The organism is Halococcus sp. IIIV-5B, from assembly GCF_003602035.1.
In the GTDB taxonomy this organism is placed as follows: domain Archaea; phylum Halobacteriota; class Halobacteria; order Halobacteriales; family Halococcaceae; genus Halococcus; species Halococcus salsus.
The window spans coordinates 55,116-112,786 of the sequence record NZ_QZWE01000009.1 but is presented as its reverse complement, the minus strand read 5'-3'; the positions used below and the strand labels follow the sequence as shown (position 1 = coordinate 112,786).

49 protein-coding genes, 2 tRNA genes and 1 other RNA gene (2 of these 52 cut by a window edge) are annotated in these 57,671 nt (G+C 64.9%); 32 read left to right on the top strand and 20 right to left on the bottom strand.

The genetic code is table 11. The features are described 5' to 3' along the window. The 6 genes from D3261_RS08670 to D3261_RS08645 all read left to right on the top strand — a co-directional run. Nucleotides 1-893, top strand: partial view of a PGF-CTERM sorting domain-containing protein gene (locus D3261_RS08670; RefSeq protein WP_120071453.1) — the 3' portion only. The gene continues 526 nt to the left of window position 1, outside the view; 893 of the gene's 1,419 nt are visible here — the last part of the coding sequence; the start codon falls outside the window, past its left edge; the stop codon is at nt 891-893. 92 nt (nt 894-985) lie between these two features. Next, nucleotides 986-2,203 (top strand): prenyltransferase/squalene oxidase repeat-containing protein, encoded by a 1,218-nt coding sequence (locus D3261_RS08665; protein ID WP_120071451.1) that lies wholly within the window; start codon nt 986-988, stop codon nt 2,201-2,203. Between the two features lie 154 nt (nt 2,204-2,357). Continuing rightward, a complete protein-coding gene (gene wecB, locus D3261_RS08660; RefSeq protein ID WP_120071449.1) occupies nt 2,358-3,473 on the top strand; it encodes a non-hydrolyzing UDP-N-acetylglucosamine 2-epimerase in 1,116 nt (371 codons plus the stop codon). Beyond that, entirely contained in the window at nt 3,470-4,744 is a 1,275-nt protein-coding gene (locus tag D3261_RS08655) for a nucleotide sugar dehydrogenase (RefSeq protein WP_120071447.1), read from the top strand. Before wecB ends, D3261_RS08655 begins: the two co-directional genes overlap by 4 nt. Beyond that, nucleotides 4,741-5,838 carry a DUF354 domain-containing protein gene (locus D3261_RS08650; RefSeq protein ID WP_120071445.1) on the top strand — a complete coding sequence of 366 codons (1,098 nt, stop codon included), beginning with the start codon at nt 4,741-4,743 and terminating at the stop codon, nt 5,836-5,838. The genes D3261_RS08655 and D3261_RS08650 overlap by 4 nt, the downstream gene beginning before the upstream one ends. Then, on the top strand, nt 5,835-7,010 hold the full coding sequence (locus tag D3261_RS08645; protein WP_120071443.1) for a hypothetical protein: 1,176 nt from the start codon (nt 5,835-5,837) through the stop codon (nt 7,008-7,010). The genes D3261_RS08650 and D3261_RS08645 overlap by 4 nt, the downstream gene beginning before the upstream one ends. 6 nt (nt 7,011-7,016) lie before the next feature. On the opposite strand, the gene D3261_RS08640 is transcribed toward D3261_RS08645, so the two are convergent. Next, nucleotides 7,017-8,420, bottom strand: a complete 1,404-nt coding sequence (locus D3261_RS08640) for a sulfatase (RefSeq protein ID WP_120071441.1) — start codon at nt 8,418-8,420, stop codon at nt 7,017-7,019. A 158-nt stretch (nt 8,421-8,578) separates the two neighbouring features. Here D3261_RS08640 and D3261_RS08635 point away from each other — a divergent pair, with 158 nt between their 5' ends. From D3261_RS08635 to D3261_RS08620, 4 genes are read left to right on the top strand one after another with little or no spacing between them, the layout of a single operon-like run. After that, the gene (locus D3261_RS08635) at nt 8,579-10,618 is read left to right on the top strand and encodes a nucleoporin (RefSeq protein WP_120071439.1); all 2,040 of its coding nucleotides are present in this window, start codon (nt 8,579-8,581) and stop codon (nt 10,616-10,618) included. Between the two features lie 60 nt (nt 10,619-10,678). After that, entirely contained in the window at nt 10,679-12,259 is a 1,581-nt protein-coding gene (locus tag D3261_RS08630; RefSeq protein ID WP_120071437.1) for an alkaline phosphatase family protein, read from the top strand. Continuing rightward, nucleotides 12,256-13,359, top strand: coding sequence for a glycosyltransferase family 4 protein (locus D3261_RS08625; RefSeq protein ID WP_120071435.1), 1,104 nt, complete (start codon nt 12,256-12,258; stop codon nt 13,357-13,359). Before D3261_RS08630 ends, D3261_RS08625 begins: the two co-directional genes overlap by 4 nt. Before the next feature lie 36 nt (nt 13,360-13,395). Continuing rightward, a complete protein-coding gene (locus D3261_RS08620; protein ID WP_120071433.1) occupies nt 13,396-14,655 on the top strand; it encodes a glycosyltransferase family 4 protein in 1,260 nt (419 codons plus the stop codon). Here D3261_RS08620 and D3261_RS08615 read toward each other — a convergent pair. Further along, complete coding sequence (locus D3261_RS08615) at nt 14,574-16,361, bottom strand: class I SAM-dependent methyltransferase (RefSeq protein ID WP_120071431.1); 1,788 nt, start codon at nt 16,359-16,361, stop codon at nt 14,574-14,576. The genes D3261_RS08620 and D3261_RS08615 overlap by 82 nt on opposite strands. Before the next feature lie 52 nt (nt 16,362-16,413). Here D3261_RS08615 and D3261_RS08610 point away from each other — a divergent pair, with 52 nt between their 5' ends. Beyond that, nucleotides 16,414-17,310 (top strand): glycosyltransferase family 2 protein, encoded by an 897-nt coding sequence (locus tag D3261_RS08610; protein ID WP_120071429.1) that lies wholly within the window; start codon nt 16,414-16,416, stop codon nt 17,308-17,310. A gap of 58 nt (nt 17,311-17,368) precedes the next feature. Further along, nucleotides 17,369-17,869, top strand: coding sequence for a cupin domain-containing protein (locus tag D3261_RS08605; protein ID WP_120071427.1), 501 nt, complete (start codon nt 17,369-17,371; stop codon nt 17,867-17,869). Between the two features lie 15 nt (nt 17,870-17,884). Here D3261_RS08605 and D3261_RS08600 read toward each other — a convergent pair whose 3' ends face one another. Further along, nucleotides 17,885-18,814, bottom strand: coding sequence for a glycosyltransferase family 2 protein (locus D3261_RS08600; RefSeq protein ID WP_120071425.1), 930 nt, complete (start codon nt 18,812-18,814; stop codon nt 17,885-17,887). Between the two features lie 131 nt (nt 18,815-18,945). On the opposite strand from D3261_RS08600, the gene D3261_RS08595 reads away from it, so the two are divergent. After that, nucleotides 18,946-20,196, top strand: coding sequence for a glycosyltransferase family 4 protein (locus D3261_RS08595; protein WP_199693962.1), 1,251 nt, complete (start codon nt 18,946-18,948; stop codon nt 20,194-20,196). A gap of 11 nt (nt 20,197-20,207) precedes the next feature. On the opposite strand, the gene D3261_RS08590 is transcribed toward D3261_RS08595, so the two are convergent. From D3261_RS08590 to D3261_RS08570, 5 genes are all read right to left on the bottom strand, one after another. Then, complete coding sequence (locus D3261_RS08590) at nt 20,208-21,395, bottom strand: ABC transporter ATP-binding protein (RefSeq protein WP_120071422.1); 1,188 nt, start codon at nt 21,393-21,395, stop codon at nt 20,208-20,210. A 61-nt stretch (nt 21,396-21,456) separates the two neighbouring features. Next, nucleotides 21,457-22,419, bottom strand: a complete 963-nt coding sequence (locus tag D3261_RS08585) for a carbohydrate ABC transporter permease (protein WP_120071420.1) — start codon at nt 22,417-22,419, stop codon at nt 21,457-21,459. Between the two features lie 36 nt (nt 22,420-22,455). Continuing rightward, nucleotides 22,456-23,439 carry a carbohydrate ABC transporter permease gene (locus tag D3261_RS08580; protein WP_120071474.1) on the bottom strand — a complete coding sequence of 328 codons (984 nt, stop codon included), beginning with the start codon at nt 23,437-23,439 and terminating at the stop codon, nt 22,456-22,458. Between the two features lie 19 nt (nt 23,440-23,458). Beyond that, entirely contained in the window at nt 23,459-24,862 is a 1,404-nt protein-coding gene (locus D3261_RS08575) for an ABC transporter substrate-binding protein (RefSeq protein ID WP_120071418.1), read from the bottom strand. A gap of 204 nt (nt 24,863-25,066) precedes the next feature. Next, nucleotides 25,067-26,107 (bottom strand): zinc-binding dehydrogenase, encoded by a 1,041-nt coding sequence (locus D3261_RS08570; protein WP_120071416.1) that lies wholly within the window; start codon nt 26,105-26,107, stop codon nt 25,067-25,069. Between the two features lie 128 nt (nt 26,108-26,235). Between D3261_RS08570 and D3261_RS20850 the strand changes: the two genes are divergently transcribed. From D3261_RS20850 to D3261_RS08560, 3 genes are all read left to right on the top strand, one after another. After that, a complete protein-coding gene (locus D3261_RS20850; RefSeq protein WP_255409212.1) occupies nt 26,236-26,361 on the top strand; it encodes a hypothetical protein in 126 nt (41 codons plus the stop codon). A 150-nt stretch (nt 26,362-26,511) separates the two neighbouring features. Continuing rightward, nucleotides 26,512-27,291: an SDR family oxidoreductase gene (locus D3261_RS08565; protein ID WP_120071414.1), complete on the top strand. Its 780-nt coding sequence runs from the start codon at nt 26,512-26,514 to the stop codon at nt 27,289-27,291. A 148-nt stretch (nt 27,292-27,439) separates the two neighbouring features. Then, nucleotides 27,440-28,435, top strand: a complete 996-nt coding sequence (locus D3261_RS08560) for a metallophosphoesterase (protein ID WP_120071413.1) — start codon at nt 27,440-27,442, stop codon at nt 28,433-28,435. On the opposite strand, the gene D3261_RS08555 is transcribed toward D3261_RS08560, so the two are convergent. The 4 genes from D3261_RS08555 to tenA all read right to left on the bottom strand — a co-directional run bounded on the left by D3261_RS08555 (nt 28,430) and on the right by tenA (nt 32,581). Further along, entirely contained in the window at nt 28,430-29,692 is a 1,263-nt protein-coding gene (locus D3261_RS08555) for an MgtC/SapB family protein (RefSeq protein WP_120071411.1), read from the bottom strand. The two genes, D3261_RS08560 and D3261_RS08555, sit on opposite strands and share 6 nt — an antisense overlap. Before the next feature lie 93 nt (nt 29,693-29,785). Continuing rightward, the gene (locus D3261_RS08550; protein ID WP_120071409.1) at nt 29,786-30,682 is read right to left on the bottom strand and encodes a DNA adenine methylase; all 897 of its coding nucleotides are present in this window, start codon (nt 30,680-30,682) and stop codon (nt 29,786-29,788) included. 67 nt (nt 30,683-30,749) lie between these two features. Beyond that, complete coding sequence (locus D3261_RS08545; protein WP_120071472.1) at nt 30,750-31,817, bottom strand: hypothetical protein; 1,068 nt, start codon at nt 31,815-31,817, stop codon at nt 30,750-30,752. A 104-nt stretch (nt 31,818-31,921) separates the two neighbouring features. Next, entirely contained in the window at nt 31,922-32,581 is a 660-nt protein-coding gene (gene tenA / locus D3261_RS08540; RefSeq protein WP_120071407.1) for a thiaminase II, read from the bottom strand. Nucleotides 32,582-32,728: 147 nt separating this feature from the next. Here tenA and D3261_RS08535 point away from each other — a divergent pair, with 147 nt between their 5' ends. The 4 genes from D3261_RS08535 (at nt 32,729) to D3261_RS08520 (ending at nt 36,454) form a co-directional block, all read left to right on the top strand. Then, nucleotides 32,729-33,187 carry a hypothetical protein gene (locus D3261_RS08535; RefSeq protein WP_120071470.1) on the top strand — a complete coding sequence of 153 codons (459 nt, stop codon included), beginning with the start codon at nt 32,729-32,731 and terminating at the stop codon, nt 33,185-33,187. A 218-nt stretch (nt 33,188-33,405) separates the two neighbouring features. Then, the gene (locus D3261_RS08530; RefSeq protein WP_120071405.1) at nt 33,406-33,939 is read left to right on the top strand and encodes a cob(I)yrinic acid a,c-diamide adenosyltransferase; all 534 of its coding nucleotides are present in this window, start codon (nt 33,406-33,408) and stop codon (nt 33,937-33,939) included. Between the two features lie 40 nt (nt 33,940-33,979). Further along, nucleotides 33,980-34,054, top strand: a tRNA-Val gene (locus tag D3261_RS08525). 276 nt (nt 34,055-34,330) lie between these two features. Beyond that, a complete protein-coding gene (locus D3261_RS08520) occupies nt 34,331-36,454 on the top strand; it encodes a DUF4209 domain-containing protein (RefSeq protein ID WP_120071403.1) in 2,124 nt (707 codons plus the stop codon). 1,634 nt (nt 36,455-38,088) lie between these two features. Here the strand turns inward: D3261_RS08520 and D3261_RS08515 are convergent. Together D3261_RS08515 and D3261_RS08510 are read right to left on the bottom strand one after the other, a co-directional pair. Next, on the bottom strand, nt 38,089-38,688 hold the full coding sequence (locus D3261_RS08515) for a site-specific integrase (RefSeq protein WP_120071468.1): 600 nt from the start codon (nt 38,686-38,688) through the stop codon (nt 38,089-38,091). Between the two features lie 939 nt (nt 38,689-39,627). Next, on the bottom strand, nt 39,628-40,725 hold the full coding sequence (locus D3261_RS08510) for a tyrosine-type recombinase/integrase (protein ID WP_158589365.1): 1,098 nt from the start codon (nt 40,723-40,725) through the stop codon (nt 39,628-39,630). A 718-nt stretch (nt 40,726-41,443) separates the two neighbouring features. Here D3261_RS08510 and D3261_RS08500 point away from each other — a divergent pair. From D3261_RS08500 to arcS, 5 genes are read left to right on the top strand one after another with little or no spacing between them, the layout of a single operon-like run. After that, entirely contained in the window at nt 41,444-41,971 is a 528-nt protein-coding gene (locus D3261_RS08500) for a hypothetical protein (protein WP_120071397.1), read from the top strand. Nucleotides 41,972-42,025: 54 nt separating this feature from the next. Further along, nucleotides 42,026-42,913 carry an alpha/beta fold hydrolase gene (locus D3261_RS08495; protein WP_120071396.1) on the top strand — a complete coding sequence of 296 codons (888 nt, stop codon included), beginning with the start codon at nt 42,026-42,028 and terminating at the stop codon, nt 42,911-42,913. Then, nucleotides 42,910-43,473, top strand: a complete 564-nt coding sequence (locus D3261_RS08490) for an NUDIX hydrolase (protein WP_120071394.1) — start codon at nt 42,910-42,912, stop codon at nt 43,471-43,473. The genes D3261_RS08495 and D3261_RS08490 overlap by 4 nt, the downstream gene beginning before the upstream one ends. Before the next feature lie 30 nt (nt 43,474-43,503). Continuing rightward, a complete protein-coding gene (tgtA, locus tag D3261_RS08485; protein ID WP_120071392.1) occupies nt 43,504-45,006 on the top strand; it encodes a tRNA guanosine(15) transglycosylase TgtA in 1,503 nt (500 codons plus the stop codon). After that, complete coding sequence (gene arcS / locus D3261_RS08480) at nt 45,003-46,745, top strand: archaeosine synthase subunit alpha (protein WP_120071390.1); 1,743 nt, start codon at nt 45,003-45,005, stop codon at nt 46,743-46,745. The genes tgtA and arcS overlap by 4 nt, the downstream gene beginning before the upstream one ends. A gap of 24 nt (nt 46,746-46,769) precedes the next feature. Here arcS and D3261_RS08475 read toward each other — a convergent pair whose 3' ends face one another. The 3 genes from D3261_RS08475 to D3261_RS08465 all read right to left on the bottom strand — a co-directional run bounded on the left by D3261_RS08475 (nt 46,770) and on the right by D3261_RS08465 (nt 49,191). Beyond that, nucleotides 46,770-48,161 (bottom strand): APC family permease, encoded by a 1,392-nt coding sequence (locus D3261_RS08475; RefSeq protein ID WP_120071388.1) that lies wholly within the window; start codon nt 48,159-48,161, stop codon nt 46,770-46,772. Nucleotides 48,162-48,325: 164 nt separating this feature from the next. After that, nucleotides 48,326-48,589: a hypothetical protein gene (locus tag D3261_RS08470; protein WP_120071387.1), complete on the bottom strand. Its 264-nt coding sequence runs from the start codon at nt 48,587-48,589 to the stop codon at nt 48,326-48,328. A gap of 527 nt (nt 48,590-49,116) precedes the next feature. Then, nucleotides 49,117-49,191 (bottom strand) — tRNA-Arg (locus D3261_RS08465). An 86-nt stretch (nt 49,192-49,277) separates the two neighbouring features. Between D3261_RS08465 and D3261_RS08460 the strand changes: the two genes are divergently transcribed. Together D3261_RS08460 and D3261_RS08455 are read left to right on the top strand one after the other, a co-directional pair. Further along, nucleotides 49,278-50,117 carry a geranylgeranylglycerol-phosphate geranylgeranyltransferase gene (locus tag D3261_RS08460; protein WP_120071385.1) on the top strand — a complete coding sequence of 280 codons (840 nt, stop codon included), beginning with the start codon at nt 49,278-49,280 and terminating at the stop codon, nt 50,115-50,117. A gap of 36 nt (nt 50,118-50,153) precedes the next feature. Further along, nucleotides 50,154-50,561, top strand: coding sequence for a CoA-binding protein (locus D3261_RS08455; RefSeq protein WP_120071383.1), 408 nt, complete (start codon nt 50,154-50,156; stop codon nt 50,559-50,561). A 6-nt stretch (nt 50,562-50,567) separates the two neighbouring features. Here the strand turns inward: D3261_RS08455 and D3261_RS08450 are convergent, their stop codons facing one another. Then, nucleotides 50,568-50,903 carry a DUF5798 family protein gene (locus D3261_RS08450; protein WP_120071381.1) on the bottom strand — a complete coding sequence of 112 codons (336 nt, stop codon included), beginning with the start codon at nt 50,901-50,903 and terminating at the stop codon, nt 50,568-50,570. An 86-nt stretch (nt 50,904-50,989) separates the two neighbouring features. Here D3261_RS08450 and D3261_RS08445 point away from each other — a divergent pair, with 86 nt between their 5' ends. After that, a complete protein-coding gene (locus D3261_RS08445; protein WP_120071379.1) occupies nt 50,990-51,400 on the top strand; it encodes a hypothetical protein in 411 nt (136 codons plus the stop codon). Nucleotides 51,401-51,745: 345 nt separating this feature from the next. On the opposite strand, the gene ffs is transcribed toward D3261_RS08445, so the two are convergent. Together ffs and D3261_RS08435 are read right to left on the bottom strand one after the other, a co-directional pair. Further along, an RNA gene (ffs, locus tag D3261_RS08440) (signal recognition particle sRNA) lies at nt 51,746-52,059 on the bottom strand. 339 nt (nt 52,060-52,398) lie between these two features. Then, nucleotides 52,399-54,270 (bottom strand): PINc/VapC family ATPase, encoded by a 1,872-nt coding sequence (locus tag D3261_RS08435; protein WP_120071377.1) that lies wholly within the window; start codon nt 54,268-54,270, stop codon nt 52,399-52,401. Between the two features lie 395 nt (nt 54,271-54,665). Between D3261_RS08435 and D3261_RS08430 the strand changes: the two genes are divergently transcribed. The 4 genes from D3261_RS08430 to D3261_RS08420 form a co-directional block, all read left to right on the top strand. Continuing rightward, the gene (locus D3261_RS08430) at nt 54,666-55,736 is read left to right on the top strand and encodes a M20 family metallopeptidase (RefSeq protein WP_120071375.1); all 1,071 of its coding nucleotides are present in this window, start codon (nt 54,666-54,668) and stop codon (nt 55,734-55,736) included. A gap of 25 nt (nt 55,737-55,761) precedes the next feature. Then, nucleotides 55,762-57,264, top strand: coding sequence for a carboxypeptidase M32 (locus D3261_RS08425; protein WP_120071373.1), 1,503 nt, complete (start codon nt 55,762-55,764; stop codon nt 57,262-57,264). 102 nt (nt 57,265-57,366) lie between these two features. Further along, on the top strand, nt 57,367-57,543 hold the full coding sequence (locus tag D3261_RS20340) for an HVO_0416 family zinc finger protein (protein WP_192927939.1): 177 nt from the start codon (nt 57,367-57,369) through the stop codon (nt 57,541-57,543). Between the two features lie 46 nt (nt 57,544-57,589). Continuing rightward, nucleotides 57,590-57,671, top strand: partial view of a hypothetical protein gene (locus D3261_RS08420; protein ID WP_120071371.1) — the start only. It continues 152 nt past the right edge of the window; only the first 82 of its 234 coding nucleotides appear in the window; its start codon is at nt 57,590-57,592; the stop codon falls past the right edge of the window.

The window sequence follows — 57,671 nt, the reverse complement described above, 5'->3', positions numbered from 1 at the left end:
CCAACATCTCCTTCCCGAACCAGAGCGCCTCGCAGTTCGCCGCGAACCAGTCGGTGAACATCACCGGCGTGGTGCCGAACGCGGGCTACGTCGCCGTCTTCAAGCAGAACGACGACGGCTCGCGCGGGGAGCTGGTCGGCAACACCCGCCCGATCCTCGCGACGTACAACGAACGCAACTACTCGGTGAACCTCGGTGGCCGGGTCACGCAGAGCCAGCCGCTCGAAGCGGTGGTCTACTACGAGACGAGCGGCACCACCCAGACCGAGCGGCTCAACGGGAGCTTCGACCCGGACCAGGACGCCGTGGTCACGAACAACGGCGTACCGGCCAACGCCACCGGCTACGTCACGACGCTCGTCGCGAGCGGCCGGCTCACGGCCGGCGAGGAGTACCGCCAGGGTGAGCGGCTCCTGTTCGCCGGGGAACCCGGCGCGAGCTACCGCGTCAACGCGATCGACAACGGGAGCGTCGGCGGTATCCAGAGCCAGTTCCAGACCGCGGCCAACGGCTCCACGACGATCGACACCGCCGACCTCGGCGAGGGCCAGTACGTCGTCACCCGGATCGACAACGGCTCGGTCGTGGGGCTCGACAACGACAGCACCACCAGCCTCCAGGACGACAGCTTCTTCGTGACGGGCGAGACCGTCTCGACGGCCACCAGCCTCGACGCGAACACGAACGCCAGCGGCGAGGGTAACGCGAGCGACGGTACGGCGGGCGGCGCGTCGACGGAGGCCGCCGGCGGGAACGCCAGCGGCGAGGGTAACGCGAGCAACGGCAACGAGAGCGGTGGCGGCAGCGGTGCGGGCGGACCCGGCTTCGGCGTCGTGGTTGCAGTGGTCGCGCTCCTCGGCGCGGCCCTCATCGCGACCCGGCGCACGCGCTGACCGACCTCTCCCACCCGACCGCTTCGCCGGTCGACCTCGATCGACCCGGATCCGATGGATGGATTTACCGCGAGCGTGTTCGCCGGAACGACATGAGTGATACGAGCGAGCCCCGAGCCGGTGTCGCGGGGCGAGTGCTCGGCGAAACGCTTCGGTACGCACGCGAGCGCGACTACACCGGCTGGGACTACGGCGACGGCATGAGCAGCCGGCTGCTCCAGGCCGTCCCGGTCGAGAACAAGTGGCTCAACATCGCGGTCCAGGAGACCATCAAACGCGCGCCGGTCAACGTCCGACCCCTCTTTCTGGTCGAACAGCGCCGGAACTACAAGGGGACGGCCCTCTTCACGATGGCGAACCTCACCGCCGGACGGGTCCTCGGCGAGGGGTCGACGACCGACTACGAGCGCGAAGCCCGCGACCTCGCGGAGTGGCTCGTCGAGCATCGAACGCCGGGCTACGCGGGCTTTTGCGGGGCGCACCGTCACGAGATCCAGCACCTCGACATCCTGGGTCTGCCCGAGTACCCCGACATGGTCTCGACCTCCTACGCGGTGCGGGCGCTGCTCGCCGCCCACGACGCCGGCCTCGACGATGGCGAGATGGACTACGCGGCGGTCGTCCGTTCCGTCGCGGACTTCATCGACCAGGACTTGGAGTACGAGGAGATCGAGGAGGGAGCCCGGATGAAGTACGTCCCGGCGTGGTCGTCGGACCACGTCACCCTCAACGCGGTCGCGCTCGGCGGGGCCACCCTGCTCGAACTCGACGACCGATTCCCCGAGGAGGGCCACCGCGAGCGGGGCGAGAAGCTCCTCGACTACGTCGTCTCGCGCCAGCGCCCCGAGGGTGGCTGGATGTACCGCGACCCGCCCTCGGCCTCCCACCTCTCGATGGACAGCCACCACAACGGCTTCATCATCGAATCCCTCCTCCGCCACGCCGAACTCACCGGCTCGGACCGATACTCGAAAACGCTCGACGACGCACTCGCGTTCTATCGCGAGGAGCTCTTCGAGCCGAACGGCGCGCCGAACTGGGACGAGTCGAGCGCCTACCCGCGGGACATCCACGCCGCGGCCCAGGGGATCATCGTCTTCAGCCTCGCGGGCGAGTTCGAGCTGGCCGAGCGCGTCATCGGCTGGGTGCTCGGGGCGCTCTACGTCGGCGACGGCCGCTTCTTCTATCGGCAGGAACGCTGGTACACGAAGCGGGTCACGCTGATGCGGTGGTGTGAGGCGTGGATGTCGTACGCGGTCGCCACCTACCTCGACCGGCGCGACACCGTCGACCGGTTTCGACAGGTTTGATAAGCGGGCCGGTGAATGGACCGCATGATGCCCTTGATGCCGGGTTCTACGGTTCGCGGCGAGGTCTGTTGCGGCGGTGCGTCCCCGACACGATACCTATGACTCAGTTCACACACCATCGACCGTCGACGGCGGGGAGGGAGGACGTTCGGCGATGAGCGGGACCGCCGTGACGATCGTTCTCGGTACCCGTCCGGAGATCATCAAGCTCGCACCCGTGATCGACGCCTGCGAGGAGCGCGGAGTCGGCTACTCCGTGGTCCACACCGGCCAGCACTACTCCGAGGAGCTCGACGCGGTGTTCTTCGACCAGCTCGAACTCCCCACGCCGGACCACAACCTCGCGGTCGGCTCCGGTTCGCACAGCGCCCAAACCGGCGCGATGATCCGCGAGATCGAATCGGTGTTCCTCGACGAGGAGCCCGAGGTCGTGCTGGTCCAGGGCGACACCAACACCGTGCTCGCGGGTTCGATCGCTGCGAGCAAGCTCGACTGCGTGCTCGGTCACGTCGAGGCCGGCCTCCGGAGCTTCGACCGGGGGATGCCCGAGGAGGTCAACCGGGTGCTCGCCGACCACGCCGCCGACTACCTCTTCTGTCCGACCGACCAGGCCGCGCGCTACCTCCGCGAGGAGGGCGTCCCCGTCGACCGGATCGAGGTCACCGGCAACACCATCGTGGACTCGGTCATCGGCTACCGCGACCTCGCGGCCGAGAAGAGCGCGGTGCTCGCCGAGAACGACCTCACGGCCGGCGAGTTCTGTCTCCTGACCGCCCACCGCGCCGAGAACGTCGACGACCGGGCTCGGTTTTCGAGCCTCCTCGACGGCGTGGCGGGCTTCGCCAGCGAATCGGATTTCGACGTCGTCTACCCGATCCACCCACGGGCACGCGAGCGCCTCGACGAGTTCGACATCGACCTCCCGTCGGCGATCACGACGATCGAACCCCAGGACTTCCTGGATTTCCTCCGGCTCGAAAGCACCGCTCGGCTCGTCTTCACGGACTCGGGCGGGGTGCAGGAGGAGGCGTGTATCCTCGGGACGCCGTGTGTCACCCTGCGCGACAACACCGAACGCCCCGAGACGGTCGACGTCGGCGCGAACCGTGTCGTCGGGGTCGGCCCCGACGCCATCGCGGCGGGCGCGCGCGAGGCGCTCGACGCCGGCACCGACTGGGAGAACCCCTTCGGCGACGGCCGTGCCGCCGACCGGATCCTCGACCTCGTGGGGGTCGGACCGGCGGCGTCGGTCGGGGAGGTCTCGGGATGAGCTCGGTCTGTGTCCACGGCCTCGGCTACATCGGGTTGCCGACCGCCGCGATGCTCGCGGACGCCGGTCACGACGTCACCGGCTACGACGTGAACGCCGAACTGCTCGATCGACTCGCCGCCGGCGACGTACCCGTCGACGAACCCGGCCTCGATACGTTCATCGAGGAGGCGCTCGACGGCTCGCTCTCGGTCTCCGCGGAGGCGGTCGCCGCCGACTACCACCTGATCTGCGTTCCGACCCCGCTCGACGGGGCGCGCGCGGACCTCTCGTACGTCGAGGCGGCCGCCGAAACCGTCGCGGGCGTCCTCCGGGCGGACGACACCGTTGTGCTCGAATCCACCGTGCCGCCGGGCACCACGACCGAGGTCGTCGGCCCGATCCTCGAGAATTCGGGGCTCGACGTGGGCGAGTTCTCGCTCGCGTACTCGCCCGAGACCATGCTGCCGGGCAACGTGGTCGCCGAACTCCGTGGGAACGACCGTGCGGTCGGCGGCGTCGACGAGCGGGCGGTCGAGCGCACGACCGAACTCTACGGCTCGTTCGTGGAGGGCGAACTCCGAACCACGACCGACCCGACCCTCTGTGAGTTCGTCAAGCTGATCCAGAACACCTATCGCGACGTGAACATCGCGCTCGCCAACGAGGTCGCGATGGTGGCGGCGGACTACGGGCTCGACTCGCGCGAGGCGATCGCGCTCGCGAACTACCACCCGCGGGTGGACCTCCACCAGCCGGGACCCGGCGTTGGCGGGCACTGCATCCCGATCGACCCGCTGTTCCTCGGCCAGCACTCCGAGCGCCTCGACCTGATCGAGCGCGCCCGAGCGATCAACGACGGGATGGCCGACTACGTCACCGACCTCGTGGCGGCGGGCGTGGGTTCGCTCGCGGGCTCGACGGTCGCGGTGCTCGGGGTGGCCTACAAGGGCAACGTCGCGGACGCCCGCGAGAGCCCCGGCCTCCGCCTCGCGGAGGTGCTTCAGACGCGGGCACGGGCGGCGACCGCACCCGGGGGCGACGACGAACCCTCGGTCGACGTCAGGCTCACCGACCCGCACGTCACCGACCAGCGCTTCGCGCTCTCGCCGCTCGACGAGGCGCTGGACGGGGCCGACGCCGTCGTCATCGCGACCGACCACGACGAGTACGCAGCGCTCGACCCGACCGACGTCGCCAGCCGCCTCGCGGGTGACGTCGTCGTGGACACGAAGGGCCTCCTCGACGCCGACGAATGGGAGGCGGCCGGATTGAGGGTCGTCGAACTATGAGCGGGCGGACCCGAACCGAGGCCGAAGCCACCACCCGCACCGAACTCGTTCGGGCGTGGATCGACCTCGTGAGTCCCTCGCACCCGTTCTTCTTCGACGCGCTCGTCGGCGGGCTCGACGGGATCTCGGTGACGACCACCGTCCGCGAGAAGACCGAGACCGTCTCGCTCGCGAAGGAGGTCGGCTTCGACCACCGCGTCGTCGGCCGGGACTTCGACAACGCCCTCGTGCGGAAGTTCGGCATCCCGCTCCGGACCGCCCAGCTCGCGCTGCAAGCCCCCGACTGCGACGTCTCGCTTTCCTCCCGCAACGCGATGTGCATCCTCGCCTCGAAGGCCCGCGGCACGCCCTCGATACACTTCACCGACAACGACATCACGGCCCACATCGACGGGCTCTGGGTCGAGGAGCTCTACAACCGCTTCGAGGCCGCCGCGACCCACAACGTGGTGCCTCGGGCGTTCGCCACCGAAGAACTCACCCGGTGGGGGGCCGACGCCGACTCCGTGCACACCTACGACGGCTACAAGGAGGACGTCTACGTCGCGGGTTTCGAGCCCGACCCCGACTTCCCCGACCGGCTGCCGTTCGCGCCGGGCGAGTACATCGTGCTCCGTCCGGAGGCGTTGACGGCGGCCTACGTCGACGCCGACTCGATAGTCCCCCAGCTCCTCGCGGCCGCCGTCGACCACGACATCGGCGTGGTCTACCTCCCGCGGGGCCGCGGCGACGAGGGTCACGCCGGCGCGTACCCCGACGACGAGGTGTTCGTCCCGCAGGGCGCGGTCAACGGGCTCCAGCTCGCCTGGCACGCCCGGTGTGTCCTCACCGGCTCGGGCACCATGTCGCGCGAGGCCGCCTGCATGGAGAAACCCGCCGTCTCCTTCTTCCCGAACACGCTGCTCTCGGTCGACCAGGAGCTCGTCGCCGACGGCCGGATCTTCCACTCGCGCGACCCCGAGGCGATCATCGACCACGTCGCGTCGCTCGACGAGTCGGACATCGACCCCGACCGCGAGCGCGCCCACGCGGTGCGCGAGGAGGTCATCGACCTCACGAACGACCTGATAGACTCGTGTTGTGGTCGCCGATGAACCGGGCCGACCTCGACGTGGCGGCGGTCGCCGACCGCGCGCTCGACTGGGCGCACGACCGCGAGTACGCCGGCTGGGACCCCTACGACGGGCTCAACAGTCCGTACTCCGACACGCTCGTCGACAACTGGTTCACGCGACTGGTCTGGACACACAGCGTGAACCTCTCGCCGGTCAACCTCCGACCGGCGCTGTCGATCCCGAAGGAGCGAAACCCGAAGGGGATGGCGCTGTTCGCGCTCGCCAACCTCCACCGCTACGAGGCCACCGACGACGAGTCGTACCTCGACCGGGCGGAGTGGCTGCTCGACTGGCTCGCCGAGTACCAGTCGACCCGATTCGACCTCCCGTGCTGGGGCTACAACTTCCCCTGGCAGAACGCCCGGAAGTTCCACCTCCCGGCCTACTGGCCCTCGGTGGTCGTGACGGTGTTCGCCGCCCAGGCGTTCGTGCGACACCACCGGATCACCGGTGACGACCGCTCGCTGACGGTCGCGGAGGGGGCCTGTGAGTTCATCCGCACCGAGATCAACACCGTCGAGATCGACGGCTTCGACGCCTACACCTACTCCACCGACGACGAGTTCGTGGTGATAAACGTCAACGCGCTCGCGGCCCGGCTGTTCGCGATGGTGGCGGCCGAGAACGGCTCCGAGGACCTCATGGCGCGTGCCGACGCCCTCGTGACGTTCGTCGAGTCGGCCCAGGAGGACAGCGGCGCGTGGCACTACTCGATGCCGGCCGCCGACTCTCACATCAGCCACGACAACTTCCACACCGGCTTCGTGCTCGAATCCCTCCGGCACTACCTCGACTCGGGCGGCGACGTCGCGGGTGCGGAGGCGAGCTACGAACGCGGGCTTGAGTTTTACCGCGAGCACCTCTTCGAACCCGACGGCGCGCCGAAGTTCGAACACGAGACCTCGAAACCGTACGACGCCCACGCCGCCGCCCAGGCGGTCGTGACCTTCGTCACCGACGGTCGGCCCGAGAGTCGCGAGACGGCTCGCTCGGTCATCGAGTGGTCGATCGAGAACCTCTACGACGAGGACGGCTACTTCTACCGTCGCCGCGGGCGCGTGCTGGACGACGAGACGCCCTACATCCGCTGGAGTCAGGCGTGGATGTGCCTCGCGCTCGCCGCCACGGCAAATCTCGACCCCGAATCGTAGGCGGAGTCAGTCCACGAGATAGCCGAGGTCCGCGAGCTGGTCGCGCATCGCGTCGCTGAACTTCCCCTCGCGTTCGCCGCTGTAGGCCGGCTGGCCGTCCGTTTCGAGGATCGAATCGAGTTCGTCGTCGAGCGCCGTGGCCACCTCGGGGTGGTCGTCGTCGACGTCCTCACACTCGTCGGGAAGGGCGAAGAGCTCGGCTCGGTCGTCGCTCTTCTGGTACTTGAACTCGTCCGTGCGGAGCGCGCTCAGGGTCGAAGTGTGGTAGGGCGTGGGGTCGAAGTCGGGGTTGAGCTCCGCGAACCGCTCCAAGTTCTTCCGGGTGCGCTTCGCGCCGCGCTGGGTGAGGGTGTGCTCGCGGGTCTCCTCGCGGAGGTCGATCCCGTGGAGGCCCTCGGTTCCGGCGTCCGCGACTTCACAGAGGGTTCGCATCACGTCGGCGTGCTGGACGCTTTCGTCCTCGTGGTCGACGAGTTCGTCGAACCCGTGGGTCACCAGCGGGACGTGGGTCACGGCGTCGTCGGTGACGACGAGGTGGGCCAGCATGCCCTGCTCGCCGAAGAGCTCGCCGTGGTCGGCCGTCACCACGAAGACGGTGTTGTCGAGCCGCGTCACGTGCTCGAAGAGGTCGCCAACGAGTTCGTCGGTGTGGGCGATCTCGGCGTCGTAGAGCGCGTGGAGCGCGTTCCACTCGTCGTCGTCGAGCGGGCAGCCGTCGGCGATCAGCTGGTGGAAGTTGGCGTGGTGGTACTGGCCGAGTTCGAGCGCCTCGTCCACGCTCATCTCGAAGTCGTCGGCGTAGGGTTCGAGGTAGCGCCGCGGCGGCTGGTAGGGGTGGTGAGGGTCGCCGTAGTGGGCGTAGAGGAAGAACGGGTCGTCGTCCTCGGCGGCGGCGTCGACCCGCCGCTTCGCCATCTCGTTCATGATGAAGCCGGTGCCGTGCTTCCTGGTGTCGGTGGTGAGGCCGGGGCCGTGTCGCCGGCAGTTCCGGAGGTACTTGAACAGGATCCGGGGGCCGGCGGCTTCGAGGAGGGTGTCGGCGCTGAGCCAGACGAACTCGTCGAAGCCGCGGTCGAGCTCCGTCGCCGAGCTCAGGTGGGAGTTCGGCGAGAGACACGCGGTGTGATAGCCAGCCGCCGAGAGGCGTTCGGGCACCGTCTCGACCTCGTCGGGGATCGCGTCGTTCGCCATCCCCGCGCCGTGGTGGGTCGGGACGGTGCCGGTGAGTATCGACGCGCTGGAGGCGAGCGTCCAGATCCCGTGGGTGTGACAGTTGTCGAACGCGCGCCCGCGCTTCCCGCGGGCGATCCGGTCGATGTTCGGGGTCGTATCGCGCGAGTACCCGCCCATCGTGGTGTGGTCGGCCCGAGTGCTTTCGAGGGTTATCCAGACGACGTTCGGGCGCTGCATACTGAGGTCCCTTCACGATTCCGTGGCTTAGGCATCACGGTCCGTCGAGCCTCGTGCGAACACCTCCCACGACGTTCCCGAACGGAAACCGTTTATAACGGCCGCCCGAGAGACCGTGTATCCCACACGCCGCGCCACGGCGTGACCTCCACACACAGATGAGTACGCTCACGAAAGCCGTCCCACGGAATCGCGGCCGGAAGCTCGCGCTCGTGGTCGGCTACCTCGCACTCGCGGGCGGCGTGCTGTTCGCCTATGACGCGCCCACCACCGGCTACGAGGTTTCGATCTACGGTGCGACACCCTGGGGCTTCTGGCTCGGCGTCGGTATCGCGCTCGTGGTTGGCGTGGTCGTCACCCTCTACGTCTCGGAGGGCTACGTCAACCTCGCGGGGCTCTTCCTCGCGGGCGGCTCGGTCGTCTCGGTCGCGGCGCTCCCGCTGATACGGAGTTACTACTACTACGGCTCCGCCGACGGAATGACCCACCTCGGGTGGACGAAGGACCTCTACAACGGCTCGATGAGCATCTTCGGCGACTTCTATCCCGGCGTCCACACCGTCGGGCTCTTCGTGAGCGGCGTCCTCGGGATGCCTATCACGCGTGCGTTGCTGATCGCCGTACTGCTGTTCGTCGTCGCCTACATCGTGTTCATCCCGCTGTGTATCCGCTCGATGACCTCCCATCGGGGCGCGATGGTGCTCGGCGGGCTGACGGGACTGCTCCTATTGCCGATAAACCACTTTGGGACGAACTACATGACCCCGCACCCGATCAGCGACACCATCCTCCTCACGCCGATCGTGATCTATCTCCTCATCAACTACGTCACGAGCCCGACCGACATCTTCGAGACCCGATTCCCGGTTTCGGCCGCCGGTGGGGCGTTCGGGCTGATCCTCGGCGCGCTGGTGCTCTATCACCCCCAGCAGGCCTCGAATCTCGTCGTTCTGTTCATCACGATCTCCGGGGTCCAGTTCATCTATCGGACGTTCCGGCCGAACAGCCGGATCGCCGAACACAAACCGCTCTACGCACCCACACTGTTCCTCATCGGTTGCTCCATGGTGTGGGGGATAGGACGGAGCCGGTTGAACAACGCTCTCGACGCGGTGACCCGCGAGCTATCTAGCTTCCTGACCGGTGGTGGGTCGGACCTCGGTGCCGGCACGGCGAGTCAGGGAAGCTCGCTCGTTGCTGCGGGCGGTAGCATCCCCGAGCTTTTCCTCAAACTCTTCGGCGTGAGCATCGTGTTCGCCGCACTCGCTGGCCTCCTAATGCTCACGAGCATCTTCGGACGGCTCCGCGACGCTCCCGACACCTCGGCGCTCGTGAAGTACTTCACCATTGGGCTGGTCGTGCTGATCCCCTATTCGCTGGCGTTCTACGTTGGGAGCGTCTCCGAGCTCTTCTTCCGAAACGTGGGGCTTATCATGTTGATCTCGACGATCCTCGGCACCATCGCGCTCTATCGATATATCACCGGGCTCTCGGAGATACTGCCCGGCGGTGCCGTCCGCGCCACCACCGTCGTAGTGATCGTGATAATGCTCGTTCTCTCGATCGCGGTGGTATTCCCCTCCCCCTATCTCTTCATCCCGAACGATCAGGTCACCGAGGGCCGAATGGATGGCTACGACTACACGTTCTCCCACACCGGACCGAACGCTTCGGTCTACGGGGTGCGGGAGGGTCCCTGGCGCGTGAGCCACGGGCTCTACGGCGTCGAGGCGAACGACGCGGCCAACGACATCCGCTACAGCGATTCGACGGTCAACATCACCAACGCAACCACCGTCACCACGCCGACCTCGGAGATCAGATACCTCGCGGTGACGGGTTCCGCCCGCGAACGCGAGGTCGAGGTCTACAACGGGATCCGCTACAACGAGACGGCCTTCGAGCGGCTCGAAGGCACGCCCGGCGTGAGCCTCGTCATGAGCAACGGCGAGCTCGACCTCTATCGGATCGCCAATAACACGACCTCCCCCGCCGTGAACAATGCGACGGTGTCCACGAACACCACCGCTGGGCCCGCGACCGGGGCGAACGGAACGACATCGAACGCGACGAACGCGACGAACGGGTCGGTGTTCGGCAACGCGCCCGCCACGGTCGCCCCGTCGACGAGCCCCGCCGTTCGGCTGGTCGGCTCTGGCACCGACCCTGGGGGCTTCCCCGCGGGTCGGGGTTCGTGAGCGGGCGAATGAAAACGGTAATGAGCGTCACGGCAGGAGTGAGTGCATCGTGATCCAGCCATGACCGGCGGCACCACACCCGACCGCGCGCTCGTTCTCGGGTTCGATGGCGTGCCGTTCGAGCGCCTCCGTGGATGGGCCGAGGCGGGCGAGCTTCCGAACGTCGCGGCGCTGTTCGAGGCGGGCGCGGCCGGGCCGCTCGCGAGCACTAAGCCCGCGAACACCGCGCTCGCGTGGCCCTCTATCGCCACCGGCACCTGGCCCGACAAACACGGTATCTACGCCTTCTACAAGCTCGGCACCAACTACCGCCACCGGGTCAACACCGGGGCCGACGTCTCCCGGCCCGCGCTCTGGGAGATGATCTCGCCGTCCACGGCGGTCAACGTCCCGATGACCTACCCCGCGAGCGAGATCGACGGTCGGATGGTGACCGGGATGATGACCCCCTCGCGCGACGAGGGGTTCACCTATCCGCCGGAAATCGCCGACGAGATCGACCGGGTCTCGCCCGACTACGAGATCGGGCTCGACTGGAACGAGTACAAGGACCGACCCGACGAGTTCCCCGCGGCGCTCGAAGCGCTGGTGAACGCCCGCCGGACGTACATGAACCACGCGCTCGACGAGGACTGGCGGCTGTTCTTCTTCGTCTACACCGCCCCCGACCGCCTCCAGCACCTCCTCTGGGAGGAGGACGTCCTGCTCGCTCACTACAAACTCCTCGACGAGGTCATCGGCGACGCCCGGGAGTACGCCCGCGAAAACGACCTCACGCTGTTCGTGGTCTCGGACCACGGCTTCGGCCCGATCGACAAGAACGTCCACGTCAACCGGTTGCTGGCGAACGAGGGGTACCTCGCCCCGAAATCCGACACCGCGAGCCGGAGCACGCTCTCTCGGGTCGGGCTCACCAAGGAGCGCGTTCTCGGCACCCTCGACGACCACGGGATCGACCCCGACCACCTCGTGAAGCGGCTCCCGCGGTCGCTCGTCGACCGGCTCGCGGCCGGCATCCCGGGCGACAACGTCCGCTACGACGTCGACTACACCCGAACCAAAGCCTTCGTCCACGCCCAGGGAACCCTCTACATCAACGACACCGAGCGCTTCGACCAGGGGGTCGTCGAACCCAGCGAGGTCGACGCGCTCAAAGCCGAGCTGGTCGACGTGCTCACGAGCTTCCGTGGCGACGACGGCGAGCAGGTGCTCGACGTCCACGACGGCGACGACCTCTTCCCGACCGACCCGAAATCGCCCGACCTCGTGGTCGAACCCCGCGAGGGCTACTACGTGAAGCCCTCGCTCGCGCCCGAGGTCTTCTCGGATCCCGGTGCTCACGCCGCCGACCACCGCCCCGACGGTATCTTCTTCGCCGACGGGCCGGACGTCGAACCCGGTAGCACGCCCGAGAACGCCAGCGTGGTCGACGTCGCGCCGACGGTGCTCCACGCGATGGGCGAGTCGGTGCCCGCCGACACCGACGGGCGGGTGCTCGACGAGCTGTTCGCACCGGGCTCGCCGACCGCCGAACGGGCCGTCACGACGGCGAACTACACGGAGTCGGGTGGACAGCGGGGCACCGACGACGACTTCAGTGACGTCGAGGACCGACTCCGCGGGCTCGGTTACGTGGCATGAGGAACCGCGAAACCCGGCTCCTCGTCGTCGGCCGCCACGGTCCCGGCGGGATCGGCCAGTACATCAAGGAGCAGCGTCGCCACCTCGCGGGCGAGATCCGGATCTCCTCGCACCGGAGCGGCGCGTTCGACACGGCGGGGGTGCTGGCGTTCATCCGCTCGCTCCTCCGGATCGTCTGGAACGCGGTGAGCTACACCGCCCGGTCGCCGCCCGACGTCGTCCACGTCCACTCCTCGCACCGGTTCTCGTTCTACCGGGCGGGCTTCTACGTGCTGTTCTCGAAACACGTCTGGGGCTGTCCGGTGGTGCTCCACATCCACGGCTCGTCGTTCGACACCTTCGTTGCCACCGAGAATCCGCTCGTCCGGTGGTATCAGTCGATAGTCTACGACGCCGCCGACGAGATAATCGTGCTGTCGGCGTACTGGCGCGAGACCCTCGCGGCCCACACCGACCCCGCCAAGCTCGTGGTGCTGGCGAACGCCGTCGACTCCGAGAACTACGTCCCGGCGTTCGACGGCGGCAGCCCACACATCGTCGCGATATCGAACCAGCTCCGCCGGAAGGGCATCGCCGAACTCGCCAACGCGATCGACCAGCTCACCGACCGCGACCTCGACTTTCGGGTGTCGCTGGCGGGGAAGGGTGCCCTCTCGCATCACTCCGAACGCCTCGCGGCGGCCAACCCGAACGTCGAGTACTTCGGGTTCGTCCCGGAGGAACGAAAGCACGAGCTCCTCGGGTCGGGGTCGATCTTCGTGCTGCCCTCCCACGCCGAGGGGCTGCCGATCGCGATCCTCGAAGCCATGGCGGCGGGCAACGCCATCGTCTCGACCACCGTGGGCGCGATCCCGGAGGTGATCGGGGAGGAGAACGGCGTTCTGGTCGCCCCGCGCGACGCAGACGCGCTCGCCGACGCGCTCGCCGAGCTCATCGCCGACCCCGAACGGACCGCCGCGATGGGACGGACGAACCGCGCCACCGTCGAGGAGCGCTACGAGTGGGCGACCGTCACCGAGGACCTCCTCGGGATCTACGACCGGCTGCTCGCCGACCCCGCCGACCACAAGAGCGAAGCCGAGCGGGTGCGTGAGGACTGACATGAACACCGTCCGCACGCGGGGAGGTCCGTAGCGATGCACGTCTGTCTGCTCACGGCGGGTCGCTACCCGCCGAACGGCCGGGTCCGACGCCACGCCGAGGCGCTCCACCGGGCGGGCCACGCCGTGACGGTCTGCGCCCGCGGCGTGGACGAACCGGACCACGAACTCCGCGGCGGGATCGACATCGAGCGGGTCGCCGACGACTCGCTCTACACCGGCGCTCGTGGGGTGCTCGACGGCGTGCGCTACGCGCTCCAATTCGTCCACCCCGCGTGGATTCGCGCCGCGAGCGCGGTGGACGACGAGGAGGAGATCGACGTCGTCTGTGTCTTCGACCTCTCGCTCGTGAAGACCGGGCTGGCGCTCGGCGAGCGGTTCGACGTCCCCGCCGTCTGTGACCTCCCCAGCCCGACGGCCGCGGTGGCCAGCGACCCGTCCCGCGGCGGGCGGCTTCGCGGGGTCGCGCGCCGTGTCTTCCAGCCGCGGTGGCGACGCGGTCGGCTCGTGAAGCGACTCACCGACGCTGACTGGCTCGTCACGACCTGTGAGGAGGCCCGTGCGGCGTACGTTCGCGAGCGGGACGTCGACCCCCGGAAGTCGTCGGTGGCCCGGGACACCGTCGCGCCGAGCGAGGTCGACCCCGCGACCGTATCCGAAGTCCGAGACGACTTGGGATTCGAGGAAGACGCGTTCGTCGTCACCGCGCTCGCGGAGGATTCGTCACAAGACAGCCTCGAAACCCTCGTCGAGGCCGCGGCACGCGCCGCGGACGAGGCGGTCTCGCTCCGCGTGGTGGTCGTCGGCGATCCTGGAGAAGAGACGCTCGACGACCTCGAAACCCTTGCCCGACGGCGTCTCGCCGGGGGTCGGATCCGATTCCGGACGGAGGGGGACGCGACCGACTACGTCGCCGCGAGCGACGCGTGCGTGTTCCCGTCGGCACCGATCGGGCCCGAGACCGCGGTTCCGGCGGCGCTCTACGAGGCGATGGCGGTCGGCGTGCCGGTCGTCGCGCCCGACACGGCCCCGGTCCGACGCGTGCTCGCCGAGACCGAGGCCGGTCGCGTCGTCGACGACGGAACGGGCCCGCTCGCCGATGCGCTCGTCGCGCTCGCCGACACCGAAACCCGGGCCGCACTCGGGGCGAACGGTCGGCACGCGGCCGGAACCGCCTACGACCCGGCGATCGATGCGGCGCGGCTCCGGCGGGGTTACGAGTGGGTTCGGGCGCGACCCGAGAGCGACCCCGCGAGCAGGTTCGTGAGCGCCATCACGTACGAGCCGACCTCGTAGGAGCCCTTGTAGTTCTGGTCGGGGATATCGAGCCGGCCGTCGGTCGTGAGGAACCGAAGGGGAACCCCGATACCGCTCGTCTCCACGAGGTCGCCCCGAGCGCTCTCGCCGTAGACCCACGCCATCGCACGGGCGACCGCGCTGTCGAAGTCGCGCTCGCCGCCCGCCGCGGCGTACTCCGCGACCGCGTTGACGAAGAAGGTCTGGTGACAGGAGTAGAGGAAATCCCAGTGGGGCGGCCGGAAGCCGAGACGTTTGGTGGCGGCCCGGCGGGCGCGCTGGGCGGCCGGCACGTCCTCCCAGATGAACGCGCCGTCCGGGCGCATCCGCTTTTTCACTGTGCGTTCGAGCACCCGTCCGACGTTCTCGACGTAGCCCGTCTGGCCGGCGACGTCGGCCGCGCGGGCGAGCCCCCAGCAGGCGTACATCTGGTTCTGGTGGCGGCGGGTGGTGTGGTTCTCGAAGACGAAGACCCCGTGGCCGGTGAGCCGGTCGTTCAGCTCCCAGACCGCGTCCGAGAGCGCCTCGTGTACGGTTGGGTCGTCATCGCGCTCGGCGAGAAACGACCAGCCGTAGGCCAGCAGACCGTCCTCGGCGTGCGAGAAGTCAAACCGCTCGCGAGCGTGTTCGAAGAGATCGCGTGCGACCGCGAGCCGGTCCCCGTCGAAGACGTCGTCGGCGAGCGCGAACGCGCAGGTCAGGGGGCCGATACCGTAGCTCGGCATCTCGTCGAGCGCGACCCCGATCTTCCCCTCGAAGTACGCGAGCACGCGCCGGAGCTGCTCGTCGTAGCGCTCGTCGCCGATGGCCGAGGTGCGCCACTGGAGCGCGCCCATCAGCGCGAACGGCGCGTAGCGCCAGAGGACGCCGTCGTCGCGCGACCACGCGAAGTCGCCCGGTCGAACACCCTCGCCGACGAGGTCGTACTCCAGCCCGCGAACGAACTTGCCCTCGTCGGGGTCCCAGAAGCCGTTCTCGGTGGCGGGTCGGAACAGGCTTTCGAGCCCCTCGTCGAGGTAGTCGTCGTAGGCCAGCGGTTCGGCGGTGAGCACGAGGTAGGAGGCCAGGTCCTGACGATCGAGGCGGGTGAGCTCGTCGCTCGCCCGCTCCGCGAACTCGACGAACGGCTCCTGATACTCCTCGGGAAGTCGATTGAGTCCCATGTGGACGTAGTAGGGGTACTGAAAGACCGAATCCGTGGCCGAAAGCCGCCAGTCGGGTGTGACCAGCGAGTGCGCAGCCGCGGGCTCGTAGTAGCGGTTCTCCGTCCAATCGTTGACGGCGTAGGGCGAGCGCGGCGTCGGTACCGAGAAGGTGAACCGCCCATCAGGACGGAGCACGCGGTGGACCTCGGCGGTGAGGCCCTCGACGTCGAGAAACCGCCAGTCGTACGGTCCGATCGATATCGCGGCGTCGAACGCGTTGCCCTCGAACGGGAGGTCCGGGTTCTCGGGGTCCGCGGTGTGGAACTCGACGTCGCCGACGACCTCCTTCGCGTACTCGCTCGCGGCGGGCGAGAAGTCGACGCGCGCGACCGACTCGGCCTCGATCCCGCCGGTGACGCGTGCCTCGCTCGCGAGGTCGAGCACCCGCGCCCCGTCGAGGCGGGCGAGCGCGCGCCGGCGCTCCTCGTCGCGGAGGGACTGCATGATCGGGCTGGTCGGGGGCTGTGACACCCACTTCCGGAGGGTGGCGTCGCGGGGCATGGCCGTGGTGCTCTCCCGGCACACATTTACCTACTCCTTCGCTCCTCCCGATATGACCGCCGCGGACCGACTGGTTTCGGTCGTGATACCCACGTACTTCCGCAACGACCGGCTCTCGGGAGCCATCGAGAGCGTCGCTGACCAGGACCACCCCACCGAGACCATCGTGGTCGACGATTCCGGCGAAGGTCACGCCGCGGAGGTGGTCGAAGCCCACGACGTGACCTCCGTCGAGCTCGACGAGAACCTCGGCTCGAACCCCGCTCGGAGCGTCGGCGCGGACCGCGCCTCGGGGGCCTACGTCCAGTTCCTCGACGACGACGACCGCGTGTTGCCGGGGAAGTTCGCCCAGCAGGTCGCGCTCCTCGAACGCACGGGCGCGGGTGTGGCCTACTGTGGGATGACCTACGAGACTGGTACTACTATCCTCCCCGACCCCGCCGTCCGCGGCGACGTGCTCCACCGCGCGCTCGAATTCGACGTCTCGCCGTGTCTGACTTCGACGATGCTCGTTTCTCGGGACGCGCTCGACGGCGTGCTCCCGTTCCCCGACCGGCCGGGCGGCGACGACCTCGGGTTCATGATCGACCTCGCGCGCGAGCACGACTTCGAGTTCGTGGACGATTCGTTAGTTCGTCGGGGTGTCATCGAGGGCTCCAGGGGGAAATCCGAGGGCCTCATCCGCGGCCGAAAGGAGATCATTCGGGAGTACGACGACCTCTATCGGGCCGCCCCGCCGTCCGTCCGCGCCAACGCGCTCGCCAACACCTATCGACTGGAGGGCCGGACGGAACTTCGAGAAGCGGAGTGGTCGGCGGCGACGGTCAAGGCCTTCGCGCTGGCGTGCTATCACGCACCATCGGTCCGAACCGCGATCCCACTGGGCGCGTCGCTGTTCGGCCGCCCGGGGATGGACGCCATGCAACGGGTCTACTCGTTCCTCGGATGAGCTTCGGGGCTATCGTGCCACAACGAACCCTTTTGCCCGTGCCTTGAAATCGCGAGTCATGGAACGAACGTCGATTCGGGACGTCGAGGCCTCACGTACCGAAACCGGTGTCGACCGGCGGCGGATCGGGGACGTGCTCGAAACGACCGACGTCGCGGTCAATCGCTACGTTCTCGAACCGGGCGAGCGGTTCGCCGAGTCGCTCCACGCCCACATGGACCAAGAGGAGGTGTTCGTGGTTCTCGACGGCACGGCCACCTTCGAGACGCGGCGGTCCGGGGCCGGAACGAGTCGAGCGGTAACCGTGAGCGCGGGCGAGGCGGTCCGATTCGAACCCGGCGAGTTTCAGTCCGGACGGAACGATTCGAGGGACCGAGTCACGGCGCTCGCGCTCGGTGCGCCACGCGAAACCGATGATATCCGGATCGCGCGGATCTCCGACCTCGGCGAGATAGCCTGTCCCGACTGTGGCCGCGGTGATATGCGGATCCCGGACACGGGCACCGACCTCGTCTGTCCGGATTGCGGCGGCGAACTCGTGGTCGAAGAAGAGACCTAATCGATCCCCGTCGAATCACTCGTCTGCGGACGCCCGCCAGTTCATGGCGAGGTCGCGTGCCTTCCGCGCGGTCCCGAGCGCGCGCTGGCCCAGGACCGCGAAGAGGATGATGAAGGCGCTCTCGCTCGAAAACTCGTAGCCGAGCGCCCGGCGGGCGAACCCGATGGCGCGGCGGCGCTCGCCGCGCGAGAGCGCGACGCGGGCGCGTGCCCGGCACTGCTTCTCGCGGAGCCGCCGTTCGACGTCCGGATACTTCTCGATCTCGTCGTGGTACTTCTCCCAGATCAGTCGGTTGACCTCGACGCCGTGGGTGGGCTGTTGGGAGATATTATCCGTATGAAAGATCCGCTCGACGAGGCGTTCGTCGACGTACTCGAACTCGTATTCTTTGGCAAGTCGGATGCAGTGGTCCCAGTCCACCCCACGAGGGAAGTCCGGATCGAATCCTCCGAGATCGAAACACTCGGCCCGGAGCATGTGGCTCGAATGGGGGTGGAGGCCGAAGCGGGCGATCACGTCGGGGTAGATATCCCCGCGGCGCTCGGGGTCGTAGACCTTGACCACCGAGTCGCCCTGGCGGACGACCCCGCCGGTGTAGACGATCCCGCAGCGGTCGCTCGCGCGCTCGAACCGTGCCAGTTGTTTCTCGACCTTCGTCTCGTGCCAGCGGTCGTCGTCGTTGAGCACGCAGACGAACTCGCCGTCGGCGACCTCGGCGGCGCGGTTCATGCTCGCGGAGATCCCCCGGTTCGACTCGTTGTGGCGGACCCGAACCCGGTCGTCGTCGGCGTAGGCCGCGAGCCGTTCCCTCGTCCCATCGGTCGAGCCGTCGTCGACGACCACGACCTCACACTCCTCGTGGGTCTGCTCCAGCACCGTCTCGATCGCGCCGTCGAGGTAGCCCGCACGGTTGTAGGTCGGGAGGATCGCGGAGACGAGCGTCATATCCGACCCACTCCATCGGCCCGGATAAGTGACGCCATGGGCGATGCGGATCACAAAGCGCATGACGGGTGGTCGAGAACGCCCGCTGTGACGAGCCGACAACCCGCCATGCTGCGACCGTCGAGGTAGTCGTGCACATCTGTATGCTCCTCCCGGAACGGTTTCCGCCCGATATCCGCGTCGAGAAGGAAGCCGCCGCGCTGACCCGCGCCGGCCACTCGATCACCCTGCTGTGTCGTGGCGACGCGAGCCAGCCGACCTTCGACCGCGTCGACGATATCGACGTCGAACGCCTCCCCGCGAACGGGCTGTTCGACGGGATGTCGGGGCTGCTCGACGGCGTACGCTACGTCTCCACGCAGGTCCACCCGGCCTGGAAGCGGGCGGTGCTGGCCGTCGACGCCGGTCGCCCGATCGACGCCATCCACGTCCACGACCTGCCGCTGGTTCGGACCGGCCTCGTCTGTGGCGAGCGCCTGGACGTGCCGGTGGTCGCGGACCTCCACGAGAACTACCCCGAGGCCGCCCGCCAGATCCAGCGGATGCGCGGCTGGCGCGAGATCGCCCGCGACCACGAGGCACTCTTCCAGCGCGTGTTCCTCTCGCCGTGGCGGCTGAAACGCGCCGAGCGCCACGCCGTCGAGAACGCCGACCGGCTGCTCACCGTCTGCGAGGAGGCCCGTGCCCACTACCTCAGGGACTGCGGCGGGGACCCCGAACGGGTCGACGTGGTCTCGAACACCGTCGACCGCGACGTCTTCGACCCCGAGACCGCGGCCGTCCCGGACCTGCCGTTCGACGCGGACGAGTCGTTCGTGGTCTCCTACATCGGGAACTTCACCGAACACCGCGGGCTCGACAGCCTGATCGAGGGGTTCGCGCGGCTGGTCGAGACCGGATCCGACGCCGAACTCCTGCTCGTCGGAACGGGCAACGCACGCTACGTCGCGCGGCTGAAATCGCTCGCCGCCTCGCTCGGCGTTCGCGACCGGGTTCGGTTCACCGGTTGGGTCCCGTTCGCCGACGTCCCGGGCTACGTCGCCGCGAGCGACGTCTGTGTCGTGCCCCACGCCTCGACGCCACACACCGAAACCACGGTGCCCCACAAGCTCTTCCAGGCGATGGCGATGGGGGTTCCGGTGCTGGTGAGCGACGTCGCGCCGCTCGCGCGGGTCGTCACCCGAACCGAGAGCGGGCTGGTCGCCCCCGCCGGCGACGGCCCGGCGATGGGCGAGGCGCTGGTCGACCTCACCGATGTCGACCTCGCGCGCGAACTCGGGGCGAACGGACGGCGGGCCACCGAGCACGAGTACAACTGGGAACGCGACGGCGCACACCTCCGGTCGGTCTACGACGAGCTTCGACCGTCGGCGGAAGAATAGGGCTGCGGCGGTTAGACCTGCGGTTCGACGAGTTCGGCGTTTTCGAGGCTCCGATTCCGGAGCGCCTGCCCGGTGTCGGAATCGAAGAGGTGGATCGCCTCCTCGGGGATCCGTGCGATCGCGGGCTGGCCCGCCTCGACCTGACGAAGCCCGCCGATGGTGGCCACGAAGGTTCGGGATTCGCCCTCGATGTCGGATTCGTCGAGGTCGAGTTCGGTTGTGTCGCCCTCCGTCCCCTCGAACGCGAGGTAGACGTTGTTCCCGCTGCCGACCGGTTCGACGACGTCCACCACGGTTCGGAAGTCGTGGTCGCCGTCGACCGTGTCGACGAGTTCGATGTCCTCGGGGCGGATCCCGAGCGTGACGTGGCCGGTGTCGCCGAGTTTCTCCCGCACGTCCTCGGTGAGCGGGTACTCGAAGTTGTCGTGGACGAGCCGGTCGTCCTGGAACTCGGTCTCGAAGAAGTTCATCGAGGGCTCGCCGACGAAGCTCGCCACGAACTGGTTCGCGGGCTCGTGGTAGGCTTCGAGGGGTGTCGCGACCTGCTGGAGCTTCCCGTCGTTCAGGATCGCGACCCGGTCGCCCATCGTCATCGCCTCGGTCTGGTCGTGGGTGACGTAGACGGTCGTCACGCCGAGGTCCTCTTGGATGCGCTGGAGTTCGGTCCGCATCTGGGCGCGGAGTTTGGCGTCGAGGTTCGAAAGCGGCTCGTCCATCAGGAACACCGAGGGGTCGCGAACGATCGCGCGCCCGAGCGCGACGCGCTGTTGCTGGCCGCCCGAAAGTTCGCCGGGTTTGCGGTCGAGGAGGTCGCCGATGCCCATCATGTGGGCGGCGTCCTCGACGCGCTCCCTGATCTCGTCGTCCGGGAGGTCGGTCGACTCCTCCAGTCCGAAGCTCATGTTCTCCCGCACGGTCATGTGGGGGTAGAGCGCGTAGGACTGGAACACCATCGCGATGTCGCGGTCCGCTGGCTTTCGGTTGTTGATGGCCGCGCCATCGAGGCTGATGGTTCCCTCAGTCACCGATTCGAGCCCCGCGATCATCCGGAGGGTGGTACTCTTCCCACACCCCGAGGGGCCGACGAGGACGATGAACTCGCCGTCGTCGATGTCTATCGAGGCCTCGTCGACCGCGACGATGTCGTCGCCGCCGTCGTTGAAGCGCTTCGTCACGTCCGTGAGCGTCAGTTTCGCCATCTGTGTTCTCCTTGGTGGTCGTTTATCGGTGGTCGTCTTGTGTGTGTGGTCGTCTCCACGGTCATGTTTGCCCCGCGACGCCCTGTGCGAACTGGTCGCCGAAGACGATGAACACCAGCAGCGTCGGGAGCGCGGTGAGGAACGCACCGGCCATCCGGAGGCCGAAGTTGATGCTCTCCATGCTCGCACCGATACCCACAAGCGAGAGCGTGACAGGCGCGGAAGGCCCGCCCGCCCCGCCGATCAGGATCAGTGCGAACAGCAGGTCGTTCCAGATCTGGGTGAACTGGAAGATCAACACCACGGCGAACATCGGCCCCGACAGCGGCATGACCACGCGCCGGTAGATCCGGGAGACGCTCGCGCCGTCGAGCCGCGCGGCCTCTATCATCTCGTTGGAGAGGCCCATGTAGTACCCCCGAAACAGGACTGTGCAGATCGGGACGCCGTAGGCCGCGTGGGTCACGATCAGCTCGATGATGTCGGCGTGGTACGGTTCGAGCAACGGCAGCGCCCACAGTGGCGAGAGCAGACTCTCCAAATCGACCATCGACCAGAACTGCGACAGCGGTACGAGGACGGCTTGGTAGGGGATGAACACGCCCGCCACGAACAACATCAGGATCGGGAGCTGACCGCGCCAGCTCAACTGCGTGAGGCCGTAGGCCGCGATCGACCCGAGCGCCGCACACAGGATCGTCGCGGGGATGGTCAACAGCGCGCTGTTGATCATGCTCGGGCCGAGCAGGTCAATGGCGTTGCGCCAGTTCTCGAGCGTGAACCCGTCAGCCCCCGGCGGGAGGTACGGTGCGGTGTTCGCGACCGATTCGGTGGTCTTGAACGAGGTCACGATCCCCGCCTCGATCGGAACGAGGAAGTAGATCGTAATCACCGCGAGTACGGCGTAGAGCGCGATCCGCCACCCATCAAGGTCGCCGAAGAAGCCGCCCGAGCTGGAATCCGCGTTCGAGCCCGACTCCGCGGTGGCGACGCCGCCGTCGGTCATCACCTGATCGTCAGTCATCGATACACCTCACCTGCGATATCGTGGAATCAAACGTCATAGCTCACCATTTCGGTACTGACCGTAGAGGTACGGTGCGATCACGACGAGCGCGAGCGCGAACAACACGATCGCGACAGCCGAGCCGTACGCCCAGTTCTGACTTGAGTACGCCTCGCGAACCATCAGGGTCGCGAGGATGTCGGCCCCCGCGGCGGGCCGATAGTTGCCGAACAGGGCATAGAGGAAGTCGAACGCCTTCAGCGCCGCGATCATCAGGACCACGAGCGCACTGATCAGTGAACCCCGAAGCTGGGGGATGATCACGCGCCAGTACATCTTGAGACTGCTCGCGCCGTCGATTCTGGCCGCTTCGAAGTGTTCGTCGGGGATCGTCTGGAGTCCTGCGAGGAAGACGACCATGGCGTAGCCGCTGAACTGCCAGATCATCGCGAATATCACCGCGCCGAGCACCAGTTGTGGGGTGCCGATCCAGTCGGGCCGGAGTCCGACCACCCCGAGGATCGAGTTGATTATCCCGTTGTCGATGTTGTACATCCAGAGCCAGAGCTGGGCGGTTACGACGAACGAGAGGCTGAACGGCAACAGGTAGAGCGTCCGGAAGCCGTCGCGAAAGCGCCACGCTCGGTCGAGCAGGATGGCGAGCACCAACCCGACCGCCACGCTGATGGTGGTAAAGCCGACCAGCAACACGACGGTGTTTCGGGTGGCGTCGATGAAGGCGGGGTCCTGAATCAGCTCGGCGTACTGCTGGAGGTTCAAGACCGCGTACTCGGGGTCGCCGTAGCCCTCGGCGTCGGTCAGCGAGATCAGGAAGTTCCAGGCGATCGCGCCGTAGACGAACAGCCCCATCAGTAGGAAGGGCGGGAGCCAGAACGGCAACGATCCGAGGAAGTCGCTGCGACCTCGCGACCGGAGCCAGCCGCCGAACCCGCTCGACGACCGCTCGACGGTCCCGCCGTCGGTGACGACGTCGTCGCCGCGCCACCGTTCGCTGCGGTGGCGAGCGGCCTCGATCATGTCGTTGAGTCGAGACACGTCAGTTCGAGACGGCGTCGAGCATCCCCTGGGTCGAGCTGTCGAGGTCGCCGGAACCGAGGAAGTCGTTGGTGATCACGCCGTCGATGTCGCTGTGGACGTCGGGGGTGACCGCCAGCCCGTGGGCGATCGTCGGGGGCTTGTTCTCGACGTTGCCGTAGTCCTCGATCGTCTCGGTGAGGTACTCGTCGAACTGGTCGGTGGGGGCGTCCGTCCGTGGCGGGATCGAGCCCTTGTACTGGTTGAACGCGACCTGGGCCTTGTTGGTGCCCACGAACGAGAGCCACGTCTTGGCGACGTCGGAGCCACCGGCCGGGAACGGGAACGAATCGAGGTGCATCCCGTACATGTTGTCGGTACCCGGGAAGGAGACGTTGTCCCAGTCGTCACCGTAGTTGAAGTTCTGTTTGTTCCGGTAGGCTCCGGCCACCCAGTTGCCGTTGTGCATGAAGGCGGCGTCGCCGCTCATGACGAGCTCGTTCGCCTCGGTGAAGCTGATCGAGGAGGCGTCGTCGTTGATGTAGTTGTAGTACTGCTGGACCGTCTCGAGGGCGGAGCGAACCGCGCTCTCATCGCCCTCGCCGTTGACGTAGTCCATGAACGGCTGGTAGCCCGCCTGCCCCTGCATCACGACCTCCCAGAGCTGGAGGGTGGTGAAGGGAGCCTGAAGGCCCTTCGCGAACGGCACGGCGTCGGTGTTGTTCTGGATCTTCTTGAACGCCGGGATGAGGTCCTGTGGTTTCGAGAACGAACTCGGGTCGACCCCGGCCTCCTCGACCACCGAGACGTTGTAGAAGAGGTCGTTCATCCGGTGGGTGCCGAGCGGGACCGCCACGTAGGGACCGTCACCGATCGAATCGGGGTCCTCGCCGACCTGGGAGTAGGTCTTGGCCTCCGACGAGAAGTTCTGTCGGAGGTCCTGGGTCCAGACGTCACTCCCGATGTCCCCCAACAGGCCCGCCTCGGTGAACTGGATGAGGTTCTTGCCGGGCCAGTCCGCCCAGGAACTCGGGAGGTTCTCGTTCTGTGCCCGGTTCGAGATCGTCGTATCGAGGTTGGTGTTCCCGCCGCCGCCGATCGCCTGGAAGTCGGTGTTGACGTTGGGGTGTTCGTCTTTGAACGCCTTGATGAGGCTGTTGACGGCCTTCTTGCCGTCACCCCCGGTCCAGCCGTGAAGAACGGTCAGCGTTCCACCGCCGCTGCCGCCGCTGCTCCCGCTGCCGTTGTTCCCGCCGCTACCGCCGCTGCCGTTGTTCCCCCCACTCCCGCCGCTTCCGTTGCTCCCGTTACCGCTTCCGCTGTTGTCGCTTCCACCGGTACAGCCGGCGACGCCCGCCATGCCGACGACGCTCGCTGCGGCTGCCCGCTTCAGATACGTCCGTCGCGAATAGTCAGAGTCTGCCATGATTCATCTCCTATTTGAAAGTACGTCCTAAATGTCTTTCGTGATCATATTTTTCCTCGGATGAGGGACTGTGATATCAAAGCTCGCGGGGCAGTGTAATTATTATCTCTATGAGCACGGTGAACAATTCTCGACGCTGTTCGGCTGCCGGCACCGGGCGCTATGGAGTGCTACCCGTCCGAACGAACCGATACGAACGAGGCGCTATCGTTCGCTGTCGGGAACCACGACCACCTTCCCGAATCCCTCGCGCTCTTCGAGGAGTTCGTGGGCACGCGCGGCCTCGCTCATCGGCAGGGTTTCTCGAATACGTGGCTCGAACGTGCCGTCCCAGACCAGCGAGAGCACGTCGTCGACCTCGCCCAGCGTGGCCATCGTCGAGCCCAGGATGTCGATCTGCTTCCAGAACACCCGGTTGATGTTGGTCTCGGCGATGGGACCGGTGGTCGCCCCGCAGGTCACGAGCCGCCCACCTTTGGCGAGACACTTCGTGGAGTCGTCCCAGGTCTCGGGCCCGACGTAGTCGATCACGACGTCGACGCCGCGGCCCTCAGTCATATCGCGCATCTCGCTCGCGAAGTCGGTCTCGGCGTAGTTGATGACGTGGTCGGCCCCGCACTCCTTCGCGTACTCCAACTTCTCGTCGGTGCTCGCGGTGGCGTAAACCTCTGCACCCGCGTAGTCGGCGATCTGCACCGCGGCCTGACCGACGCCGCCCGATGCCCCGAGCACGAGGATCGATTCGCCGGCCTCGATCTCGGCGCGGCTCATCAGCATTCGCCACGCGGTCTGGAAGACCAGCGGCGAGGCCGCGGCGGTCTCCCAGTCGACGTGGTCCGGTATCGGGACGAGGTTCGCGGCGGGCACGGCGGCGTACTCGGCGTGTACCCCGCGGACGTGCTCGCCGATGATGTGGTAGGACTCACACAACGAGTGCTCGCCGTGGCGGCAGAACTCGCACTCGCCACAGGAGACCCCCGCCGTCACGGCCACTCTATCGCCGGGGTCGACGCGGGTGACGCTCTCGCCGACCTCCCTGACGACCCCGGCCGCGTCGCTTCCCGGGATGTGTGGCATCTCCAAGTCGACGCCCGGCAGCCCGCGGCGGGTGAAGACGTCGAGGTGGTTCAGCGCGCCCGCCTTCACCTCGATGACCGCTTCGTCCGGCCCGGGGTCGGGGTCCGGGAACTCGCCGTACTCGATGACGTCGCGGTCGCCGTGTTCCGTGAACTGGACTGCCTGCATGGCGCGCCGTTGGGTTCGACGTGGGGTAGTGGTTTCGGTGGCGTGTGTTACTGTGTCATGGGGAGTGTACGGACGCCACAGCAAGGACGGTCGGGAGCCACGCTCCACGTGCGCACGAGGAACCCACCATGACATCCTGTCCGATCTGTAAGACGAGCGAGAACGTCCAGTTGAGTTGGATGACGGGCTACCAGCGCCGTTGTGGGGAGTGTGGCGTGTTGTTCAACGAGGACGGCGTCGGCGCGACCTTGTAGCCCGCCATCCGACCGGTGTGTGGGCCATCGAGATGGCGAATTCTCGACGGCGATGCGATCCCTTGGTTCGAAGCGCGACCGGATAGAAACATAACAACAGATTCGAACTACCACCACCCTTAAACGTACTTATCACCAATTCAGACTTGCATGTCGGATTTACTGAACGGTAAGACAGCGGTTATCACGGGTGCAGCCAGCGGCAACGGCCGGGGCATCGCCCGCCGGTTCGCCGAGGAGGGTGCTGACATCGTCGTCGCGGACATCCAGGAGTCGGACCGTCTCGATGGACGGCCGACCCACGAGATGGTCGAGGCCGAGACGGACGCACGGGCGACGTTCGTGCAGTGCGACGTGACCGACCTCGATTCGTTGCACGAGGCGGTCGGGGCCGCCGACGAGTTCGGCGGCATCGACGTGATGGTCAACAACGCGGGGATCGTCGGCCCACAGAAACTCATCACCGAGGTGGAGTACGACGAGTACCGCCAGCTCATGGACATCAACCTCGACGGGGTCTACTTCGGCACCCAGGCCGCGGCGAAGGAGATGATCGACCGCGAGTCGGGCGGCTCGATCATCAACATGTCGAGCACGGCCGGGTTCGAGGGCAACCCGATGATCACACCCTACTCGACCGCGAAGGGTGGCGTTCGGCTCTTCTCCTACGCCGCCGCCGCGGACCTCGGCGAGTACGGCATCCGCGTCAACTCGGTCCACCCCGGCGCGATCGAGACGGCGATGACGAAGGAGGACATGCCGACGATCGGCACCGAACAGGGCGACCAGATGACCGCGGAGACCCCGCTCCGCCGGCTCGGCGTTCCGGAGGACGTCGGCAACGTCGCCGTGTTCCTCGCGAGCGAGCTCTCGAGCTTCGTCACCGCCGAATCGATCCTCATCGACGGCGGTCTGACGAACACCGCCTAATCGACCGCCTCCGTCGAGCTACGCTTCCACTCCTTCGTTCGTCGTTCGTTCACGGATAGCTCCCCGTGTGCGAACCCCTCTCTCGGGAGCCGACCCGAGATTCCGGACGGAACGCGTATTCCGAGGCCCACGACGGATCACCCATCCAATGCACGACGCAGTACGTGGCGAGGGGCTGGTGCTCGCACGATTCGCGCGCCCGACCGCCCGGTCGACCACGCTCGCCGTCGTCGCCGACCCGCACGTCACCCCCGTGGCCGAGGGGACCTGGAAGGTCTTCCACCGAACCGAGGCCCGCCTTCGGGGCGCGGTCGCGAGCGCCAACCGGCTCGGCGTGGACGCGGTCGTCTCGACCGGCGACCTCACGAAGGACGGCGCGCCCGCGGAGTTCGACCGGGTGGACTCGATCCTCGACGACCTCGACGCCCCGTTCGTCGCGGTTCCCGGCAACCACGACGTCCCGAAGGCGATGGACGACCACGAGACGCCGCCGGTCGAACGGTTCGCGAAGCGGTACGGCGTGGGCACGTTGCCGTACGTCATCGGCGTCGGCGGGGTCGACCTCGTGGGGATCGACACGGCCACCGACGAGTCGCTGTTCGAGACCCACGAGGGCGCGGTCTCGGCGGACCAGCTGGCGTGGCTCGATTCGGTGCTCGACGGCTGCGAGACGCCGGTCGTGGTCTGTCACCATCCCGTGGGACGGGTGGCCGAACGCGTCGACGCGCTCGCACCGAGTTCGCACTACCGGCTCCGAAACGCCGACGCGCTCGTCGAGGTTCTGGCCGACCACGACGTCGGCCTCGTGCTCTCGGGGCACGTCCACTGGCCGGCGGTCGACCGGGTTGGAGGGGTTCGCCAGGCCATCGCGCCGGCGGCGTGTTCGTTCCCGCCCGCCGCGCTGCTCGTCCACGTCGAACCCCGCGGAACGACGGTCTCGTTGTTGCCGCTCGTCGGCCGGCGAGGGCTCGAAGAGGCTTACCGTCACGTCGGCGACCAGGGCCGTGGGGCGGCGTTCGTCGCCGCGGCGGAGGACGGCTACTTCCGGGGCTTCCCACAGGTCGACGAATCCGACGATGGCACAGCGCTCCGCCCCCGGGATCCACCGGGTGCGCCGGCCCGCTCACCGTCCCGCGGGTTATAGCGTCACGAGGACCGCCGCGACGAGCGCGGCCGCGAGCAGCACCCCGCTCCAGACCGCGACCCGGGTGGCGAACCGCCGGTTCGGGCTGGCGATCGTGAGGGCGACCTTGACCAGCACGCTCGACGCCGTCGCGAGCAGGACGGCGATCACCGCGGCCTCGTAGCCGAGGCTGCCGGTACGATAGAGCGACACGGTCGAGGCGGTCGCGCCGGCGCTCGAAACCACGCCCGAGAGGACGGCGGTGACGTAGAAACCGATCCGGCCGAACTCCGATTGGGCGATCCCGCCCGCGACCACCACCACCGCGAACATCACGCCGAAGGCGAGTGCGTTCCGGAGGGAGAACGGGCTATCGAGGTCCATCTCGACGGACTCGCTCCAGTCGGCGGTGAGCGCGGCGACCACGACGCTCCCGACCACGATGACGACCAGTGGGATCAGCGCGCCGACGAGCACCGTCGGGAAGGTGAACGCGAGCACGATGGCGAGGTTCCGGAGCGCCATCGCGGCGTCGGCGAGCAACACGGCGGCGACGGCGTAGGAGGCCGCCGAGGGGCGCTGGCGAACCGCGTCGAGCATCGACCCCACGACGGCGGTCGAGGAGGCGAGCCCACCGAAGAACCCCGTGACGGCGATGCCCCGCCCCCCGTAGTTCTTCACGATGGCGTAGTTCACGATGCCGATGGCGGCGACCGCGACCACCATCAGCCAGACCACCCGGGGTTCGATCTCGACCGCGAGCGGGCCCGACCCGAGGGTGACGTCGCCACCGGGGAGCAGCGGGTAGACCACGAACGCGAGGATCGCGAACTCGGTGGTCGAGCGGAGCTCCGCCCGCGAGAGCCCGCCGGCGAAGCTGTGGAGTTCGCGTTTGAGGACGAGGAGCAACGACGAAACCACCGCGACCGTCACGCCCTCGATGACGTAGCCCGCGGCGACCAGCGCGCCGACACCGTAGGCCACCAGCATCGAGACCGAGGTGGTGAGCGAGAGCCCGAAATCCACGTCACGCAGTCCCCTGATGGCGAGCACGGTTCCCAGAACGATGACCAGCAGCCCGCCGACCGCGACGAGCGCGGGGTAGTCGAGGATGGTGAAGACCGCCCCGAGGAGGCTGATCAGCGAGAACGTCCGGATGCCCGCGGGTTTGTCCGACCACTCGCGTTCGAGCCCGAGGAAGAGCCCGAGCGCCGCCGCGAGGACGAGATGCGCGACGGGGTTCGAGAGTGGGACCGCGAACTGCGCGACGGGAGTCACTGTTGGTGTGATCGAACCTCGGTGGGATATAAACCTCCGTCGACGCTCCGTCGTCCTATCCCGTCGGGTTTCCCGCCCTCGTCGTCCCCGCCGTCACCGCTCGGCTCGTTTCCCGGGGGGCACGTTCGTCGCGACTAGCTCGTCGACCTCGTCCCGATTGTCGGGATCGCTGTTGATCGCCCGCGTCGCGCCCACGAGCGCCACGTCGAACCCCCGCTGCTCGTACCGCTCGGCCAACACGCCGCTGTTGCTTAGGATGACGTCCACCCCCGCGTCGTCGAGCGCCGCCGCGGTGTCGAGGAGTCGGTCCTGGCCGTCCTGCCCGAACCCGCTCGCGCTGTAGTCGGTGAACGACGCGGTCGGGCTCATCGGTTCGTAGGGGGGATCGAAGTAGACTAGATCGCCCGGCTCGGCCGCGTCGAGCACGTACTCGAAGTCCTCGTTTCGAACCTCGGTGTCGGCGAGCACGCGACTCGCCGCGTGGATCGCCTCGCGCCGGACCCAGTCGGGGTTGGCGTATCGCCCGATCGGGACGTTGAACCTCCCACTACGGTTCTCCCGGTAGAGCCCGTTGTAGCCCGTTCGGTTGAGATAACACAGCAGGGCGGCCTCTTCCAGCGGGTCGAACGCCTCGCCCGCCGGCCGGCAGTTGAACTGCGCGCGTTTCTGGTAGTAGTAGTTCTCGATCGGCTTTCCCTTTCGATCAGTGTCCGCGAACGGTTCGTCCGGGACGGGGTCGGCCTCCGGGTCGTCGAACGATTCGAGGCGTGCGACGAGCCCGTCCGGACTATCCCGGACCTGCCGATAGAAGTTGACGAGCCGGGGGTTGGTGTCGTTGACCGTCCCGCCCTCGGGCGTGAGGTCGAAGAAGAGCGCGCCACCGCCGAGGAACGGCTCGTGGTAGCGGTCGTAGCTCCGCGGGAACCGGTCGTAGATCGCATCGAGGAGCTGCCGCTTCCCGCCGGCCCACTTCAGGATCGGTCTCGCCATTCGATGTCGGATCTGCTCCGCTCCGCCTCATAAACGACCCGCTCGAACGCGCCGAACGGGTCCGGTGTCAGGGCTCGTCCTCGTCGACGAACCCGAGCCCCGCGGGTGCGGCGGGCGCGACGAGCGGGCTCTCGGGCAGCCCCGTCTGCGGTTCCGGCGCGTTGTAACCGCCGGGCGCGACGTCGTTCGGGCCGTCGGGGTAGAACAGCGACGCCATCGTTTGGATGTGCTCGCGGCCCACGTCGAGCTCGAACTGGCCGCCGCCGTAGCACTGGATGTCGCGTTCGAGGGCGTACTCGATGCTGTCGAGCAGCGACTCGACGGTGCCGAACCGGGACGGTTTGATGTTGAGCCAGCGCGGCTCGAACGGCAGCGATTCGATGGACGCCACACCCGTGATCGGGTGGTCCCAGCTCACCCTGCCCTCCTCGCCGTCGAAGAGATCGCGGGTCTCCTCGGTGAGTCGCGGATCCTCGATCACCCCCTCGGGGAAGCCGTCGAGCACGCGCCGGTAGTTCTCGCGGTCGACCGGGTTGTCCACCGCCGTCCCCTCGTAGTCGCCTTTCAGGTCGAGGATGCGGACCGCGCCGGTGGCCGCGAGGCTCTCGATCAGGTCGTCGGTCCAGTCCGGTGTCGGGTCGAGTTTGAACTCCGCGTCGGGCTGGATCTCGAGCCACCGTTCGACGCGCTCGGTGGTCGGTGGCTCGCCGAGTCGGGTGCTGATGACGAATCGGACGGGGTTGTACCGCCGGTCGAGTACGCTCCCGAGGTCCGTTTCGGCCTGGCGGAGCGCCAGGTCGAGCGCGGCGCTTTCGAGCCCCCACCGGCGGTAGTACTGGAAGTCCGCCCGCTCGGGCTCGCGACCGACGAACAGGTCGCGCTCGTCGAGCGCGTCCGAGAACGAGTCCAGCGTGTACTCGCCGGCGAGGTTCCAGGTAGGGTTGGCCTCGGCCAGCGCGTCGTGTTCGTCGGTCTCGTAGGTCACGTCCTCGCCGCGACCCACGTGACCGTCGCCGGCGAGCGAGAACACCGTCGTCGCGCGGGCGAACCCGCTCGACGTCTCGCGCTCGCGGCGCTCGAACGAACTCTCCTCGACCGACAGCGGGAGGTCGGCGACCCGGTCGTAGAACGACATGGGGGTGGGTTCGCGGTACCGAAGCATGACGGTTCCGGCGGCTTCGGGCCCTCGTCGCGGCTCACTGGTCACCGACCCGAACCACGGTCGAGAGCGCTCCTAACTCACATCGGCCAGGATTCCTGGGTGTAGGCCATCTCCCAGAAGGCGGCTTCGAGCCGGGCGCTCCGCTCGAACGCCGCCCGCATCGCGTCGCGTTCGCTCGGGTACTCCTCGGCACACTCGTCCACGAACGCCCGCATCCACGCGACCGTCTCGCGGAACTCGTCGCTCGTGTACTTCTCGATGAAGGGCGTGTAGCGGTGGTCGTCGGTCGCGATCGTGGCCATGTGGTCGGCGATATCGAGGTAGCCCTGGCCGCAGGGGTAGACCGCCGCGCTGATCTCGGCGAACGAGCCCTGGTGGGCGACTCGGAGGAGGTAGTTCGTGTACGCGACGCAGGTCGGCGTCTTCTCGACCGTTTCGAGGTCACCGGGAGTGAGTCCGTAGTCGGCGGCGAACTCCCGATGGAGGTCGAGTTCGGTCGCGAGGGTGGTGTGTGCGATCCCGAGCAGTCGGGTCATCGTCGTCTCGTCGCGGGCCCGGACACCCGCGATGGCGAACGTACGGGCGTAGTCGAGGAGGTACCGGTAGTCCTGCTCGACCCAGTGTCGGAAAGCGGCCTCGTCGAGGCTCCCCTCGGCGAGTTCGACCACGAACGGGTGGGCCTTCTGTGCGTCCCAGAGCGCCGCATGCGAGTCGAGGAGGTCGTCGCTGAACGCCATACGCGCACCTCGTGGTCGATCCACATATACTTTGATGGTACTACCAGATAATAACGGCTTGAGATGCCGTGATGTGCGTGAAAGTACGTGATCCTCGGCACGTGCCGGCGAAATCTTTAGTAGTTGGCGGGGGACAACTGTGGTGTCATGACGGACTCATCTGAGACGGCGGACGAGACCGATCCGGTCACGATCGACGTCGAGACGGGCGAGAGCGAGCACGACGAGCCGGTCGCCGAGGAATCCGAAGGAGAATCGGAGGAGGGACCGCGAGCGATCGCCTTCGAGAAGGCGGTCGAGAAGCTGGCACCCGACTTCGAGATCGACGGTCGGAAGGGCGAGACCATCACGGATATCGAAACCACCGAAACCGAGGACGGTCGCCAGGTCGTCGCCACGGTCGAGACGTCGCGCTCGATCATGTTGAGCCACCGGGTGGCGAGCGCGAAACGAACGGGTCGGCGCGTCGGCATCCGTGCCGCCCTCCTCGGGGCACTGGCCGCGGTCGTGTACGCCGTGTTCGCCGGTCGACGGCGGGTCGGCGGGAACGACGTCGACGACGCGCCGTTCGACGACCCGGTGGACGACGACGTCTCCATCGAGTAATCGAACGGTCTCGGTCGGCCGAGTACGCCTCTTTTCGAGCGGGACAACGAACGACGGGAAGTGAGCAACACGGACCGGGTGACTGGATCAGCCTCACTCCCCACCGAACCTCCACTGTTCTTCATAATAAAACCATCGTGGATACGGTAGCAATCAAGTCCGGCCGTCACCCGCTGGGGTCGGCCGAGATATAAGTCGTCGTCGACCGTGGGTGGGGTATGCCGATCTATACGGGTCGTGGCGACGAGGGGCTGACCGACCTCCGAACCATGGACCGCGTCCCGAAGACGAGCCCCCGGATCGAGAGCTACGGCACCGTGGACGAGGTGAACGCCCTCGTCGGGCGGGTGCGCCCGACGGGTTACGAGGACGTCGACGACCACCTTCGCGCGGTCCAGAACCACCTCCACGTCGTCCAGGCCGACTTCGCGAACCCCGACCCCGACGACGACGACCCACAGATGGACGGGGACCGGGTCGAGGCGCTGGAGACCTGGATGGACGCCTACGACGACGAACTCGAACCGCTCCGGTCGTTCATCCTCCCCGGCGGCGGGGACAACGGCGCGCGACTCCACCACGCCCGGGCGGTCTGCCGGCGGGCCGAACGCCGCGCGGTCGCGCTCGCCGAGGAGGAACCCGTCAACGAGCACGCGTTGGTCTACCTCAACCGACTCTCGGACCTCCTGTTCACCCTCGCGCGCGTCGTGAACCAACGCGACGGGGTGAGCGAGGAAGCGCCCGACTACTGAAGACAACGCTTATGATTCGCGGTCGGAAAGGGCGGGTGAAGGGTCGGTGATCTAGGCTGGTTATGATACCTCCTTCACACGGAGGAAGTCGGCGGTTCAAATCCGCCCCGGCCCACTCGAAACAAAGCCGGTAACTAAGGACAGGACGGCTCTGCTGTCCATATAAGTGCGGAAGCACTTTGGCCGATTGATTCTGGCAAGTTCCTTCATGGGTTGAGGTCAAACCACCATACTGCGGACGATTCATCCACAAGTATGCTCTGTGTTGGCAAAAGCATTGTCCAGCAGGCTAAGAAAACCAATTGGAGGAGACCTACACCCACATGTGTTGTGTCAGTTTGTACCACAATCCGCAGGTTATAAATTGTCAAAGACTAATACTTAACCAAACATGGGGCGACTTCAACATTCATTAGACAACGCAAGAAATAATCCTGAAAAAGACTTTCATCTCGCTTTGGAATTGGATCGAATATTCAGCGAATTAGAGCAGGGTGAAGAAATAAATGAGGATATTGACGAAGAAATCGCCCAGATAGATGATAATATCAATATTTTTGAAATATATAATCTCGTTAGAAAGTGGCGTATTGATGGAGAATTTCAAGCTGTACAAGATGTCTTGCCACTACTTCAAGATGGAATTGACCAAGCTCTCAGTGACGAGTGGTACAACATAGTCGCAGAATACCATTATCTGACGATAAATCTTAAATATGGAATGAGTGGTCATGACGCGGATGAAGAAGTGAAGGATACATTATCATATTTGCTCGACAATCGCAAGAACGTCAGTTCAAGTAGGGTTATACGCATCATCGATCTAATCCGAGGTAACTTAGGCGACGTTAGTGATGAGCGAAAAGACGAGTGGGTGAGGCTTGTCGAAGATGGAATTGAAGATTCCCGTTCGTCAAATGATTTTGATACAGAAAGATCGTACCTTCGGAAACTTCATTCTTTGAAGATCAACTACGGAGAAGACACAAAGTCCATAGAATCTGATCTGATTGACACATACCGGAAAGAGGCAGATTGGCAAGAAGAACGGAGTTCTTTGATAAAAGCAGATGTTCTTCGGAGTGGTATCAATGAATTTGGTCAGTATATGGGTGAAGAACAGGAAGAGCGATGGAAAAAAGAAGCTTTGGAAGCACGGAAGAAGGGTACTGAAGAAGAAATGGTCGAAATGGATCTGGAGAATCTTCCTAACGTCGAGTATGATGGGGATATCATGGAAGACATCTATGATGAAATGGATAGAAATAGAGATTTTATTGTAGAAAGCTTCAAGAATTTAAAGTACAAATATAACTCTACCTGTGCCTTATACCACATAATTGTTTCTGAAGCATTGATCCCAGATGTGACCAGAATGCGACTAAACAGCGAACAATTTGTCTTGCAAAATATGATATCAAGAAAAATAATATCTCCAGAATACAACACTCTTTCTACGAATCCAATGGATAATACAGAAGATATACCAAATAATTACGGAAGAAAGGCGCTCAGCCTGATGGATCCTGCGGCCAGTGCTTTTTATCAGCTAATAAAAGAAGGCCATCTAACTATTCGAGATTTCATAGTAATGCTTCGAGTTAGCAATTCGCTATCTTCAGATAAAGAAGCTTTTCTGACAGAAGCATTGTGCGACCTATTTGATGGGAACTACATCCAGTCTTTGTTCGTGGCATTACCACATATAGAAGGTGCTATTGTGGACTCTCTGGGGGCTGTGGATCGGACTGCCTACACGAATATGGAACATGGTACTCAACAACAAAATCTTGGCGGACTCTTCCGTATGGATGACTATTTCGACGAAGATTATTCTACTTATCTTCGATGGCGTTACACGAGCCGAGAAGGAATGAATTTGCGTAATCGAGCCGCACATGGTCAACTAAGGTACGCAAATGCTCACTATTACAATGCGATATTGACGATGTGTGATATCATACGAGTTATCATGAAAATAAATTCATCGGCATTTCTCCGCGCATTTGGACCTCCAGAAACAACTCTAAGAGCTAAAGCTACAAATTACGGTGAGGAAACAGATCTTTCACTTTATACAGATCTTAATAGACGAATTGTCGGGTATGGTGAATCGAATGATCGGCATTCATTTGTTGTCATCAGAAATCATGGAAACGAAGATGTAATAGAGTTATTTGTGGAAAGAGGAAAAATTTCACGATATAAAATTGGTCATTTCGGGTTGAGTGAAGAAGAAATTCGTTCAAGAATCAACTTATTGGGTAGTGAATATATCGAGATTCCCTCTGATGTAGAATACACATGGCTTACTGACGAAAAAATCATGGACGATCTTCTATGGATAATTAATGACCTTTCTAATGGTGAATCTGATGAGGTTCAGAAGGAATCTGTGTTTGAGCGAGCAAGGACAGTAGGAATCGACGAGTCAACTGCGAGGATGGCATTCCACGAGTTAGAAGATGGTGGAAGTATCAAGCAGTCCGAAGATGCTGTTTCGTCAATCGATTAGCGTGTTAGGCAACTGTCCCACCTCTCCCGAGTCGCGGAAAGTGTCTTAGATTGAATGAGGGGCCGCTGTCTTCTGATGGGGCGACAGAGTATGGTACTCTGCCTTCCGAAAAGGTGAACTCCGACTCTGCTTCAATGGGCGAGCAGCGTGACGGCGGAGATTCCGATAAGTCGAACGAGGGTTCCGACGATTCTTGTGGAATATCAGCAGGTTCGGGTTGATGGGGAGAGAGAGGATGGTACTCAAGCTCCGATGAGAGGCGCAGGGCGCGGCCTACTCCCTCCGACAAGGCGCGGCGGGCTTTCCATCTATCAGCTCGATCCGCGAATCCCCCGAGCTGCTGGAAGCGTGAGATCCCGCCTGTCTCGAATGAGTCATCCGTCCCTGCTCGAAGGGCTGCCGCCCACCTCTCGACATACTGAGGCGCGCCTCTTGCGTCGAAGCGACAGGTTAGGAGAGGGAGGTTTGCCCCCAATTCTTGCGTCAAGGCCGTGGTTGCGCCTCTCTCGGCATCCATGCCACCGCCTCTTTCGAGAACATGAGTCGGTGTCGCTACTTCATCGGAAGCGTGATGTTCGACTGAGACGTGAATATCCCACTCGTCGTACTGCTTCAAGGGGGAGAAAGCATCCTTTGAGATATGGCCCTGAGTCCATATGAAATCGTGTTGATGAGTAAATGGGGCGGAAGCATACGGTACTCTAACCGGCGATTTTGGGGCGAGGACCGATAACCCTGAGTATTCCTCGAAGCCCGCTGCTTCTTTCAGGCAAGCTCGCCGCCGCCGATTAATCTTCCGAGGGAGGAACCTCTGAGCATGCTCAGCTATCGACTCGCCCTCTTTCGGAACCCCTCGACAGTATGTGATAAGGACAGTCGAAAACTCCTCAAAGTCGTGAATGTAGCTTCTATCAATGTCCTTCGCTTTGGCGAACCAGCGATTAGCCCTCTTTCGAGTGTAAGCATGGCTTTGGTCGGATTCTTCGCGCCCCTGTAACCAGTCACGGAACCTCTGTAGAGTACCATCCCCTCCCTCCCCATCCTCTGATTTGCTCTCAGTCGCCTCAGATTGCTTCGAGTCCGTCGCCCACAATTCTCCGAGTAGATTCCCCTGTCTCGGAACAGGGACAGTCTGAGCGCCTGCTATGCCCTCTGCTCGAAGCATAGCCGACACCTCTGCCGATGAATAACCATTCGCCTCTGCTTGAAGCTTTAGCTCAGTGATCGGGAGAGGGTCGCCAACACTTGAGCCGAGGTACTTGCCCGCCTCTATTGCGAGGACTTGAAGCTTCTCTAATTGTAGTTGCGATACGGCCGCCGTGTTGCGATTTGTTTGCGATTTACTCAGTTTCCTTCATGAGCAACGGTTCCCACAAGGAGAGAAATCACCGAAAAGCTTAAGTAGGATCGGCACCTATATTCACTCGAAGTTAGTCCTGCTCCCCAGCAAGGGTAATTCGGTTCTTCTACCTGTTTCCCCTTCAAAGAGATAGCGAAGGGTGAAGCGATGTTCGATTACTCTATATAAGTATTACGGTCTGTGACTATTTAAATGTTACGAATCGTGCAATTCAACAATAGTTAGCTTTAAAGAATTATCTTCTTCAATATACTTTGTCGATGAAACTTCTTCTTCAATGAAGCGCGTTCAATTCATTACCGATTTTCTCGCTCGATGGTTGCGTCAGATATGGCTCAATCGCATCGTAGGAGGACCAACCACCAATTGCCATCATGACTCGAACGGAAACCTCCTTCTCTACAAGATGATGATTAGCCCATGCTCGTCGGAGATCGTGACTTGAAACGTGTTGCCAGCGTTCATCAGAATCCGTCAGATTGCCCGCTGCTTCGCGCACCCATCGGCGAATGCTATCTATGGAAACATTGACGTAAGGCTCTGAGGGACGAATGTCACGCTCTGTGGCGAAGTTATCAAGCTCTCTCTTGACTGAGGTAGGGACATAACTTTGGCGAGTGGTTTTCTCACCGCCTTTGGTGTTCTTACCCCTGACTTGAATTTCCCAATAATCGCCTTCCTCATTGTAGCTGAGGCCAGCAGGCTTAGCGGATTGCACACCACTCGCGCGAAGCCCTACTTTTCCCATGAGAAGAACGGCAATTCTCCGCTTCCAATCAGCTTCTCGGGCCTCGCCTGCGAGGAGATCCACATCATCGGGATAGTCTAACCACACTTTCACCTGCGAACCAGAATCATCGATGCTTCGAACCATACACGCTTTGTAGACAATCCGCGCATTTAGTCCCTTGGATTGGGCCGACTGATGTTCATGGAATCGCTCAAGCGGGGTATTCAACCTTCTCAGAGGGTCGATGTTCCGAGCAATACCCGCTTTGTGATACAAGGCGTTTACCGCGAATCTGTCGAGAATCACGCTCCTTTCAGGTGAGCAACAAATCTCAGTCGAGCGCGAGAAGTACCAGATGTTTTTAAACTATAACGGTTGTTCACTGAATCCTATCGGGCCACCCCGATAGCGAATCTCGGTCTAAAATCTCATCCGAGCAAGTGGTTACACATGTTACAAGAGTTACAGCGCCAGAGAACCGCCCTGTCTCAAAAATTTTCACAACTCAGATTCTGGCAGGGTAATGCGCTACCTGTTAGCAATCCATCTTATGTACGTGTTGATAGCTCGTATGAGTAGTATCAGCGCTATTGCTGAGAGTAGATAGAACACTATTCCGGTTATAGTCATATGATACGAACTTGCTGTTGGCATATAATCAATTTGGGTAGAGATGGCTCCTGCAAATCTGACAATTAGACCCATCTGAGAGTATCGACAACGACACTTGAGGAATCCAGCTTCCAACTTATCGAAGAATATTGTTGGTAAGACGGGAGGTCCGAAAAGTTGATCGAGGGATAGAGCCTGTGAGCAGGCCGCTCGACTTCAAGGATCACTATATACGCTGAGTGGCATATCACCTCATGAACCCCCCTCAGAACCGCATAGAATCCAGCCTTAGGCCTTCTACGGCTGCCCTGCTTCTGTCAGAGTAGGACTGTGGGGGGGACTCGCTCGATAATACGATTCCCCACCAAACGGCTCAGATTGGCTTGTAAGACGTTCTGCCAAAATACGATAAGAACCACTCGCAAAATTACAGCGGCAATCTCAAGCCAATCTCAGGCGCTCTCGGACAATTCAGTCGTTCATCAATCCGCTGAGTCCTTCGGCACGCTGATTCATCTTTTTGGTATGACGGCGCTCGTCATAGTGCTTATCCATAGTGTCGGTACTCATATCAACTCTCCCTGACAAGACACTCTGCTCCACGTCTTGGTTGAGTTGGTGAGTCACTGCTGATCGACGCATAGCATGAGGCGAGACTGACAACTCACACTTGCTGGCATGCTCAATATTATATGCAGGGCACGCATCTCCTTCGGAACAATCACCCACATATCGGCATGACGTCACACCATATACTTTCGATTGTAAGGTGCTACCATGCATTCTACCATGTTTGGTCGCAAACAACGGCTCCCTCCCATGATCGTCTGTCACATCAGGGCGATTGACGGCTATGTACTCATCAAGAGCATCGGCCAAGTTATCATCGAAGATACGGATGGTCCTCTCACCTCCCTTCCCGTTCTTGAGAGTGGTTCCCTGATTGGGTCGATGCTCGATTAACACGTACCTATCACGAGGATACCAGTCGCTCAAGTCGAGGGAGTGAGCCGCCCCTATCCGCATTCCTGTCCTCCACAGAAGTGAATATAGGGCATGCTCAGCAGTAGCATGCTTGTATTTTCGAAGATGTTTCCGTATCTCTTTGGCGCGCTCGGCCTCGATGAATGTGTCTCTCACACCCTCGTTGTCCTTGAGCTTCGGGGGTTTGATAATCCCCGATGAACCCATCTGGACGTATCCAGCACGCTCACCCCATCGGAGGAAACCCCTCACTGTGCAGAGATGATTGTTCCGTGTCGATTTAGCGAGACCTTCGTCTTTCAGGTATCCCGCTATATCTTCGTGGCCCTCAGGGTCAAACAAGTCTTTCCGACCGATTTTATCAAGGGTATCGATACCCTGCTCATCGGCCCATGCAACCACCTTCCTGAGACGGCTTTTAATGTTTCTTTCGCTACTTGGCGCAAGCTCATCTTTGCGACTTTCGACGTATTCTGTGCACCCTTCTTGTACCACCTTTGGTTGAAGATCTTTCATATTGGATCTCTTGCGAATCGCTCGCTGTGTGGTGGTTTTTTCGATGCTGAAGGGGTGTGCGGCCTTCAATACATATAAGGGCTTCGAGCTTATAAGACGTTTGTAGCAGGCTCTGATTGCTGGCATACAAACTATTAAGTAGCTTCGTGAAACCCGCCCCGACCCATCAACTTCCTTATTGCTCGTAAATCAACAGACAGCAGCGGCTCTTTCACCAATCAACCAGCGCGATCTGGCATCACCATTGAAGAGAGTCACTTACTCAAATGAACGGGCGTCTACGAAACGTTTGAACCGCATTGCGACGAAGTTTATTAGTCGAGCAAATGAGAATAGTCTATGTCCCGTAGCCGGATTTCAGTTGACTCTCATTGGTGGTATGCTACCATCGGCATCGTCGTTCTGCTTGTACTGTATTTGACCCAGAGTCCACCTGACACCTCGTTTCTCCTCCTCGGCCTGAACATCGTCATCGTGTTTGCTATGGCAGCCTGCTGGATACTCGATATTCGAGCCATTCGAGGCTCCGAATCCGAATGGAACCCAAGTTTTCTGTATGCTTTTGGCGCTCTGTTTACCCCAATTCTGCTTCTCTATGGGTATCGGCGATATCAGTACCTAGGCTTGGTTTAGCTGGTTCTGTGGATGCTACTGACTCTTCGTTGTCCTATCTGGTGCCCCGACTGTCCTCCCTCGGCTGCATCCCCTGATCGGCCTCACAGACGGATATACATAAGATAACAGGGAAAACAAAGCCAATAATATGTTTCCGAGCCGTTCGATTCCGATGGATCGCAGCGTGGCGCTCGGCATCCTTGGTGGGTTGACGACCTCTCTCGTCGGACTTCTCAGATACGTCGTCGTTCCGTTCTTCACCGACGAATACAATGTCGCTTCGCCCGCACTCGTTCCGCTCTACAAAGTCATCGGCGAGACACCGATCTACCACCTCGAAACACTGACCGTCCCCTCGTTTCTCGCGGTCTTCTTCGCGGTCGTCCTCCTGCGTCGGTGGGGTCTCTCGTCCCGAACGGACGATCTGAAGGTCGTCGGTGGTGTCCTCGCCGTCCCACTGCTGACGGCGTTCGGCTGCTATCTCGTCGGAGCGGTCTGGGTCGCGGTCTTCCCCCTTCGAACCGGAACCTCGCTCGGTCCCGCCTCGCTCGTCGTGGTCGTGACGTATTTCATCGTTCTGGGGTTAGCCATCGGATTCGCCTTCGCCGTCGCCGCCTTCGCCGTCGTCGGTCTCGTGGTCGGCATCGGCGTCGCTGCCGGCTATCTCTCCGCCTGGGTCGTCCTTCGAATCTTGTCTTGATCCTATTTCGTATCGCAACAGATCGTTTATCGACCGCCCATCACTGGTTCCCGTATGGACGAAACGCACGGCTACGCCCACCTCTCGGAGGTCGTCCTCCACTACGTCGAGGCGGGCGACCCCACGGACCCGCTCGTCGTCCTCCTCCACGGCTTCCCGGAGTTCTGGTACGCTTGGCGACACCAGATCGACCACCTCGCCGCCGCGGGCTATCACGTCCTCGCGCCCGACATGCGGGGCTACAACCGCTCGTCGAAACCACCCAGCATCGAGCCGTATCGCCTGACTCACCTCACGCGGGACGTGGTCGAACTGATCCGGGGTACGGAGCACGAGCGCGCCACGGTGGTCGGGCACGACTGGGGCGGTGTCGTGGCCTGGGAACTCGCCCATCGCCATCCCGACGTTCTCGACCGGCTCGCCGTCTGCAACGCGCCGCACCTCGATGCCCTCGCGCGCGAACTCCGCTCGCCGCGACAGGTCCGGCGCTCGTGGTACGCCGGGGCCTTCCAGATCCCCAAGCTTCCCGAGTTCTTCCTCGAACGAGGGGAGTACGGCTGGCTCCGGCGGCTCCTCGAAAATGGGCCGACGAATCCCGAGGCGTTCTCGGCGGGCGACATCGAGCGGTATCGCCGCGCGATAGCCCGACCGGGGGCGCTCCGGGCGGCGCTCGACTACTACCGCGCGCTCGTCCGGACGCGGCTTCGCCGTCGTCTCGGCCGGCTCGGCCCGCCCGACCGGACCACGCGAACGGATGTGCCGACACTGCTCGTCTGGGGCGACCGCGACGCCGCGCTCGGGGTCGGTCTGACGCGCGGGCTCGACCGCTGGGTCTCGAACCTCCGCGTCGAGCACCTCCCGGACGCGAGCCACTGGGTCCAGAACGACGCGCCGGACCGGGTGAACGAGCTCTTGTGCGAGTTCCTCGAAGAGGACGTATGAGCGACGAGGACGGCGATCCGCAGGCGTGGGAGACGTTGAGCACCGAGACGGCCTACGATTGCCAGGCGTTCGAGGTCGTCCACGAGTCGGTCCGGCTGCCGGACGGCACCGAGACAGGGTTCGACACCGTCCACGAACCCGAAGCCGTCGTCGTGCTAGCGTTCACACCGGACGGCGAGGTCGTCGTCATCGAGGAGTGGCGGCAGGCGGTCGGACGAACCAATCGCGGCCTGCCGGCGGGCACCATCGAACCCGGTGAGGACCCCGCGGTCGCGGCGCAACGCGAACTCGAAGAGGAGACGGGTCACGTCGCCGAGCGCGTTGAACGGCTCACCACCGTCGAACCGCTGAACGGGCTCGCGAACTCCGTCCACCACCACTTCGTCGCCCACGACTGTCGACCGACGGGCGAGCGGAACCTCGACGACGACGAGTCGATCCGGGTCGAGACCGCCGACTACGACGACCTGCTGTCGGCGCTCGCGACCGACGACCTCCGGGACGGCCGGAGCGCGCTCTGTTTGCTCTACCACGACCGGTTCGACGAACCAGAGCGGTAGCCTTAGACCGCGCGGCGGTCGAACCCGGGCATGAACGACGTTTTCGAACTCCGACGCACCGACGTCGGGGGGCGAATCGGCGAACTCCGGGTTCCTCGGTCGGATACAACCGTCGAGACGCCCGCGCTGATGCCGGTCATCAACCCCAACCTCCAGACCGTCTCCCCCAAACGACTCGAAACCGAGTTCGGCGCGGAGATATGTATCACTAACGGCTATATCATTTCGAAGAACGACGACCTCCGCGAGGCCGCCCTCGACGTCGGGCTCCACGAACTCCTCGATTTTTCCGGCGCGATCATGACCGATTCGGGCTCGTTTCAGTTGGCCGAATACGGCGAGATAGACACCACGAGCACCGAGATCCTCGACTTCCAGCACCGGATCGGATCAGACATCGGAACCCCGGTGGACCTCCCGACGCCGCCCGACGCCGACCGCGAGCGCGCCGAGGCCGACCTCGCGACGACCCAGTCGCGGCTCGAATCCGTTGGCGAAGTCGACACCGGCGAGATGCTGGTCAACGCGCCCGTCCAGGGCTCCACCTATCCGGACCTCCGTGAGGCGGCGGGTCGCGACGCCGTCGCGACCGGTCTCGACCTGTTTCCGGTGGGAGCCGTGGTCCCCCTCCTGAACGGCTACCGGTACGACGACATGGTGGACGTGGTGGCGGCCGCGAAGCGCGGGCTCGGTGCGGACTCCCCCGTCCACCTCTTCGGCGCGGGCCACCCGATGATGTTCGCGCTCGCGGTCGCGCTCGGCTGTGACCTCTTCGATTCGGCGGCCTACGCGCTCTACGCCCGCGACGACCGCTACCTGACTGTGCGGGGCACCGAGCGCCTCGCGGACCTCGACTACCTCCCGTGTGAGTGCCCGGTCTGCGTCGAACACACTGCCGACGAGATCAAGGAACTGGGCGACGACGAACGCGAGACCCGCCTCGCCGAGCACAACCTCCACGTGAGCTTCGGCGAACTCCGGCGGATCAAGCAGGCGATCCGCCGCGGGAACCTCCTCGAACTCGTCGAGACCCGCGCGCGTGGCCACCCCGCGATGCTCGACGGCTACCGCGCGCTGCTCGACCACGCCGACCAGCTCGAAGCGTCCGATCCGGCCTCGAAGGACGCCTTCTTCTACCTCTCGGGCGAGAGCGCCCGCCGGCCCGAAGTTCGCCGCCACCACGACCGCCTTTCGCGGCTCTCAGTCGAGGGATCAGTCTTACTGACCGAGGGTGACGAGAACGACGCGTTCGACGACTCCTGGCGGGTGGTGCCGCCGTTCGGCCCATTCCCCCGCGCGCTCTCGGAGAGCTACCCGCTCACCGCCGAGGTCCCCGACCGGCTCGACGACGCGGCCTACGAGCAAGCGGCCCGCGGAGTCGCGAAACTCGTCGCGGCGAATCCGGCGGTCGAGTTCACGCTCGCCCACCACGGCTGGCCGGCACGCGCGCTCTCACGGGTTCCGGACCGCGTCGCGGTCGAGCGGCTGGGATCGACGGACGAATACGACGCGGAAGGTGAGACGGAATTATGACTACCTTCTTCGAGGTTCACGAGCGCGACGGTGCGGCCCGGATCGGCGAACTCCGGCTCACCGAGCCGCTGACGACGCCCGCGCTCTGTGACGAGGTCGTGGCGGATGCGGGGAGCCTCTGGTCGACGGAGCGCGACGCCCCCGAAGGCGACCCAGGCGAGCTCACGGTGCTCCCCCACCGGGCGGCACCGGCTGGCACCCCCGAGGAGGTCGAGACGGCCTTCGATACGGACCCGACCGACGTCGACGGCCCGAGCGCCGCGGTGGTCTCGACGACGACCGCGAGCGACCGCGGCACCGACGCCTACGTCCTCTCGGACGCGCCGGGTCTCGTCGGCCACGCGCGCGCGTTCGTCGAGGGGATCCTCGCGGTGAAGGACGCGACCCCCGCCGACACGGCGCTCTACTGCTCGGGGGTGGCGACGCCCGCGAACGCCGCGCTGCTGGCCTACGCCGGTGTCGACCTCCTCGACACTACGCGCGCGGAGGTGAAGGGAAGGCAGGGGAAGTACCTCACCCGCGAGGGCGAGCACTTCCTCGAAGACCTCACCGAACTCCCGTGTGCGTGCCCGGCGTGTCGGGGACCGAGGGACGAGTTCGACCGGGCCGACTGCGCCGCGCACAACGTCAACGCGCTCCGGGCCGAACTCGGGGTGGTCCGCGAGCGGATCCGCCGCGGGCGGCTCCGGGACTATCTGGAAGGCCAGGCGCGCCACGCGGCGTGGCTCACCGCCGCGTTCAGACGGCTCGACCAGCAGTACGCCTACCTCGAGGAACGGACGCCGGTGATCCGTCGTGCCGACCTGCTGGCGGCCTCGGAGGAGAGCCTCCGGCGGGTCGAGATCCAGCGCTTCGCCGACCGGGTGACGACCCGCTACGAGAATCGCTTCTCGAACCCCCTCGTTCTCGTGCCGTGTTCGGCGACGAAACCCTACAGCGAATCCCAGAGCCACGGTCAGTTCCACGACGCGACCGGGTTCCGTGCTCACACCGTCTCGATGACTTCGCCCATCGGGGTGGTGCCCCAGGAGCTCGAAACCACCTATCCCGCCCAGCACTACGACTCGGTGGTCACGGGTGAGTGGACCGCCGGCGAGGTCGAGTTCGTCGCCTCGGTGCTCGAAGCCTACCTCGCTCGCAACGACTATCCCCGCGTCATCGCCCACGTCCCCGACGACTACCGTCAGATCACCGAGAAAGTCGAGGACTCGCTGGACATCGAGTTCGAGTACACCGTCGAGGCCCACCCCACGACGGCCGACTCGCTCGCGAACCTCGCGAGCACGTTAGAGGGCGAGCCCAAGTTCGGCAAGCGCGAACGCGAGCACAACACCGTGCGCGCGCTCGCGGACTACCAGTTCGGCGCGGGGGCGGGCGACGCGCTCTTTGGTGAGATAACCACCGAAGGCCGCTACCCGAAACTCCGCGTCAGCGAGGACGACCACCTCGCCACGATGGTTCCTCAGTACGGCGTGCTCGCGCTCACGCTCGCCGGTGGCCGTCGCTGGGTCGAGAGCGAGGTCGAGACGCGAACCGTCGAGATCGACGGCTTCGTCCCGCACGGCAGCGTGCTCGCGCCAGGGATCGTCGACGCCAGTGACGCGATTCGCGTCGGCGACGAGGTGGTGGTCTCGGGCCCGAAGGCGTTCGCGGTCGGGCGCGCCGAGATGAACGGCCCCGAGATGGCCGAGAGCACGCGCGGGATCGCCGTCGAGGTGCGCCACGTCGAGGAGCGCTGACGCGATTCCCGATTTCGCCGCCGGTCAGTTGGTCCCCTCGCGAACGGTCGCGTCGGTCGAGGCGCGCGAGATCGAGTAGAGGACGAGCCCGAAGATCGCCCAGACCAGCACGATCGCCCAGTCCTTCGGCCAGACCAGCGCGGAGGGTGCACCGGGGAGGTAGAGCGCGAAGAAGGCGACCGACCCGACCAGCGCGAGACCGCCGAACAGGTAACCGGCGGGGAGCTCGAACGGTCGGTCCATCTCGGGCTCGTCGTAGCGCAAGTAGAGGAAGGAGGCGCTAACGAGGATCCACGCGAAGACGATCCCGAGCGAGTTGGCATTGATGATCGAGGAGATCATCTGGGACCCGAGCCACGGCGCGAGCGCGGTGACCCCGCCGATGAGGAGCACCGCACGCGACGGGGTGTTGTACTCCGGGTGGATAGTCGCGAGCGAGGTGGGGAGCATCCCCGAGTCGGCCATCGCGAAGATCACTCGGCTCGCACCGATCAGGAACGCGCTCCAGCTCGTCAGGAGGGCGGCGATGCCCGCGAGCGTCATGAGCTTCCCGGCGAGCGGGTTGTCGAACACCGCGGTCATCGCGGCGGCCGCGGGGACCGGACTCTCGCCGAGCACGGCCGCCGGGAGGACCTGCCCCGCCGACCAGATGCTGACGATGTAGAACACGCCGACCGTGACCACCGTGAGCAACACTACGATGGCGAGCGAGCGTGGCGAGGTGTCGGCCTCCTCGGCGGCCTGTGGGATCACGTCGAAGCCGACGAACAGCCCCGGGACCTGGATCGCCACGACCGAGGCCCCGGCGAGGCCGACGCCCGCGAAGGGCGGGTTCGAGACCTGTGGCGCGATCGTGAGCGAGCCGGTGACGAGCACCAGTCCGGCGAACGCGACGACCGCCGCGAGCACGAGCTGGAGCTGGGCGGTCGGCCGGACGCCTCGGTAGTTGAGGGCGGTGACGCCGACGACCCCGAGCAGTCCGACCGCGACCACGCTCCCGTAGACCGGCTGACCGAGGATCGTCCAGAGTTCGAACATCCGAAAGTCCGGGATCAGATACGAGACCGCGACGCCGAGGGCGATCGATTGGAAGGCGACGACCCCGACGTAGCCGAGGAGCAGCCCCCAGCTACACGCGAACGAGACCTTCGGGCCGAACGCCCGGAGGCTGTAGTGGTGTTCGCCGCCCGCGTACGGCATTGCCGAGACCAGCTCCGCGTAGACGAGGCTCACGAACACGACGAGCAGGCCACCGCCGGCGAACGCCAGCGTCGCACCCACTGGTCCGGCCGCGTCGATCCAGTAGCCCATCTGGATGATCCAACCCCACCCCACGATCGCCCCGAACCCGATGGCGAACAGCTGCCACCGGGAGAGAACACCCTGCAAAACGTCTTCCGTGAGTTCGTCCGACACGGAACTCCGTTCGCCCGACAGTCGTTTAGTCCTTCGCCGGCGAAACGGTCGTCGAAGTCACGCGTAGAGGAACTGGGACGGTTCCCGGGGCGCGTTCGGTCGCATCCCTCGTAAGCGGTCTCCGACGGCACACTGAATACCCTCGCAAGAGGTGACGGGTTGTACTAGCTCTCTGCAGACCGGTAGTAGAAACGGTCCTCGTCCTCTATATATCGAGCTTCGATATCTCCACTGTTCAACAATAGCTCAACTCTGACAGCGATATACTCCCGATCGGGAAAGTCGCTGTTCTTCTCCTTGAACTCCACCATTATGTCACTGATGCTATGCGCTCTCGGGTGATCGTTTTCCAAGAATCTCAAGATCTTCCCGACGATGGAGTTTCTTTTCACTCCGTCTTCCTCCCAATCTTGTCCACTGACCGGCATATCGGTGATACTATTACGATAGCTAAAAGTCTGCCTTTCGGAGCGTGGTTCCGCTGCACCTCCACACGGAGCGAAGCCCGTAGACCGAAGCGAGAAAACGAGGGTAACGGGCCGAAACGATGGGTGGACTGCGGTGTATCGATACCCGAATGCTTGAACTCGTGGAACGCACGACAACGAAGGGGCCGTTTCGCTACGGGTCCGAATCTCTGTTCGGGCTACTGGTACGATTCGTCAGTACCCCTACACCGTCCGGTGAACCGAAGTAACCCGCAGAATCATGGGCGCTGCAGGATTTGAACCGGAGAGAGACGGTCTGCTCGCTTCGCTCACGGCTGCGTCTCTCGGGATCCAAATCCCTCACGGTCCAGTTGCCACTCCTCACTGTCGTTCGGAGGACAACTGGGCGCTGCAGGATTTGAACCGATGCCGGACGGTCACCTCGCTTCGCTCGGCGCTGCGACCGGCGGGATTCAAATCCCTCGCGGTCCATGATTCGCTCCTCACGTCCGTTCGTCGCAGAATCATGGGCGCTGCAGGATTTGAACCCGCGACAGCTTGGTCCGAAGCCAAGTACTCTGTCCAAACTGAGCTAAGCGCCCTCACCAGCCGTATCCACGAGCCATAGTTAAATCCCGCGGTCGGCGCGTTCCGGGTGGTTTATTCGGCCACCGGCGGGACTCCTCGTATGACCGGCGAGCGGGTTCGTGGCTTCGTCGAGATCACGCGTCCGATCAACGCCGTCGCGGCGGGCGCGCTGACGTTCGTCGGTGCGTTCGTCGCGAGCGGGCTCGGAACCTGGGGGGCGGTCGTGGCGGCGGCCGGCGCGACCGTGCTCGCCACCGCCGCAGGCAACACCATCAACGACTACTTCGACCGGGAGATCGACCGGATCAACCAGCCCGACCGGCCGATCCCCCGCGGTGCGGTCACCTCGCGGGAGGCGCTCGGATTCAGCCTCCTCCTGTTCGTCGGCGCGGTCGTCCTCGCACTCACCCTCCCGCCGCTCGCCATCGCCATCGCGGTGATCAATCTCGTCGCGCTCGTCGCGTACACGGAGTTCTTCAAGGGATTACCGGGGGTCGGCAACGTCGTCGTCGGCTACCTCGGCGGAAGCACCTTCCTGTTCGGCGCGGCGGCGGTCGGGCGGGTCACGAGCGCGGTCGTCGTGCTGTTCGCGCTCGCGGCGCTTTCAACTGTGGCCCGCGAGATCATCAAGGACGTCGAGGACGTCGCGGGCGACCGTCGCGAGGGGCTCAACACCCTCCCGATCGCAGTGGGCGAGCGGCCCGCACTCTGGGTCGCCGTCCTCCTCCTCGCGGTCGCGCTCCTCGCGAGTCCCCTGCCCTACCTCCAGGGTACCCTCGGCTGGCCCTACCTCGCGGTCGTCGCGGTCGCGGACCTCGTGATGGCCATCGCCGCCGTCAACAGCTTCACCGACCCGACGACGGGTCAAGAACGGCTGAGCTACGCGATGTTCCTCGCGGGCGGCGCGTTCGTGGTCGGGCGGCTCGCGGTAGCGTTGTAGGGGGTCTTTTTGTCGTCGCCGCGCGTAGGGAAGGGTATGCCAATCACGGACGACGACGAACTCGCGACGATCCTCGACCTCGACACCGTGGCGGTCGTCGGCTGCTCGTCGACGCCCGGCAAGGACGCCCACGAGATCCCACGGTATCTCCTCGACCACGGCTACGACGTGATCCCCATCAATCCTACCGCCGACGAGGTACTCGACCGTCGGGCCTACGATTCGCTCGTGGACGTCGAGGAGGCGATCGACATCGTGAACGTGTTCCGGCCGAGCGACGAGGTGAGCGGGATCGTGGACGACGCGCTCGACCGCGACGACGCGGGCGTCATCTGGACTCAGCTCGGCATCCGCGACCCCGAGGCGACCCAGCGCGCCGAGGACGCTGGTCGACGAGTGGTCGAGGACAAGTGCATGAAGGTCGAACACCAGCGGCTCGGCTAAGGAAAACTACTCGGCGGTGGCGGTGTCGTCGGACGTCGGTGCGTCGTCGGTCGTGCCGTCCGTCGCTTCGGCGTCGGCCACCGTCTTTCCGGGTTCGGCCTCCTCGATCGCCGCCGAGGCCGCGACCGCGTCGACGTCGATCCCCTGTTCGTGTGCCAGCGCGTCGAGCACCGCGCGCTGGTCGTCGAGGTCGCGTTCGATCCGCTCGACGCGTTGGCTCGTGGCCTCGACATGCTCTCTGACCTCGTTGACCTGGCTCCGGAGCTCGTCGATCTTCTGATAGAGCGTCTCGGCCATGTCGACGACGCGCTGGAGTTTCTTCGCGGTGTTTCCGAGTCCCATGTCCCTTTCTTGGGGTGGAGTTACCTGGCTTTTGTGTTCGCCCGTCGAACGCGCCGATTAAGACGCCGCCCACCGGAATCGACCCCATGAACGCCTCGCGGGTCGCCCCGGTCGTCGGGGTCGTCGGCTGTCTCGCGGTGCTGGTCGCGCTCGTCGTCCCGTACCTCACCACCGAGGCGGGGGCCGCCGGCACCTACTACGCCACGGGTGCGATAACCCCGCTCGTCGGCGGGCTCTTCGCCGCCGTCGCCGTGGTCGTCTTCGCCGCCGGTCGCGCCGGTCGGACCGACCCCGCGACCGCCGCCGGCGTGGCACTCATCTTCGGTATCGTGGTCGCGCTCGTCTCGCTGGTCTGGGCGCTCACGGTCCCGGAGGCCGTCGTCTTTCAGCTCTCGACCGACTCCACCCTCGAATATCACCGCTGGGTGCTTGCCCTCTGTTCGCTAGTGGTCCCCGCGAGCGGGGCGTGGTATGCCCGTGGACTCGGCCTGGTGTAGTCGGGTGGTGCGGTCGCCGCCAGGCGACTGCGGTGCGGGGGTGGGTGCGGGCCTGGCGTCTCGGTGAGCGCCGCAGGCGCGAACCGAGGCTCAGGAGAGCTGTGCTCTCCTGGCGGATGAAGGGCGAAGCCCGCGAACGGAGTGAGTGGGCTGAGGGCTTCGGCGGAGGCGGTGCTGTGCGGTTGCGGTGGCGGTCGCGGAGGTGGTCAGTGATCTCACCGCGAGCGAACGCAGTGAGTGAGCGGGCGCGAGGGTGACCGCATGGAACCCGACGCGCTTTTGATCCACATTTTGCGAGTGAAGGAGCGAGCGCTAGCGATGCGACTGAGCGTAGCAAAAGGTGGGAAGTGGACGACCCGGGGTTGCCCGGCGTTCCGGCGCGGGGAAGCCCGCGTGCCTCCTCCACCCCGCGATCCGGCGAGCGACGGCTGTCCGGCGGTCCGCTGCTCACTTCCGTGCCTGACGGGCTGCCGCCGATTAACCGCGGCGGGTCGTCCCTGCAGACGAACAGCCGCGGACCGCCGCCCCCGACGGACGAGGCTTCGACGTTGGCTTGCGGGGCCCGCGCCGGTCGGCGCGGACGCACCCGGAATTCGGCCCCCGCTGAAGACCGTAGTGCGGGTTGCGAGCAGGGCCTAACTGCCCGACCTAGTCCGATTTCAGGATAGCCGAGTCGACCATAAGGACCTTTCGAAACCCACCTTTTGCATCCCCACCTTTTGCTGCGGTCGGCCGCTTCGCGGCCTCCCTGGCAAAATGTGGATCAAAAGCGCTGCGCGCTCCCGTTGGTCGCGCTTGCGCCCGCTCACTCGCCTCCGGCTCGTTCGCGGTAGAATCACTATCGACTCCGCAACCGCACAGCACCGCCACCGCCGAAGCCCTCGCCGCGCGCTCCTTTCAGTCGCTACTCGCTCACTGCGTTCGCTCGTGCGGCTCGCCCTTCATCCGCCAGGCCCGCACCGCCGCCGCAACGTTGCAAAACTCGCTTTCACGCCGGATTACGACGGCGCGACCGTGACCTGGCGATTCCGGTCGATGGCGGCTTCGAGCTCCTCCGCGATGGCGCTCCCCCGGGAGACCTGCACCTCGCCTCCACGCGAAACGGTCGCGGTGAAGAGGTACTCGCCGTCGGCCTGGACTTCGACGGTGTTGCCCGCGTGGCCCTCCATCGGGATCACGACGTGGCGGCCGGTGATCTCGGGGGTGACGATCTCGCCCGACGCGCTGCCGTTGGTGTTGCCATCGCTACTGCTGCCGCCACCGGAGCCGCTCGATCCTCCCGACCGTCCACCGGGGCGCTCGTCGAAGGTCCGAACGTCGATGTCGATCCCCAGTCGATTTTCGATGTCGGTGATCCGACCGCCACCCTTGCCGATGACGGTCGCGATGTCCGACTCCTCGACGTAGACCACGGCGGTGTTCGACCCGCGGAGTTCGACCTCGCAGTTCCCGCGCGCCGCCGACCGGATCTCCCGTTCGATCTCCTGTTTCGCGATCCGGTCCACCCCGGAGTCGTCGGTCTCCTCGCCGACCGGCACCGTGACGACCTGCCGGTTGAAGCTGTAGATCTCGTAGGCCGGCTCGCCGGTCTCGGCGTCCGTCACCCGGATCACGGGTCGCGCGAGGTCCTCCTCGACCAGCCCCTCCGGGACCTTGACCTCGGTCTCGATGTCGTAGATGGTGTCGATCTCCCCGGCCTCGACGTAGACGACCGTGTCGACGACCTGCGGGATCATCCCCAACTCGACCCGCCCCACGAGTCGCCCGACGGCGTCGATCGCGCGCGTCGCGTGGACCACGCCGACCATCCCGACGCCCGCGAGCCGCATGTCCGCGAAGACCGAGAAGTCCTCGGTCTTCCGGACCTCGTCGTAGATGGTGTAGTCGGGCCGGACCATCAGGAGCGCGTCGGCGGTGTTCTCCATCCGACCGTCGAGCGCGGTGTACTGCGTCACGTCGGGGCCCACCTGGAGGTCCCGGGGTTTCTCCATCGTCTTCACCGAGAAGTCCGAGTCGGCGAGGAAGCCCGCGACGGCCCCGGCGAGCGTGGACTTCCCCGCACCCGGCGCACCCGCGACGAGCACGCCGCGCTGGTGGTCGAGCAGGCGCTCGCGGAGGTCGTCGGCGTACTGGTAGTCGTCGAGCTCGGTCGCCGCGATCGGTCGGACGGCGGTGATCTCGATCCCGTCGGCGAACGGCGGCCGCGCCACCGCGATCCGGTAGTCACGGTACTGCACGATCGTCATACCGTGTCTGTCGAGTTCGGTGAACCCCTCGCTCGACGTCCGCGCCGCGAGCTCGATCTCCTCGACCCACTCGGTGAGCTGGGCTTCGGAAAGCGGCTCCTCACTCACGGCCTCGAAGCGCATTCCACCGATCGACCCTCGCTTCGCCATCGGCACCACCCCCGTCTTGAGGTGGACGCTCATCGTCTCGTCGTCGAAGAAGCGCTCGATGTCGAGGCCCTCCACCGTCCGAACCTCGGGTTCGAGGTACTCGACGGCCAGCCCCTTCGCCCGCGCGACCTCACTCTGGACGCGGTCGCTCGTGAGCAGCGTGGCGTCGTGCTCGGCGGCGAGGTCGCGGATCAGCGCGTCGACGGCCCCCTCGCCGGCGCTCGCGCGCTCGGTCTCGGCGGGTCGCCGACCGACGTATTCGAGCTCGATCCGGTCGTCGGCTGCGAGCTCGACGAGGGCTTCGAGTTCGGCGAGCCCGTTCCACCCCGTCTCGACCCCGTCGTTCGCCTGGGATTCGAGCTCGGCCACGACCGCCTCGGGGACCAGCACCGTCGCGCCGTCGGCCGCCCCGCTCTCGACGCGGTCGGACACGCGGCCGTCGATGACCGCGCTCGTGTCCGGGACGATAGTCATGCCCGCACATCGGCCCGCAGAACGGATAAGGATGTTCAACCACTTTTTTCCTCGTCGGGTTCGCCTTCGGCGAACCACTCCTCGCAAAAACCTGGACTAAAAAGGCTGCTCGCTCCCTACGGTCGCTCGCAGTACAATCACTACTGGCTACCACCCCGCATCAGCCACACGCCTCCCCAGCCGATTCCCTCGGCTCGTTCGCTTCGCTCCTCGCCTTAGTCATCCCTCGCACAGTGTTCGCGATCGGCGTTCGTTTCACTCACGCACGACCGCGAGCGCGCGCCAACCGCTTACGGCCGCACCGCACCCCCTCCGACCGCAACCGCCGCGGCGGATGAACGGGCTCACTTCGCTCGACAGTAGCCTTATCACGTCGCTCGCCGACCCTCGACGGGATGGACGTCGCCGCCCTCACCCGCGATTTGGTCTCGATACCGAGCCACGACGACGAGACCGCCGCCGGTGATTTCGTCGAGGACTGGCTCCGCGCGGAAACCGATGCCGACGTGCGGCGGGACGCGGTCGGGAACGTCATCGCCCGCTACGGCGAGGCGGACGCCCTCGCGCTCGTCGGCCACCACGATGTCGTTCCGCCGGACGAATCCCAGACCGACGGCGACGAGTACGTTCTCGAAGCCACCGACGACCGACTCTACGGCCGCGGTACGGCGGACATGAAGGGCGCGGTCGCGGCGGCGATGCTGGCCTTCCGCGATACCCCGAGGAGTGGACTCGTCTTCGCGAGCTTCGTCGGCGAGGAACTCGGGGGCGTCGGCGCGCGCCACGCCATCGACGAGGGATTCGCGCCCGACTGTGCGGTCGTCGGTGAGGGTTCGACGGGCTACGCCACCCCCGGCGTGACGGACGTCGTGGTCGCCCACAAGGGCCGGCGCGCGAGCACCGTCACCGCCCACGGCACCGCCGTCCATGCCAGCGAACCCCACATGGGTGAAAACGCAGTCTACCGGGCCTGCGACGCCGTCGACCTCATCAGAGATATCGACCCGCCGAGCGCGACGGTGCTCGACGAACGCGTCGCCGGCAGCCTCGCCGTCACCGGGATCGACGGCGGCTCGGCCTGGAACGTTATCCCCGAATCGTGCGCCATCACCGTCGACGAGCGCACGGTCCCCGGCGAGCGCGCAGCCCTCGGAACCGTCGAGGAGGTCGAGGGAGTCGAGTGGACGGTCGACCAGGACCTCCCGCCGATGGCCTGCGACGACGAGGACTTCGCCGAGACGGTTCGAACGGTGGCCGACGAGTGCCAGGACGGCGATCCGGAGCTCGTCACGAAGCCCGCCGCGACCGACGGCGGCTGGCTCGCGGCGGCGGGCGTGACCTGCGTGGTCTGCGGACCGTCGGAGCTGGGCGAGGCCCACACCAAGGACGAGAGCGTCTCGCTCGACGCCCTCGACCGGTGCTATCGGATCTATTCGAGTGTGGCCGACGCCGTAGGGGAGAATTGATAGGCCGGCGACCCGGGTTTTCGGTATGGCAGCCGACGCCACGGATGACGCCTACGAGGATCTCACGCGACGCTACGAACGTATCACCAACGTCGGAAACGCGGCGGGCATCCTCAGCTGGGACCAGGAGGTCATGATGCCCGAGGGCGGCACACCGGCCCGCTCCGGGCAGCTCTCGGCGCTCTCGGCCGTGAGCCACGACCTCCTCACCGACGAGGGGATGGGCGAAGCGCTCGACGACCTCGAAAGCAACGACCTCGACGATCGCGAGGCGGCGGTCGTCCGCGAGGTCCGCCGACAGTACGAACGCTCGACGCGCGTCCCCACCGAACTGGTCGAGAAGATATCGCGGACGACCAGCGAGGCGCTCCCGGTCTGGAAGGAGGCGAGGGAGGAAGACGACTTCTCGACGTTCGCCCCGGTCGTCGAGGAGCTCGTCGACCTCAAACGCGAGTACGCCGAACACATCGATCCGGATAGACCCGCCTACGAGGTGCTCTTCGAGGACTACGAACCCTACCTCGGGCTCGACACCACCGAGCGGGTCCTCGAACGCCTCCGCGAGGAACTCGTCCCGCTCATCGACGAGATCCGCGAGAGCGACGTCGACCTCGCCACGCCGTTCGAGGGGACGTTCGATACCGACACCCAGGAGGAACTTTCACGCGACGCGCTCGATACCCTCGGTTACGACTGGGATCGCGGCCGGCTCGACGTCGCGCCGCATCCGTTCTCGATGGGGACTACCTTCGACGCGCGGGTCACGACGCGCTACGACGAGGCGGATATGTTGGGGGCACTCACGAGCACCGTCCACGAGTTCGGCCACGCGACCTACACCCTCGGCCTGCCGGACGAGGAGTACGGGACGCCGCTCGGCGAGAATCGAAACCTCTCGGTCCACGAGTCCCAGTCGAGACTCTGGGAGAACCACGTCGCCCGCTCGCAGCCGTTCTGGGAGCTGTTCCTGCCGCAGGTCAAAGACCGATTTTCGAGCCTCGACGACGTGACCCCGCGGGACGCCTACGAGGCCGCGAACACCGTCCACGAGGACAACCTCATTCGCGTCGAGGCGGACGAGCTCACCTACCACATGCACATCGTGATCCGCTTCGAGATCGAGCGCGAACTCATCGAGGGCGACCTCGACGTCGCGGAGATCCCACGGGTCTGGAACGACAAGATGGAGGAGTACCTCGGCGTGCGACCGGAGACGGACGCGAACGGTTGTCTCCAGGACATCCACTGGTCGCACGGCACGTTCGGCTACTTCCCGACCTATTCGTTGGGAAGCGTGCTCGCCGCCCAGCTCTACGCCAGCGCCGACGAGGCGATCGACGACCTCGATGGGTCGATCGAGTCCGGGGACTTCGACCCGCTCCACGATTGGCTCACCGAGAACGTCCACCGCCACGGCCAGCGCTACACCACGCCCGATCTGATCGAAGAGGCCACCGGCAAACCGTTCGCCGCCGACGACTTCCTCGACTACGTCACCACGAAGTACGGCGCGCTCTACGACCTCTGAGTCGGCCGAAGAATTTCTATTCATGATATATCGACTGTACTAATCAGCCGTTCCTGCACCCACCAATAGACCTATGTCGTGGCGTGCCATACCGTGACACGTATGGCAACCACACCGACCGAACCCGACATCGACGAGTTCCTCGCAGAACGCGGTCACGAGACGGAGTCACCGGGGTGGGAAGCAAGTTACAACAAGAAGCAGTGTCCCGACTGCGGCGCGCTGCACGCGACCGACGCCAGCATCTGCTCGGTGTGTGGCTGGTCGCCGCGGCCGTAGGTCGGGCGAGCGAAGCGAGTAAGTGAACGCGCGCTCCAGTCAGCCCGTGGGCATCCTCAACACGCTCGGGCTCGTGGCGACGCTGGCGCTCGCGCTCCCGGTGGCGCTACTCGGGGTCAACCTCCTCG

Coding starts and splice junctions, on each gene's coding strand:
- D3261_RS08530 (WP_120071405.1), top strand. CDS start 33,406: ATGCCGATCTATACGGGTCGTGGCGACGAGGGGCTGACCGACCTCCGA.
- D3261_RS08620 (WP_120071433.1), top strand. CDS start 13,396: ATGCACGTCTGTCTGCTCACGGCGGGTCGCTACCCGCCGAACGGCCGG.
- D3261_RS20340 (WP_192927939.1), top strand. CDS start 57,367: ATGGCAACCACACCGACCGAACCCGACATCGACGAGTTCCTCGCAGAA.
- D3261_RS08435 (WP_120071377.1), bottom strand. CDS start 54,270: ATGACTATCGTCCCGGACACGAGCGCGGTCATCGACGGCCGCGTGTCC.
- D3261_RS08645 (WP_120071443.1), top strand. CDS start 5,835: ATGAACCGGGCCGACCTCGACGTGGCGGCGGTCGCCGACCGCGCGCTC.
- D3261_RS08665 (WP_120071451.1), top strand. CDS start 986: ATGAGTGATACGAGCGAGCCCCGAGCCGGTGTCGCGGGGCGAGTGCTC.
- D3261_RS08630 (WP_120071437.1), top strand. CDS start 10,679: ATGACCGGCGGCACCACACCCGACCGCGCGCTCGTTCTCGGGTTCGAT.
- D3261_RS08600 (WP_120071425.1), bottom strand. CDS start 18,814: ATGACGCTCGTCTCCGCGATCCTCCCGACCTACAACCGTGCGGGCTAC.
- D3261_RS08450 (WP_120071381.1), bottom strand. CDS start 50,903: ATGGGACTCGGAAACACCGCGAAGAAACTCCAGCGCGTCGTCGACATG.
- D3261_RS08460 (WP_120071385.1), top strand. CDS start 49,278: ATGACCGGCGAGCGGGTTCGTGGCTTCGTCGAGATCACGCGTCCGATC.
- D3261_RS20850 (WP_255409212.1), top strand. CDS start 26,236: ATGACATCCTGTCCGATCTGTAAGACGAGCGAGAACGTCCAGTTGAGT.
- D3261_RS08550 (WP_120071409.1), bottom strand. CDS start 30,682: ATGGCGAGACCGATCCTGAAGTGGGCCGGCGGGAAGCGGCAGCTCCTC.
- D3261_RS08560 (WP_120071413.1), top strand. CDS start 27,440: ATGCACGACGCAGTACGTGGCGAGGGGCTGGTGCTCGCACGATTCGCG.
- D3261_RS08610 (WP_120071429.1), top strand. CDS start 16,414: ATGACCGCCGCGGACCGACTGGTTTCGGTCGTGATACCCACGTACTTC.
- D3261_RS08655 (WP_120071447.1), top strand. CDS start 3,470: ATGAGCTCGGTCTGTGTCCACGGCCTCGGCTACATCGGGTTGCCGACC.
- D3261_RS08545 (WP_120071472.1), bottom strand. CDS start 31,817: ATGTCGTTCTACGACCGGGTCGCCGACCTCCCGCTGTCGGTCGAGGAG.
- D3261_RS08500 (WP_120071397.1), top strand. CDS start 41,444: ATGGATCGCAGCGTGGCGCTCGGCATCCTTGGTGGGTTGACGACCTCT.
- D3261_RS08455 (WP_120071383.1), top strand. CDS start 50,154: ATGCCAATCACGGACGACGACGAACTCGCGACGATCCTCGACCTCGAC.
- D3261_RS08640 (WP_120071441.1), bottom strand. CDS start 8,420: ATGCAGCGCCCGAACGTCGTCTGGATAACCCTCGAAAGCACTCGGGCC.
- D3261_RS08635 (WP_120071439.1), top strand. CDS start 8,579: ATGAGTACGCTCACGAAAGCCGTCCCACGGAATCGCGGCCGGAAGCTC.
- D3261_RS08570 (WP_120071416.1), bottom strand. CDS start 26,107: ATGCAGGCAGTCCAGTTCACGGAACACGGCGACCGCGACGTCATCGAG.
- D3261_RS08495 (WP_120071396.1), top strand. CDS start 42,026: ATGGACGAAACGCACGGCTACGCCCACCTCTCGGAGGTCGTCCTCCAC.
- D3261_RS08565 (WP_120071414.1), top strand. CDS start 26,512: ATGTCGGATTTACTGAACGGTAAGACAGCGGTTATCACGGGTGCAGCC.
- D3261_RS08425 (WP_120071373.1), top strand. CDS start 55,762: ATGGCAGCCGACGCCACGGATGACGCCTACGAGGATCTCACGCGACGC.
- D3261_RS08470 (WP_120071387.1), bottom strand. CDS start 48,589: ATGCCGGTCAGTGGACAAGATTGGGAGGAAGACGGAGTGAAAAGAAAC.
- D3261_RS08615 (WP_120071431.1), bottom strand. CDS start 16,361: ATGCCCCGCGACGCCACCCTCCGGAAGTGGGTGTCACAGCCCCCGACC.
- D3261_RS08585 (WP_120071420.1), bottom strand. CDS start 22,419: ATGACTGACGATCAGGTGATGACCGACGGCGGCGTCGCCACCGCGGAG.
- D3261_RS08575 (WP_120071418.1), bottom strand. CDS start 24,862: ATGGCAGACTCTGACTATTCGCGACGGACGTATCTGAAGCGGGCAGCC.
- D3261_RS08605 (WP_120071427.1), top strand. CDS start 17,369: ATGGAACGAACGTCGATTCGGGACGTCGAGGCCTCACGTACCGAAACC.
- D3261_RS08430 (WP_120071375.1), top strand. CDS start 54,666: ATGGACGTCGCCGCCCTCACCCGCGATTTGGTCTCGATACCGAGCCAC.
- tgtA (WP_120071392.1), top strand. CDS start 43,504: ATGAACGACGTTTTCGAACTCCGACGCACCGACGTCGGGGGGCGAATC.
- tenA (WP_120071407.1), bottom strand. CDS start 32,581: ATGGCGTTCAGCGACGACCTCCTCGACTCGCATGCGGCGCTCTGGGAC.
- D3261_RS08515 (WP_120071468.1), bottom strand. CDS start 38,688: ATGGTTCGAAGCATCGATGATTCTGGTTCGCAGGTGAAAGTGTGGTTA.
- D3261_RS08445 (WP_120071379.1), top strand. CDS start 50,990: ATGAACGCCTCGCGGGTCGCCCCGGTCGTCGGGGTCGTCGGCTGTCTC.
- arcS (WP_120071390.1), top strand. CDS start 45,003: ATGACTACCTTCTTCGAGGTTCACGAGCGCGACGGTGCGGCCCGGATC.
- wecB (WP_120071449.1), top strand. CDS start 2,358: ATGAGCGGGACCGCCGTGACGATCGTTCTCGGTACCCGTCCGGAGATC.
- D3261_RS08490 (WP_120071394.1), top strand. CDS start 42,910: ATGAGCGACGAGGACGGCGATCCGCAGGCGTGGGAGACGTTGAGCACC.
- D3261_RS08580 (WP_120071474.1), bottom strand. CDS start 23,439: ATGATCGAGGCCGCTCGCCACCGCAGCGAACGGTGGCGCGGCGACGAC.
- D3261_RS08535 (WP_120071470.1), top strand. CDS start 32,729: ATGACGGACTCATCTGAGACGGCGGACGAGACCGATCCGGTCACGATC.
- D3261_RS08520 (WP_120071403.1), top strand. CDS start 34,331: ATGGGGCGACTTCAACATTCATTAGACAACGCAAGAAATAATCCTGAA.
- D3261_RS08625 (WP_120071435.1), top strand. CDS start 12,256: ATGAGGAACCGCGAAACCCGGCTCCTCGTCGTCGGCCGCCACGGTCCC.
- D3261_RS08590 (WP_120071422.1), bottom strand. CDS start 21,395: ATGGCGAAACTGACGCTCACGGACGTGACGAAGCGCTTCAACGACGGC.
- D3261_RS08650 (WP_120071445.1), top strand. CDS start 4,741: ATGAGCGGGCGGACCCGAACCGAGGCCGAAGCCACCACCCGCACCGAA.